Origin of the sequence: Comamonas sp. wu1-DMT (assembly GCF_040187805.1) — a bacterium.
GTDB classification, from domain to species: Bacteria; Pseudomonadota; Gammaproteobacteria; order Burkholderiales; family Burkholderiaceae_C; genus Comamonas; species Comamonas thiooxydans.
The window spans coordinates 565359-621429 of the sequence record NZ_JBANEM010000001.1 but is presented as its reverse complement, the minus strand read 5'-3'; the positions used below and the strand labels follow the sequence as shown (position 1 = coordinate 621429).

The window sequence follows — 56071 nt, the reverse complement described above, 5'->3', positions numbered from 1 at the left end:
TCGGCGAGCAGGTCGATGAGGCTCAAGCCTGGCGCATCATGGACCGAGCCGTGGAGCGCGGCGTGGATTTCTTCGACACGGCCGAGATGTATGCCGTGCCCGCCCGTGAGGCCACCTTTGGCGCGACGGAATCCATCATCGGCCGCTGGCTCAAGGCCCGCCCCGGCATGCGCGAGCAGATCACGCTGGCCAGCAAGGTGGCCGGCCCCTCGCGCGGCATGCCCTGGATCCGCGAAGGCTCGGGCATGTCGGCGCAGGACATCGTGCGTTCCTGCGACGCCAGCCTTGAGCGCCTGCAGACCGAGGTGATCGACCTCTACCAGATCCACTGGCCCGAGCGCCATGTGCCGGCCTTCGGCGGCATGTATTACGACCCGAAAAAGGAAAGCTCGCTCACGCCCATCCACGAACAGCTGCAGGCGCTGGCCGGTCTGGTCAGGCAGGGCAAGATCCGCCACATCGGCCTGTCCAACGAGACGCCTTATGGCGTGCACGAGTTCGTGCGCCTGGCAGAGCAGCATGGACTGCCGCGTGTGGCTGCGATCCAGAACCCTTACTGCCTGATCAACCGCAGCTATGAGAACGGGCTGGACGAAAGCTGTCACCGCCTCGAGGTGTCGCTGCTGGCCTATTCGCCGCTGGCTTTCGGCCTGCTGACGGGCAAGTTCGATCAGTTTGCACCGACCGAGGCCGGTGCGCCCAAGGAGGCACGCATTGCCAGGTATGAATCCGTGCAGAAACAGCGCTGGGGTCGCCCCGATGCGCTGGCCGCAGCGCGCCGCTACAACGCGCTGGCGCGCGAGCACGGCCTCACTCCCACGCAGCTGGCATTGGCCTTCTGCTACACCAAGTGGCAGGTGGCCAGCACCATCATCGGTGTGACTTCGGTAGCCCAGCTCGACGAGGATCTCGATGCCTGGGGAACTAAGCTGTCTGCCGAGCTGCTGGCCGAGATCGACCGCATCCGCTGGGAGATGCGCGATCCCGCTGTCTGATCGCTTTATTGAGAGAAAATGGCGGATGGCCCATATCGGGCATACGCCACTAGCTATCAAAATTGAATCATGGCAAAAAAAGACAAAAACGCCCATGTGAGCGAGACTCCAGCCACGCAGATGCTCAGGGCCCACAAGGTGGAGTTCACCGAGCACCCCTATGACTATGTGGAGCATGGCGGCACTGAAGAGTCAGCGCGCCAACTGGGGTTGGACGAGCACGCAGTGGTCAAGACCCTGGTGATGCAGGATCAGGATGCCAAGCCGCTCATCGTGCTCATGCATGGCGATTGCAAGGTATCGACCAAGAACCTGGCGCGCCAGATCGGGGCCAAGAGCGTGGAGCCTTGCAAACCCGACGTGGCCAACCGCCACAGCGGCTATCTGGTGGGCGGTACCTCACCCTTCGGCACTAGGCGCGAGATGCCGGTCTATATCGAGGAAACCATACTCGCGCTGCCACGCATTGCCATCAACGGCGGGCGGCGCGGCTATCTGGTGCAACTGGCCCCTGAGGTTTGTACCCGTCTGCTCGATGCCCGGCCGGTGCACTGCGCGCTGGCAGAATAGGGGGCTAGCCAGCCGGGGCAGACGCCGGCTGGCAAAAAACGCAAACAACAAGGACTTACGCCAACCAGGATGTACAACGGGCATGACGGTCTACAAACCGCCGTGCCTGATCCGGGTTGCGCAAGTCGTGACAACAATCGGTGCCGTCGACCTTGGTTGGCGAGCCTTAGGGCCAGTCTCTGGCCGAGGAATTCCTTTGAACGCCCTCTATCCCGTTATCGCCGTCATCGCGGCCTATCTGATTGGTTCGCTGTCCTTTGCCGTCATCGTCAGCCGCGTCATGGGCCTGAACGACCCGCGCACCTATGGCAGCGGCAACCCCGGGGCCACCAATGTGCTGCGCTCGGGCAGCAAGGCGGCAGCGGCTGTCACGCTGCTGCTGGATGCGCTCAAGGGCCTGGTGCCCGTGGTGCTGGTCAAAGCCTTCGGCGCGCAGTTCGGGCTGGGCGACAGCACGGTCGCGCTGGTCGGCCTAGCTGCTTTCCTGGGCCATCTGTACCCGGTGTTCTTTGGCTTCAAGGGGGGCAAGGGCGTGGCCACGGCCTTGGGCGTGCTGCTGGGCATCAGCGGCTGGCTGGGTCTGGCGACGGCGCTGACCTGGGTCATTGTGGCCGTGTTCTTCCGCTATTCCTCCCTGGCCGCGCTGGTGGCATCGGTGTTCGCGCCCGTGTATTACGTGCTGTGCAGCGGCATTGTCTGGGATGCGGAAACCCCCATCACTGCCGCGATTGTCGTGATGGCGATCCTGCTGGTCTGGCGTCATCGCGAAAACATTCAGCGCTTGATCGCCGGCAAGGAATCCAGGCTGGGACAGAAAAAGACCGATGGCTCCAAGCTTGCAGAGGGCGCTGCCCGCAAGAGCGGTAAGAGCAAGCATCGCTAGGGCGCGGCTGCTGCATTTCTCCGAGGCCGCCTTCAGGCCGTTTCCATTCAAGCGCAAGAAGCTCCTGATTAAATAGCAAAAAATATGGCTTCCAGCCCATCGCAGCGCGACTACAGCGCTCCCTGTCCTGGTTGTGGCGCGCCGGTCCACTTCGCCAGTGCGCAATCGAGTTTTGCCGTCTGCGAGTTTTGCCGCAGCACCGTGCTGCGCGATGGCGAGACGCTCAAGCGCATTGGCTCCATGGCCGAGGTGTTCGAGGACTACAGCCCGCTGCAGCTGGGCGCCTCGGGCATGGTCAAGCGCAACGGCAAGCCCGAGCCCTTCACCATCGTGGGCCGCGCCCAGTACAAAAGCGCGGCCGGCAACTGGTCGGAGTGGGTGGCTGCGCTCAGCAACGGCGAGCTGGCCTGGCTGAGCGAGGACAACGGCAGCTTTGTCTTTGCCGTGAACTGGCAGCCGCCGGGCTGGAACGTGAAAGAGTTCCAGCAGCGCGAATGGCGCATGGGCCGCGAGCTCAAGGCAGGCACGGAATCCTTTACCGTCACCAGCATTCAGGATGCGCAACTGATGGCGGCTCAGGGCGAGCTGCCCCAGCTGCCCCAGCTCGGCAAGAGCTTCAAGCTGGTGGAGTTGCGCAGCGACAAGAACCAGATTCTCTCCATCGACTTCAGCGACAAGACACCGGCCTTCAGTCTGGGGGCAGCCGTGGCGCTGGAGGCTTTGCAGATGCAGGGCCTGCGCAGCAGCGCCCAGAAGAAAACCCAGGGGCGCCACTTCAACTGTCCCAAGTGCGGTGCCGTGGTGCCCGTGCGCTTCGACACCACCAAGGCCCTGAGCTGCCCCAGCTGTGGCAGCCTGATCGACATGTCCAAGGGCATGGGGGCGGAGCTGAGCTATGCCGAGCAGCGCCGAAAGGTCAAGCCTCTGATCCCGCTGGGCAGCGAAGGCACGCTGGATGGCCTGAAATGGCAGGTCGTGGGTTTTCAGAGGCGCAGCGGGCGTGGCCTGGGCGAAGATGAGGACGACAGCTTCACCTGGGATGAGTACCTGCTCTACAACAAGAAGGCGGGCTTTTCGTTCATCGTCGATTCGGAAGACGGCTGGAGCACGGCCCGCGTCATCACGGGAGCTCCCAAGCTCAGCAAGAACGGCGCCACTGCGACCTATCTGCAGCGCAAATACCAGCGCGACTACGCCTACCTGGCGGAGACGGAATATGCAGAGGGCGAGTTCTACTGGCCCGTCTTCAAGGGCGCCAAGTCCAGCAATGTGGACTTTGCCAATGGCGGCAAGCAGTCCACGCTGGCGCTGGAGACCGCCAATCAGGAAACGACCTGGACCCATGGCCAGCGCGTTTCGGCTGAGACGGTGGCCAAGCGTTCGGCACGGCCAAGCTCAAGGATCGCTCCCAGGTCAGTCCTCTGTCGGGCAGCGGCTTCAGCTGGGGGACGATTCTGTTCTGGTTGTTCCTGCTGCTGTTCATCCTGCCGTTCCTGCGTGCCTGCATGTCCAGTCCCAACTGCGACCCGCGCACAGATCCCAACTGCACGTACAGCCGCTCCAGCAGCGGTTCCTACGGTGGTTACACCTCGGGTGGCAGTCATAAATAAGCGTCGCTGCTCTCACAGGCAGGCCCCCCATCTCATTACAGGAGAGACATCATGAATTTCGACTGGTTCAGCGCCCAGAACTTCTTCGGCTCCATCATCTACGCCCTGGTGGGCGTGGTGGTGTTCTGGCTGTGCTTCATCATCATCGACAAGATCACGCCCGTGGACATGTGGGCCGAGATCGTGGAGAAGCACAACAAGGCACTGGCCATGGTGGTGGCGGCCATGTGCCTGGGTATCAGCATCATCGTCGCTGCGGCGATACATTGAGGCTCCCCCTGAGGCGCAGCGCGCCTTCCCCCTCTCTCTACGCGCTGGGCGCTAGGGGAGGGGGACGACAGCTTCGCTGTGGGGCGGCGGGGCCGCCCAGGCCCTTGCTCGCTGTCCCTGGCAGGCAGAGGACGGCGCGCCTGTTTTACGGTTAAAGGAATTAGATGACTTCGATGGTGGCCGAGGAGCATAGCGCTGGCCAGGGGCCTCGGCCCATTGATGTTGCGCTGCTGGCCAGCGTCTTCGTGATTGCGGCCTGCGGCCTGCTCTACGAGCTGGCGGCAGGCGCGCTGGCATCCTATCTGCTCGGTGATTCGGTGCTGCAGTTCTCCACCATCATAGGTACCTATCTGTTTGCCATGGGCATAGGCTCGTGGCTGTCGCGCTATTTCGAAGATCAGCTGCCCGCGCATTTTCTGCGTGTGGAGCTGATGGTGGCGCTGGTCGGTGGTGCCTTGCCGGCCGTGCTGTTTCTCGCCAATGCCTATGCGCCGGGCGCGTTCCGCTTTCTGCTCTACGGCATGGTGATGGTGGTGGGAACGCTGGTGGGGCTGGAGATTCCGCTTGTCATGCGCATTCTCAAGCGCAATGCATCGCTCAAGGATCTGGTCTCCAAGGTGCTGACCTTCGACTATCTGGGAGCCTTGGCCGTGTCGCTGGCGTTTCCCATCGTGCTGGTGCCCAAGCTGGGCCTGGTGCGCACAGGTCTGCTGTTCGGCTTCATGAACGCGGCCATTGCCGTGTGGGCCCTGGTGCTGTTCAAGCATGAGCTGCGCAATCTGCGTGCCCATGCCTGGGCCTGTGCACTGGTGCTGCTGGCCCTGGGCGGCGGCATCGCGGGCGCGGATCAGCTGACCCGGCTGGCCGACGACCATTTCTATCAGGACCGCATCGTGCTGAGCAGCAGCTCGCCCTACCAGCGCATCGTGGTGACACAGGGACGCCAGGGCGCGCGGCTGTACCTGAACGGCAATCTGCAGTTTGCCCAGAGCGACGAGTACCGCTATCACGAAGCGCTGGTCCACCCCGCCATGGCCGCACATGGTGCACCGAGGAAGGTGGCGGTGCTGGGTGGTGGCGACGGCATGGCCGTGCGCGAGGTGCTCAAGTACCCCGGCGTGGAGTCCGTGGTGCTGGTGGAGCTGGACCCGGCCATGACCGGCCTGTTCAAGAGCAACGCCATGATGACGGCGCTCAATGGCAATGCACTCAACGATGCCCGCGTGAGCATCGTCAACACCGACGCCTTTCACTGGTTGCAGGAGACTGCGGACACCTTCGATGTGATCGTGGTGGACTTTCCCGATCCCACCAATTTCGCCATAGGCAAGCTGTTCACCAATAGTTTTTATTCGCTGCTGGACAAGCGTCTGGCGGCCAGCGGCTATGCCGTGATTCAGACCACCTCGCCGCTGATTGCGCGCCAGAGCTTCTGGACCGTGGTGCAGACCGTGGAGTCCGTGGGTCTGAGGGCACGGCCCTATCACGTGCATGTGCCCAGTTTTGGCGAATGGGGTTTTGTGCTGGCCAGTCACCGTCCCTGGCGCGAGCCCGAGGCTTTGCCCGCTGGCATGCGTTTTCTGACCCTGCCCACGCTGCGCCTGATGTTTGACTTCCCTCTCGATATGGCGCGCGTGCCGACCGAGGTGAATCGCCTCTCGAATCAGGTGCTGGTCAACACCTATGAGCGCGAGTGGGGCAAGGTGGAGCATTGATGCGGGCCGATCTGAAACGGCGCGACTGGCTCGGGCTGGCGGCCGCCAGCGCTTTGGGCGCAGCGGGCCTGGCCGGCTGCAAGCAGCCAGCGCCCAGACTGGAGGACTTGCCTGGCGGCTTCAGCGGCGTGGCGCTGGAGCGTGGTCATGGCCTGCGCCCTTTCTGGCAGCGCCTGGCACAGGGGCTGGAGCTACCTGCACCTGCGGTGGTACACCGGGCGCCAGTAGTGATTGCGGGCGGGGGCATGGCCGGGCTGGCGGCGGCACGCGCGCTGGAACTGGCTGGCGTGCAGGGCGCAGCCTTGCTCGATACCCAGGCCGCCATGGGAGGCAACAGCCAGGGCGGGCAAGTCAAGGGCATTGCCTGCCCCCTGGGTGCCCACTATCTGCCCGTTCCCGGCGACGATGCCCATGAGGTGCAGGACTGGCTGGAGGAGCTGGGCGTGCGCCAGCGCTTCGCTGGCCGCTGGCGCTATGACGAGCGCTATCTCTGCCATAGCCCGCAGGAGCGCCTGTACTGGCAGGGCGGCTGGCATGAGGGACTGCTGCCCGTGCAGGGCGTGAGCCAGCGCACGCTGGAGCAATATGCGCTGTTTGAAAAGCAGGTCGAGGCAGCGGCTCAGGCGGCGGCCTTTGCCATGCCTTCCATCCGTGTCTGGCAGCGCGAAGCGGGTTTGCCTGCCTCTCATGCGGTGCTCGATGCACAGCGTTTCGACCAATGGCTGGCGGTGCAGGGCCTCGATGACGAGCGTCTGCTCTGGTATCTGGACTACAGCTGCCGCGATGATTTCGGTGCCGGTCTGAGCCGCGTCTCGGCCTGGGCGGGGATTCATTATTTCGCCAGCCGCCATGGTTTCCACGCGCCGCGCCTGCAGTCCGGGCATGAGAGCGAAGCGGATGGCGAGCAGGTGCTGACCTGGCCCCAGGGCAATGGCTGGCTGGCGCAGCAACTGGCGGCGGGACTGAAAGCCACGCAGCTGCAGACCGATTGCAGCGTGCTTGCCGTCACCGAGGACGCGGGCGGTGTGCAGATCGAGGTTTATCACCATGGCCGCCAGCAGCATGAACGCTGGCTGGCGCGCCATTGCGTGATGGCGCTGCCCAGCTTTATTGCTGCAAGAGTGCTGCGCAATGCGCCCGATTTTCTGCGTGCCGTGGCGGCTCGCCTGAACTGGGCTCCCTGGCTGGTGGCGAACATCCATATCGACCGACCGCTGGCCGACTACCCCGGTGCCGAGCCCGCCTGGGACAATGTGCTGTACCGCGACGGCAATGCAGGAGGCCTGGGCTATGTGGATGCGGGCAATCAGCGGCTGGACCGCATACGCCGCCAGCCAACGGTGCTGAGTTACTACCAGGCGCTGGGCGACTGGGCCGATGGGCGCAGGCAATTGATGCAGCAGCCGTTTGCCTTCTGGCGCGAGCGCATCGTGAACACGCTGAGCGAGCCGCACCCAGACCTGCTGCAGCATGCCACACGCATGGAAATCACCCGCTATGGCCATGCCATGGCGATTCCGCGTCCTGGCGATCAGCAGATATTGAGCGCAATAGCCGTCAAGTTCAGTGCCAGCAAGCGCAATCTGCTATTGAATGGGGAGCGAGTGCAGGGCCTGCCCACGCCTGCGACGGCGCGGCTGAGCTTTGCGCATTCGGACTGGGCTGGCTATTCGGTGCTGGAAGAGGCGTTCACGCGTGGTCACCATGCCGGCCTGATCGCTGCACAAGGCGTTTAGAAAGGGTCAGCGTCTGCTGCCCGGCAGCTTGACCATGCGGTACAGCTCGGCGTTGCCGCGTGCACTGTGAATGCCAAGCTGTGCCATGGAGCGCAGGTCCAGATCCAGCGTCAGCGAGGAACGCGCCAGCGCGGAGGTGATGGCCGGCCTGCGCCCCTCCAGATGCCAGATGGGCGGGTACATGCTGTGGCCATCCCGGTCGATCACGCTGGCAATCTCGGGTTCTTCCAGACTTTTTCCGCGGCGCAGCACCACGGCCACTTCGCCATTGTCCAGCTGCACATAGGTGCCGGGCGGGTACAGGCCCACGACATCGATCAAGGCCTGCTTGACCTCATCGGCGTATTGGCCGCCCTGCTGCAGCACTTGCAGCGACTCGGTAGCCGAGCGGCCGCTACGGGTCTTGCGCGGGCTGATCAGGGCAGCATAACGGTCTACCGTGCCCAGAATGCGTACCAGACGCTCCAGCGGCTGCAACTGTGCCAGCGGCGCGGGCTGCAGCACCACATGGTGGTATTGCACGGTGTCCAGCCAGAGTCGGTCACGCACCATGAGCCGCTCCAGCATCAGCCGGCCCTCTGTGGGGTGCTGCTTGACGGCTTCGGCCTGCTGGCTGCTCAGCGGTGTACGTTGCTCGGCCAGCTGGTTCTGTAGCACGGTCATGCCGATGTTCATGGTCAGAGCGGCCTGGATCAGCGTGTCGCGTTCGGATTGAGGCAGGTCAAGCTCCTTGGCAAGGATATGGCACAGGCCCGCGCAGACCACGGCGTGAGACGGGCTATAGCCCACGGTTGTCGAGCTGGCACGCTGAAACATCAGATACAACGCGGCATCGCTGTCCTGCGTGATGAGGTCTTGCAGCCATAGATCAAGCTGGTGCAGCTTGATGGCAAAGCCGGGGATGCGCAGCGGCGCGGTCAGCAAAACCGCGAGTGCGGCCTCCAGATCCGACCATAGGCCCAGCAGGTCTTCATAGGGGTCGTCGTAGCGTGCGTGCATGGGCGAGAGGCGGGTTCAGTTCTTTTCCAGAACCATCTCATTGCCCTTGCGGGTCATCTGAAACCGGGTCAGCAGACTGTTGCCCAGCAGCACATAGGGCATGGACTGGGGGGCAACGACGGCCTCTATGCCGTAGACCTCCATCTCGCCCAGTCTGACGCTGTCGAGCTTGATGCGCCAGCCTTGGGCAGTGCCGTTGGCCGTGCGCATCAGGACGGGGGCACCCTGCTCGTAGGGCAGTCCCATGCGATCGGCATCGGCACGGCCTATGGCAATGGTGCTGGCGCCGGTGTCCACCATGTACTGCATGGTTTTTCCATTGATATAGCCGCGATCCACAAAATGGCCGCGCGAGTCGGCGATCAGGACCAGCCGGCCCGAGCGCGCAGCGCCGCCAATGCCGCCCCGGCTGCCCACGCTGACCGGAGCTGCTCCCAGGTGCACGGTCTGGCGCTGGCCCTTGATATCCACCACGGCGGAGTCGCCGCTGATCTGCAGCAGGCGCACCTCCTTGTGGCTTTCGTTGACGGCCAGCGCCTTGGGGGCACTGCCATCAATGACCAGCAAGGCCTTGCTGCCCAGCACGCCGGTCAGGGCTACGGACTGTCCCAAGGCACTGCTGGAGGCCACAGCGACTGAAAGCATGAGCCCCATGCGACGCAGGCGAGAGGCGCGGGGCAAGGAGCTGAGCTGGCCGCGTCGCCCTGTGGCAAGGGCCTCGCCCCCCTCCCGCAAGGCGAGGGAAGGGGAAGCAGCGGAGCTGCGCAGGGGGGGGCTTCATTCAATCGCGGAAGTTGTTGAACGACAGAGGGTGGTCGGCCAGATCCTTGCGGATCAATGCCATGGCCGCCTGCAGATCGTCACGCTTGGCTCCGGTGATGCGGACCTTCTCTTCCTGAATGGCAGCCTGCACCTTGAGCTTGCTTTCCTTCATCAGCTTCTGGATCTTCTTGGCCAGCTCGGACTCGATGCCGTTCTTGACCTTGATGAGCTGCTTGACCTTGTCGCCGCCAATCTTCTGTGCCTTCTGGATGTCCAGGAAGCGCACATCGACATTGCGCTTGGTCAGCTTGTTGCGCAGCAGGTCCTCGACTTGCTGCAGCTGGAACTCGGCATCGCCGTAAATGGTGATTTCCTTGTCCTTGAGTTCGACGGCGGCCGATGTGCCCTTGAAGTCGAAACGGGTGCCAATTTCCTTGGTGGCGTTGTCAACGGCGTTCTTCACTTCGACGAAATCGGCTTCGCAAACAGTGTCAAAAGAAGGCATGTGTAATTCCTATCAGTATCAGAGCGGTAAACAGCCACAGTGCGCCGGGCCGTGATGTGCGGCTTGCCAGCAGCAGAGCAGGCGCAGTGCGACAATTGGATGGATGTTAGTCGAGAAAAATGTTCCCCTGCAGCATTGCAACACCTTTGGCATTGCCGCGCGCGCCGAAACCTTGGTGCGCATTCGTAGCCAGGACGATATCCGTCAGTTTCTCGCCGACCCGCTATGGGGACGGCAGCCTGTGTTCGTCCTTGGCGGTGGCAGCAATGTGGTGCTGACGGGCGACGTGGCCCCCGTGGTGCTCAAGATGGAAATCATGGGCATGCGACTGCTGCGCGAAACTGACAAGCACTGGATTGTCGAGATCGGGGCGGGCGAGCGCTGGCATGACATGGTGGCATGGACGCTGGCCCAGGGCTATACAGGCCTTGAAAACATGGCCCTGATTCCAGGCACGGTAGGCGCGGCCCCGGTGCAGAACATCGGCGCTTACGGGATGGAGCTGCAGGATCGCTTCGACTCCCTGGACGCGATCGATCTGGTCACCGGCGAGCAGTTCAGCCTCAATGCCGCGCAATGCGCCTTCGGCTACCGTGACTCGGTGTTCAAACATGCACCGGCTCAGCCCAAGTACTGGCCCGTGACGGGCTCGACGGCTGTCCCGCGCGGCCTGGGACTCAAAGGGCGGGCGGTGATCACCCGGGTGCGTCTGGCGCTGCCCAAGAGTTGGCAACCGGATCTGGGCTACCTGGATCTGCAGCGCAAGCAGGCGGAAAAAGGCATAGAGCAGCCGACCGCGCAGCAGATCTTTGAATGGGTCTGCGAGATTCGTCGGGCCAAGTTGCCGGACCCCGAGGTCATCGGCAATGCGGGCAGCTTCTTCAAGAATCCCACGGTGACGACCGAGCAATGCGCGGACATCATCGCGCGCGAGCCCAAGATTGTTCACTATCCCATGGATGACGGCTCCATCAAGCTGGCGGCCGGCTGGCTGATCGATGCCTGCGGCTGGAAAGGCAAGACCATGGGCCGGGCGGGCGTCTACGACAGGCAGGCGCTGGTGCTGGTCAATCGCGGAGATCGCCACAGCCTCGACGCCAGCGTGACCGGCGGCGAGGTGATGACGCTTGCAGGGGCAATCCAGACCAGTGTCTACGAACGTTTTGGCATTCGCCTGGAGCCCGAGCCGGTGGTGATCTGACTTTGTCGGTGCCAACAAAAAATGGAGCCGGTAGGCTCCATTTTTGATGGCGAAATGCGCTTATTTCCAGAAGGCCGGGCGCAGCAAAATGCCCGAAATACGGTAAGGAGCCTTGGGCTCGACCGCCAGTTCCATGGGCACAAAGCCCTTGGTGCAGCTCAGCAGCACGCTGGTGGCCAGAGGTGTGGAGCTTTCCATGCGGCCAACCGTCTGGCAGCTGCCGACGCCAGTGCGCACGGAGTCCAGGGCTTTCTGCACGGTGTCGATGGGGGAGTTCTTGAGGAACTCCTCGTTGAAATTGTTGGCAGCCAGCTTGGACTTGCCGTCCATGGCTGCGACAACTGCCTGCAGGCGCTTGCGCAATGCGGCGTCTGCGGCGGCGGCATCCACATTGGCAGGGACTGCCTGAGCTGCCGGTGCTGCCTGCGGTGCAGCAGCCTTGGCGGCATCGGTCGCAGCAGCATCGGGCTGGGCCTGTGCTGCGGTCATGAAGCCGGCAGCAGCCAGCAGGGCGGTCAGACAAACAGCATTGCGTGTTTTGGTGGTAATCATCCGTTGAGCCTTTCGTCAAACAACGAGAGGCACTGTAAACCTTCTGCAAGCTTGATTTCGATAGACGGCAAACTGTTTTTTGTGAATAAATGGCAAAGACCTGATGCTGGCTGTGACGGTGGTGCGACTTTGTTGCAGCGCAGACAAGCTTGTTTGTCAGGGTTACTGCTTGCCGATGAGGCTTGTGCACTGCCTAAAATCTGTTGCACTGCAATAGCTCAATTGACGACGGGGCCGACCCCCAGAACATAAAGGACTTGCGATGCAAGAAAACAAAGAGGGCAAAGAGGGTGATGTCCAGGTGGGGAGCCAGCGAATCATCAAGAAGTATCCCAATCGCCGCCTCTACGACACCAATACCTCTTCATACATCACTCTGGCCGAGGTCAAGCAACTGGTCATGGACAGCGAGCCGGTGGTCATCAGGGATGCCAAGACCAATGAAGACCTGACGCGTTCCATCCTGCTGCAGATCATTCTGGAAGAAGAAGCGGGCGGGGCTCCCATGTTCTCCGAGGCCATGCTGGCCAACATCATTCGCTTCTATGGTCATGCCATGCAGGGCTTCATGGGGAGCTACATCGAAAAGAACGTGCAGATGTTCACGGACTTCCAGAGCAAGCTTGCGGGCCAGTCCCAGGGCATGAACCCCGAGGCCTGGAAGCAGTTCATGAGCATGCAGCCTCAAGCCATGCAGGGTTTGATGGGCAGCTATATGGAGCAGTCTCAGAGCATGTTCACGCAGATGCAGGAGCAGATGCAAAAGCAGACGGAGCAGATGCTGGGTGTGTTCGGCATCAAGCGCTGAACGAAAACTGCTTTTCCATAGCGGGCCAATGGCCCGCTTTTTTGTGTCTGTTGCTGGCGCCTGCCTGCGCTAGTCCTAATTGACGATGTTTGCGATTGTCGCCGGTTGAACAATGATTCCGTTGCTTCGCAATTGCGAGCCGGCAAGGAAGAAGAACGATAAGAGAAGTTCAATGACAGGTAGATGCATGGCGGATGCATCCAAGGAGACTAGGCATGAAGTTAGGAGAGGGACCCCGTTTGCTGGCGGTCTTGGCTGCAGGTGTGTTGTTTGCGGGGTCGGTCTGGGCCAAGGCGACGCCCGATGAACTGGCCAGGCTGGGCAAGTCGTTGACCTGCACGGGAGGAGAAAAAGCAGGTACAGCCAGTGGTGTGCCCGAGTTCACGGGGAAATGGCTGGGTACGCCACCCGGCATTCAGTACAACCCGCATGCTGGCCAGCACCCGGTAGACCCCTATGCCGGTGAAAAGCCGTTGCTCACCATCACGGCTGAGAATCTGGCTCAGCATGCCGAGCGCCTGAGCGAGGGTCAGAAGGCCATGTTTGCCAAATACCCCAGGACCTATCGCATTCCGGTCTATCAGGGCCACCGTGACTTTCGCTTCTCGGATGCTGTCTGTGCGGCGGCCAGAAAGAATGCCCAGGATGCGGTGATGAACGCAGACGGTCAGGGCACAACGGGTGCGGTCAAGGGGGCGCTGCCCTTCCCGTTCCCCAGAAATGGACTTGAGCTGGCCTTCAACAATCTGCTGCCTTCGCGTGCTTTCACCGAGCACACGCTGCGTGACAACGCCAATGTGCTTGCCGATGGCAGCATCGTCTGGGGTCGTGCCGACAATCGCGCTTTCAGTCAGGTCAACGATCCGGCCAACGCAGGACAGCCACTGAGCAGTCCCATGTCCCAGGGCATGAATGCAGTCAAGCTGCCCGAGCGTGAGAAGGGCGGCGTCAGCGTGGTGTCCGAGCCGGTTGAATTTGGCAAGGAAAAGCGCCTGGGCTGGAGCTATGACCCCGGCACACGTCGTGTGCGCCAGATTCCTGAATACGGTTTCGATCAGCCTCTGTCGGGCACCGGCGGCAAGCTGACGATTGACTCCGATCGCCTGTTCAACGGCTCGCCCGAGCGCTACAACTGGAAGTCGCTGGGCAAGAAGGAAGTCTATGTGCCGGCCAATGCCTACAAGATTCACGCCAGCAACGTGAAGTATGCCGATCTGCTCAAACCCGGTCATGAAAACCCCGACTACATGCGCTACGAGCTGCGCCGTGTCTGGGTGCTGGAGGCTTCGCTCAAGGATGGCTACCGCCACATGTTCGGCAAGCGCGTGCTGTTTCTCGATGAAGATACCGGCCAGGCACTGATGAGCGATTACTACGATGCACGCGGCCAGCTGTGGCTGCAGGCGGTGGTCAATCATTACTACGCCTTCGACGCCCGGATCTGGCATGCGGGCACCAGCTTCTATCACGACCTGAACTCTGGCGGCTATGTGGCCTACAACCTGTTCCAGGAGCGTCCTCAGGGCCCCGTCTTGAACAAGGGCAATATGACTGCAGCCATGTTTACGCCCGAAGCGGCGCGTAACGCAGGCAACTAAAAAATGAATCCGGCAAACAGCCTGTGGCGTACTTTGTGTGGCTGCGGGCTTTTGCCATTCAGGCCAGGAGGCGCTTACGCCTCCTTTTTTATGTGGCAGTAGCAATGCCCTGCTCAGGGCTTGGAAAAACAAGAGGAGACGTAGATGACAAATCGTTTGCAGGGCAAGGTGGCGCTGGTCACTGGTGGTGCCTGTGGTGTGGGTCTGGAGGTGGTGAAGTTGCTTCTTGGTGAGGGCGCCAAGGTCGCATTCAGCGATATCAATGAAACGGCGGGGCAGCAACTGGCGGCTGAATTGGGCGAAGGCTCCATGTTCGTCCGCCATGACGTGAGCAGCGAGACGGACTGGACGCTTGTGATGGCGGCGGTGCAGCAACGTCTTGGCCGGCTCGATGTGCTGGTCAACAATGCCGGCATCCTGCTGCCTGGTGATATGGAAACAGGGCGTCTGGAGGATTTCAGCCGCCTGCTCAAGATCAACACCGAGTCGGTCTTCATCGGTTGCCAGCAGGGCATTGCGGCGATGAAGCAGGCCGGTGGCTCCATCATCAATATGGCTTCGGTATCCAGCTGGCTGCCCGTGGAGCAATATGCCGGCTACAGCGCCAGCAAGGCTGCAGTGTCCGCGCTGACGCGCGCCGCTGCGCTGAACTGTCGCAAGCAAGGCTATGCGATTCGCGTCAATTCCATTCATCCCGATGGCATTTATACGCCCATGATGCAGGCTTCGCTGCCAAAGGGCGTGAGCAAGGAAATGATCTTGCATGACCCCAAACTCAACCGCGCCGGCCGCGCCTATATGCCCGAGCGCATCGCGCAACTGGTGCTGTTCCTGGCCAGCGACGAGTCCAGCGTCATGAGTGGTAGCGAGCTGCATGCTGATAACTCGATTCTGGGCATGGGGCTATAGATGAAAGCTTGAATCTGACCGTTCCCCGGAAGGCCTTGAAGCGTTTCAAGGCCTTTGCCGTTTTTGCTGAGTAGGATGATGCAGTCAATGGTCTTGAGCGGCAAAGATATTCGGTTGGGTTTTGAGAGGATGCCTTCATGAAATTGGGTTACACAATCATCTACGTCCCGGATGTCTCGGCATCGCTGGAATTCTTTAGCCGGGCATTCGGCATACAACAGCGTTTTCTGCATGAGTCCGGAACCTATGGCGAGCTCGAGACAGGGCAGACCACGCTGGCATTTGCCGCCCATGAGCTGGGCGCGTTGAATTTTCCTGGAGGCCATGTCGAAGCGCACAGCTCTGCGAAGCCATTGGGATTTGAAATCGCGCTGGTCACGGAGGATGTCGAGCAGGCTCATCGGAGCGCGCTGAGCGCCGGCGCCATCGAGATGGCCGCTCCGAGGGCCAAGCCCTGGGGTCAGATGGTGTCTTATCTGCGTTGCCCCGACGGCTGCGTGGTGGAGCTTTGTACGCCCATGGCTGGCTGATCCGCAGAGATGCCTGCCCGCAAAGGCGCAAGGTCCGGGCCTGGCTTTTCGCACTGTTTGCAATATCGCGAACATGCGACGCAAATTGCACCCCGGCGGAGTTTGACCGGGCAGATCTCTGTGTTGCCTGGCCTGGGAGAGCCTCGAGCAGCAATGCTGTCCCGAGACAAGAGAGACTTCGCGGGCGTATAGCGGCTCTGTGACTACAGTCTAGGGAGAGCCTCGTCGGCAGTCATTTCCGTGCTGAGGCGGGTCAGTATGGTTTTGATAGCTGCCAACGCTTTATGGACAAGGTATTGCTTCTATATACTCCCATTTTTTTCTGTGAACAGGGGAAGCAATGCTTGCGCGATGGTCTGGTGCTTTGGTTCTGTCGGCTTGGCTGTCAGTTTGGGGTTGTGCGCAGGCTCAGCCCAGCGAAATGGTCAATGCCGCGAAGACAGGAGATGTCGCGGCACAGTACGAGTTGGGAAAAGCCTATCTTTACGGCAAGGGCGTGGAAAAGAATGCTGACGATGCCTTGCGCTGGCTGCGTCTGGCCGCAGAGCACAATCATGCGCCGTCCCAGTATCTGCTGGGTCTGGTCTATGTGCTGGGTGCCGAGGGTGTGAAAAAAGATCCTGAGGCAGGGCTGACACACATTCATCAGGCTGCAAACGCCGGAAATCTCGATGCGCAGAACCTGCTTGGAACTATCTATCTAAAAGGCGAAGCGGTTGAGAAGGATGCCGCAACAGGTGTCGCATGGCTGGAGCGCGCCGCGCAGCAGGGCTCTGCAGCGGCACAAAATAGCCTGGGCTTTGTCTACCGCAAAGGCGAGTTGCTGGCCCAGGATTTGCAGGCCTCGTTTCGCTGGTATCTGAAGGCGGCCCAGCAAGCCGATGTGCTCGCGCAGTTCACGGTGGCCGAGATGTACTACCTTGGCGAAGGCGTGGAGAAGAATCGTGCCGAAGCCGCGAAATGGCTGACCCCGCTGGCAGACAAGGGCGTGCAGAAAGCCCAATTGCTGCTGGGAAAGATTTGCTTCGAAGGCCAGGGTGTGGCCCCCGACTACAAGCGGGCCGTGCTGCTGCTGCACGCTGTCGCCATCCGCGGCTCGGGCGAGGCTTACTATGAACTGGGCCGTCTGTTCGAGCAGGGAGAGGGCGAGTATCGCAACGAAAAAGAAGCGATTGCCTATTACACCCAGGCGCTGAAGTACCAGCATGCAGCGGCGGCGCAGCGGCTGGAGCAGCTCTCCGCTTCGTCGCCAAAGTCCGCAGAGTTTGCGCAGTCCATGGAATACATGGAGAACCTGAACTCGGCTCTCAAGGGCAATGTTCTGGCTCAGTACAACGTCGGTGTCTTTCAATATCTGGGCAAGGGCTTTGCGCAACCCAACTACACCGAGGCCGCCAAGTGGTTCACCATGGCAGCCAATCAAGGCTATGCCAAGGCCCAGTACAACCTGGGCACCTTGTACGAAAACGGCGAGGGTGTGGGCAAGAGCCTGGCTCAGGCGCTCAAGTGGTATCGGCTTGCCGCCGAGCAGCAGGATGCCCCGGCCCAGTACGCGTTGGGAACTTTGTACCGGGACGGTCTGGGTGTGAAGAAGAATGCCAAGCAGGCTCGTGAGTGGTTGCAGCGCGCCGCAGAGCAAGGCCATGCAGCGGCAAAAAAGGCTTTGGCACAGCTCTGAGCTGACAAGCGGGGGCCGTTTTCAGAGGCCCCGGCTTGCCAGCGCGAGCACAACTAGGCCGGCTCCGAGATCTCGATGAGGTTCAGGTCGGGGTCACGCACATAGATGGAGCGGATCTTCGATGTGGCACCGGTGCGCATCACAGGGCCTTCGGCGATGGGAACCGACAACTGCTGCAGACGCGCGATAACCTCGTCCAGCGGCACCGAGGCCAGAAAGCACAGATCAAGGGCACCGGGCACAGGCGTGTGGGCCTTGGGCTCGAACTCACGCCCTTTCACATGCAGATTGATCTTCTGCCGGCCGAACACAAAGGCCTTGCGCTCCACGGGCGGGGTGCCGCCGATGAAGGATTCCAGCCGCATGCCCAGGACTTCGGTGTAAAAGCGTATGCAGTGGGCTTCGTTGGCCGTGGTGAGAACCAGGTGGTCGAGGTGACTGATCATGACAAGGCTACTCTCTGGTTGTGAAAGCGAGTGTGAAGGTACGCGAACTCGCGTTGTAGGGGAACGGCATGACCATGGTGCAGCTGGAGGCCGGCATGGCCGGTAAGGCTGCAGTCGGGGTCGATTCTGTCAGGCTGTCGCCGTCCCATCCTGGCGCATGACTCCCTGCAAAAACGCCTGCTCGGCAAGCTGTGCCAGCGGGGCGCGTGGGATGCGACCGCGGCGCTCTCCATCGATGAGCGCGATCACGGTTCCCAGCCACAGCTCGGTCAGCGTTGCGGCGCTGAAATCGATGCGGAACACGCCTTCCTGTTGGCCGCGCAGGAAAAAAGCGTCGACCTTGGGTTCCCAGATCGCATTTTCCTCCATGGGTTTTTCGACTTCATTCCAGTAATAGGTCAGGAACAGCGTGAATTCGCGGTGTTCAAGATGCTTGGCATTGAGGCGCTTGAGGGCCTCGAGCACCGGGCCTTCCTCGATGCGGGCTTCGTCCAGCGCATCGTCCAGCGTGCGCAGGCTTTGCTCCAGCAGGCGCTTGATCAGCAGATCGCGCGTGGGGCAGAAGCGATAGAGCGTGGCCTTGCTGATGCCTATGGCCTTGGCCAGCTCCTGCAAGGTGGCGCGCGGGTGGTTGACCAGGGCCAGGGCCAGTGGGGGGAGGATTGCTGTGTTGTCGTGGGGGGCGGTCGTCATTCGTGGCTCCGGTTGGGGCGGATACGGATGAACCTATTTTGATTCAAGCGGCGGGCCTAAAAGCTTGGGATAGCAACTTTACTTGGTATCAAAATGCCATGAATCAATATAGGCCTTAATGAATCAAATTTGATTCAAAAAATATTTTCATGCATCATGCGCTTCTTTCAAGATTTGACAAGACTCAAAAGCCATGAAGAAGAAAAGCCAGAATGTGCGTGCCTGGTCGGCCCTGGCCGCATTGGCAGCCGCAATGATGTTGGCCGGCTGCATCAAGTCGGAAGCGGGCGGACCGCCTCAGGAATTGCCGCTGGTGGATGTGGTGACCGTCAAGCCCAGGGCGCTGAGCCTCAGCGCTGAACTGCCTGGGCGCATCGAGCCCGTACGTGTGGCGGAGGTGCGTGCGCGGGTGCCAGGTATCGTGCTGAGCCGCAACTTCAAAGAGGGTGCCGATGTGAAGGCTGGAGAGGTGCTGTTCAATATCGACCCGGCACCGCTGCGCGCGGCGCTGTCGCGGGCCCGGGGCGAATTGGCGCGAGCCGAGGCCGCGCTCTCCGATGCTCAGTCCGTGGTGCGTCGTTACGAGCCGCTGGTGGAACAGGAAGCTGTGAGTCGCCAGGATTTCGACAGCGCCAAGGCCGCGCTGCACAGCGCCTTGGCCATGCGCCAATCGGCCCAGGCCGAAGTCGAGGCGGCACGCCTGAACCTGGACTATGCGACGGTGAGGGCCCCGATTGCGGGCCGCATCGGCCGTGCCTTGGTGACGGAAGGTGCCCTGGTCGGCCAGGGGGAGGCCACACCGATGGCAGTGATACAGCAGCTTGACCCCATTTATGCCGATTTCCGCCAGACCGCAGCGCTGGCCACGCGCTTGCGTTCACAGCAGCAGGGAGAGCAGTCGCAGAAGAGTGCTCCAGTGACGCTGGTGGCGGACGGCCTGGACGATAAGCGCCAGGGACGCATGCTGTTTTCGGATGTGACGGTGGATCGCGGCACCGGCCAGCTTGCACTGCGCGGTGAATTCCCCAACAAAGATGGCTTGCTGTTGCCCGGCATGTATGTGCGCGTGACCATGGGCCTGGGCGAGGATCCTGCGGCCATTCTCGTGCCTCAGCGCGCGGTGCAGCGCGGCGCCGACGGACTGGCCCATGTGCTGGTGCTCGACGAGAACGACATTGTGCAATCCCAGAAGGTGAGCACCGGTGCCATGTACGGCTCCGACTGGCATATCACCGAGGGCCTCAAGGAAAACGCCAGGGTGTTGGTCGGAGGCCTTGCGGCAGCCGTGCCCGGCACCAAGGTGCAGATCAGAGCTGCCGCTGCAAATCTCGCTGACGCTGTCAAAGATGCGGAAGTCACGGAAAAGAAATGAGCACTATGCGCTGGTCCTGCAAGCGCTGAATGCCAAGAAGACAAGCCTTATTCAAGGATAGACAATGTCCCGGTTTTTTATTGATCGCCCCAAGCTGGCCTGGGTGGTCGCGATCTTCATCCTGCTGGCCGGCCTGCTGGCGATCCCGGCCTTGCCCGTGGCGCAGTTTCCCAACGTGGCTCCGCCGCAGATCTCCATCTCTGCAACCTATCCGGGGGCATCGGCCACCACGGTGATGGAGTCGGTGACCAGCGTCATCGAGGAGGAGCTCAACGGCACCAAGGGGCTGTTGTACTTCGACTCGTCCAGCGGTGCCACGGGCCTGGCCGAGATCACGGCCACCTTCGCGCCGGGCACCGATCCCGCACTGGCCCAGGTCGAGGTGCAGAACCGCATCAAGAAGGCCGAGGCCAGACTGCCCGCATCGGTGATGCAGATGGGTCTGCAGGTAGAGCAGGCCAGCGCCAACTTCCTGCTGATCTATTCGCTGACCTACAAGGGTGACGACAGCGGCAAGAACGAGGTCCGCCTCTCCGACTATGCGGTGCGCAACATCAACAACGAGATCCGGCGCGTACCCGGTGTGGGCAAGGTGCAGTACTTCGGCGCCGATGTCGCCATGCGGGTCTGGGTCGATCCGCAGAAGCTGCTGGGCTACGGCCTGTCGGTGGCCGACGTGAATGCGGCCATTGCCGCGCAGAATGCCCAGGTGCCGGCGGGCAGCTTCGGCAGCCAGCCCGGATCGTCAGAGCAGGAACTCAGCGCCACGATTGCCGTCAAGGGAACGCTTAGTTCGCCCGAGGAGTTCGGTCAGATCGTGTTGCAGGCCAGGGCCGATGGCTCGGCCGTGCACCTGGCCGATGTGGCGCGTCTCGAAGTCGGCCAGCTCGACTACAGCTTTGCCTCGCGCGAGGACGGCCACAAAGGAGTGGCGGCCGCCGTGCAACTGGCACCTGGTGCCAATGCTATGCAGACCGCCAAGGCGGTCAAGGCGAGGCTAGCCGAGCTGTCGCAGAACTTCCCCGACGATATTCAGTACGCAGTGCCTTACGACACCTCGCGCTTTGTTGAGGTCGCCATCGGCAAGGTGATTCAGACCCTGGTCGAGGCCGTGGTGCTGGTGTTCCTGGTGATGTGGCTGTTTCTGCAGAACCTGCGCTATACGCTGATTCCCACCATCGTGGTCCCGGTGTGTCTGGCCGGTACCCTGGCGGTGATGTATGCGCTGGGCTTCTCGGTCAATATGATGACCATGTTCGGCATGGTGCTGGCCATCGGCATTCTGGTCGACGATGCCATCGTGGTGGTGGAGAACGTGGAGCGTCTCATGGCCGAGGAGGGGCTCTCGCCGCTGGCCGCCACGGTGAAGGCCATGCAGCAGGTCTCGGGGGCCATCGTCGGCATCACGCTGGTGCTGGTGGCCGTGTTCCTGCCTCTGGCCTTCATGAGCGGCTCGGTGGGCGTGATCTACCGCCAGTTCTCGCTGTCGCTGGCGGTCTCCATCCTGTTTTCGGGCCTGCTGGCGCTGACTTTCACGCCGGCGCTGTGCGCCACGCTGCTCAAGCCTGTTGCCGAGGATCACCACAAGGAGAAAAAAGGCCTCTTCGGCTGGTTCAACCGCCACTTTGCCAAGCTGACCGAGCGCTTTTCGCTGCTCAACCAGCGTCTGGTCAGGCGCACGGGCCGCTATATGCTGATCTATGCGGCCATCGTGGGCGGGCTGGGCTTTGCCTATACGCGCATGCCCGAGTCCTTTGTGCCTTATGAAGACATGGGCTACTACATCGTCAGCGTGCAACTGCCTCCTGGTGCAACCGAAGCACGTACCGAGGCCGTGGTGCGCGACATGGAAGCCTATGTGCAAAGCCGCCCCGCCACGGCCCAGGCCGAGTTCCTGATGGGCTACAGTTTTTCGGGCATGGGGCAGAACGCGGCCATGGCCTTCGTCACGCTCAAGGACTGGTCCTTGCGCGGCAAGGGTCAGGCGTCGTGGGACGAGGTCCAGGCCTTCAATCAGCGCTTCGGCAGCTTGTCCGACGGTGCGGCCATGGCGGTGGACCCGCCACCCATCGACGGCCTGGGCAATTCCGGCGGCTTTGCGCTGCGTCTGCAGGACCGCGCCAATCTGGGCCGTGAGGCCCTGGTTGCCGCGCGCGACGAGCTGCTGAAGAAGGCCAATGCCTCGCCGGTGATCGCCTACGCAATGATGGAGAACCTCGAAGACGCGCCGCAACTGCGTCTGGACATAGACCGGCGCAAGGCCCAGGCCCAGGGCGTGAGCTTCGCGAGCATCAGCGCCGTGCTGTCCACGGCCTATGGCTCGGCCGTGATCAACGAGTTTCCGAATGCGGGGCGCCTGCAGCGCGTGGTGGTGCAGGCCGACACGACAGCACGCATGACGCCCGAGGCCCTGCTGCGGCTGTATGTGCCCAATGCCCAGGGCGAGCAGGTGCCGCTGGCCTCGTTTGCCAGCGTGGAGTGGGAGCAGGGGCCGGTGCAGATCTCGCGCTACAACGGCTATCCGGCCTTCCGTATCGCGGGCGATGCCAAGCCCGGCCACACCACGGGTGAGGCCATGGCCGAGCTCGAACGCATTCTGGGCGAGATGCCGCGCGGCATAGGTTACGAGTGGACGGCGCTGTCCTATCAGGAAAAGGCTGCTGGCGCACAGGCTCCCAAGCTGTTCGCACTGGCCATCGTGGTGGTGTTCCTGCTGCTCGTGGCCCTGTACGAAAGCTGGAGCATTCCCGCAGCCGTGATGCTGATCGTGCCCATAGGGGCGCTGGGCTCGGTGCTGGCCACCTCGGCGCTGGGTCTCTCGAACGACGTGTACTTCAAGGTCGGCCTGATCACCATCATCGGCCTGGCGGCCAAGAACGCCATCCTGATCGTGGAGTTCGCCAAGGACCTGCACGAGCGCGGCCATTCGCTGGCGGAAGCTGCATTGCAGGCAGCCCGTTTGCGCTTCCGCCCCATCGTGATGACTTCGCTGGCCTTCATCCTCGGGGTGGTGCCGCTGGCGCTGGCCACCGGGGCGGGGGCCTCCAGCCAGGCCGCCATCGGTGTCGGCGTGATCGGCGGCATGCTCAGCGCCACATTGCTGGGCGTGCTGTTCGTGCCCATCTTCTTTGTCTTCGTGCTCTCGCTGCGGCGCAAGCGCCCCGCAGTGCCGGAGGAAAAAAACACAGACTCCGAAGGAGAACCCGTATGAACGGGCGAAACACCATGCGTACCGCGACGCTGACGCTGATTGCCGCGATGCTTGCCGGCTGCTCTTTTGCACCGACCTATGAAAGACCTGCTGCGCCCATTCCCGGCAACTGGAGCGCGGCATCATCGGCCTCGGCTGCATCGATGCAGAGCTTGCACTGGAAGGATTTCGTGATCGATGAGCGCCTGCGCTCGCGTATCGAAACGGCGCTGGCCAACAACCGCGATCTGCGCCAGACGCTGCTCAATGTGCAGACAGCACGAGCGGCCTATCGCGTGCAGCGTGCGGACCAACTGCCCGGTCTGGAAGCGCAAGCCAGTGGTAACCGCCAGCGCCTGCCTGCCGACCTGAGCGGCACAGGAGCGGCCAGGGTGCAGAGCAACTATCAGGCAGGCGCCGGGCTGATGGCTTTCGAGCTTGATCTCTTCGGCCGCGTGAGCTCGCTGTCCGAGGCTGCGCTGATGGAATACCTGGCCACCGAAGAGGCCGCGCGCAGCGTGCAGATCAGTCTGGTTGCCGAAGTGATCCAGGCCTCGCTGGCGCAGGACAGCGCGCGGCAGCGCCAGGCCCTGGCGCTGCGCACCCTGCAGGCGCGCGAGAAAGAATTGCAGCTGATGAGCGAGCGTCGCAAGACCGGCATGGCCAGCCGCCTTGACGAGCAGGAGGCTCAAGGCCAGCTCGAGCAGGCGCGCGCCGAAGTCGAGCGCTTCGAGCGCGAGCTGCGCCAGGCGGGCAATGCTCTGGACTGGCTGGTGGGTGATGGCAGGGTCCAGCCGGCAGCAGATCTGAGCGCCACGCCCCTGGTGCAGGAGATAGGCCCGGGTCTGCCCTCAGATCTGCTGGTGCTGCGCCCCGATATCCGCTCCGCCGAATATCAGCTGCGCGCGCGCAATGCAAGCATTGGCGCTGCGCGGGCTGCATTCTTTCCACGCATTTCGCTCACGGGCTCCTACGGCTCGGCCAGTGCCGAGCTTGGCGATTTGTTTGCCGGCGGTCAGCGCTCCTGGTCCTTCATGCCGCAGCTCAGCTTGCCGATTTTCGATGGCGGCCGCAATCGCGCCAATCTGGAGATCGCGCAGCTGCGCAAGGACATGGCGATAGCTAGCTACGAGCGCAGCATTCAGACGGCGTTTCGTGAAGTCAGCGATGCACTGGCCTCCGTGGAGACTCTGAGGCGCGAGGAGCTTGCGCGCCAGCGCCTGGTGCAGACCAGCGCGAATACGCTCAAGCTTGCCGAGCTGCGCTATCGCGCGGGGGTGGACAGTCATCTGCGCTATCTGGATGCGCAGCGCACGGACTACGCGCAGCAGATGGCACTGATCGAGGTCAGCGCGCAGCGACAGATGGCCCTGGCCACGCTGTTCAAGGCCTTGGGTGGCGGCTGGCAGGCCAGTCCTGGTGCCCAGGGTTGAGTGCGCCCAACCCGTCCGCAGCATGAGAAGAGCGTTGGTGTGGCCTATGAAGGCCGCCCCAACGCTCATGAAACTCAGCCAGATTGCACAGATGGGCCGAGCCTTGCTTGACCTCTGAAATCAAGGAACTGAACCGGTCGTCGAAAGCCATGTGATTCGCCGGATGCCGGTGAGTTTGTTGGCGAGGAGGGGATGGTCGGCAGGCGAAGCGCAGGCCGAGCCAAAGTTCCCAAAAAACCACATCTATTTCAATTTTGACTTTAATCGATAATAATTCTCATTATCATAAATGAGTAACGCATCGTATCTTGTCATACCCATTCCGCTCCTTGACCGACGTGGCCAAGATTTATGGAGAGCATCACCCCTGGCTTTTGGGCTGGCTGAGGCGCAAGCTCGGCGGAGCTGATCATGCCGCGGATCTTGCGCAAGATACCTTTGTGAGAGTGCTGGCTGCCCAGGCGGAGCAGCGCGCGCTGGTGTTGCGCGAACCGCGTGCCTATCTGACCACGGTGGCGCGCAATCTGCTCATCAATCATGTGCAGCGGCTGTCGCTGGAGAAGGCATGGCTGGACGCGATGGCCCAGTTGCCGGAGCCTCTGGCGCCTTCGCCCGAGCAGCAGTTGCTGGTGCTGGAGTCATTGCATCAGGTCGATGCCATGCTCAACGGCTTGCCACCCAAGGTGCGCGAGGCGTTTCTACTATCCCAACTCGATGGTCTGAGCTATGCACAGGTGGCAGAGCGCTTGGGAGTCACGTCTCGCACCGTCAAGCGCTATATGGCCCAGGCATTCGAGCAGTGCATTTTGCTGGTGATTTGAGTCATGGTCGTTGTACCTCCTTCGGCTCTGGATATCGATCCGAGCGCAGCACGGCAGGCTGCACAGTGGCTTGTGCGGCTGCATGCCGGCGATGCCGACATGACAGTGCATGCCGAACTCATGCGCTGGCGCAACTCGGATCCGAGTCATGAAATGGCCTGGCAACGCGCTGAACTGGTTCTTGGCAAACTGAATGCAACCCGGGCCGGCAACAGTGCCGAAGCAGGCAATACGCTGGGCGGCCTGAGCGCTGCGGCGCTGCGCGAGGCGAATCGCTCGCAGCGGCGTGCCGTCGCGCGGCTGCTGGCGACAGCGATTGTGGCGGGGCCGCTCGGCTATGGGGTCTGGCGTCTTGCGCCCTGGCATGAATGGTCGGCGGACATGCGTACCGACACGGGCGAGAGCCGTGAATCGACGCTGGCCGACGGCAGCAGAATCCAGCTGGATACCGGCAGCGCCGTCGACATGGCGTTCACATCATCGGAGCGTCGCCTGATCCTGCGCACGGGCGCCATCTGGGTGCAGACCGCTGCCGATGCCGCGCTGCGGCCTTTTCTGGTTCAGACAGCGCAAGGAACGGTCCGGGCATTGGGGACGCGTTTTACCGTGCGCATCGCTCCGCCCTTTGCGCGAACGGAACACAGCTGTCTCATTGCGGTTCAACAAGGAGCGGTGGAGTTGAGTCCCGTCAACGACGACACAAGCGTGCGCATCGATGCGGGAAAGCAGGCACAGATGAGCGCGGGGAATGTCGGCGTACCCGAAGCAGCCGGCCTGGCCTCCGATGGCTGGACTCACGGGGTGCTCTATGCGGAAAAGACACCGCTGGGGATTTTTGCTGCCGAGCTTTCGCGCTATCGCCCGGGCATCGTGCGATGCGATCCGGCTGTTGCTGCGCTGCCTGTGAGCGGAGCCTTTCAACTGCGCGATACGGATCAGGCCCTGGCGGCGCTGGCTGCCTCCCTGCCCATCAGAATCTTGCAGCGCTCGCGTTACTGGGTGACTATCGTGTCGCGCTGAAACGCTCGATTTCTTCACCTTCCATGTCCCCTTTTTGCCAGGACGCCGGTCATACAAGAAAGGCAACACATTTATCGGCTTTTTCAAAAAGGGTTACTCCATGGTCTTGGCGCAGCATATTTCCGGGCAAATTTCAGTGCCCCCATCCTCCTCTGTGTCCGTCGGGAGCCTGGGCCTCAAACAGAACGCAGTTCAAGCTGCGCTGATCCTGCTGCTCGGGATGGCAGGTGCCGGCAGCGTCCAAGCCCAGTCGAGTCAGGGCTCCGCCAGCAGCCCGCAAGCGAGAGAGTACAGCCTCCCCAGGGGACTATTGAGCCAGGCGCTGGCGCGCTTTGCAGGGGAGTCGGGAGTGACGCTATCCGCGGACTCTGCGCTGACCGGGGAGCTCCAGACGGCTGGTTTGAATGGCAGATTTGCCGTCGCTGAGGGCTTTGCGCAGCTGCTGCGTGGTACCGGGCTTGAGGTCGCGCAAACCCAGCCCGGTATTTTCATTCTGCGCAAAAGCACTCAGGCCCCTGTGGCGGCGGGTGCAGCCCCCAGTCTGGCGGAAGTGCTGGTGACTGCTGCGGCCGAAGCATCGACCTTCTCGGAAGGCACGGGTTCCTATGCTGCACAGCTCGTCACGATCGGCAAGAGTGCACAGAGTCTGCGAGAAATTCCGCAGTCAGTATCGGTGGTGACGCGTCAAATGCTGGAGGACCAGAATATCCAGAGTCTCGATGACGCCATGCGCACAGTGCCTGGCGTCACTGTGGAGCCAGGCAGCACAGGGGGCAATCATGGAAATTTCTACCTGCGCGGCTACGCGGTAGATACCGTGCAGATCGACGGTGTCAACACTCCTGCGAGCACCGGCAATGATCTTTCCAGCGGATTCGGCATGGCCATGTATGACCGTATTGAGGTTCTGCGCGGCCCTGCAGGACTGTTCCAGGGGGCCGGCGACCCTGGCGGCTCCATCAATCTTGTGCGCAAGCGCCCCAAGGCGCAGCGGGAGTTCAGCACGCAACTATCGGCCGGCTCTTGGAATCGCTATTACGCCGAGGCGGACATGAGCGGGCCTCTGAGCAGTGATGGACGCATACGCGGGCGTCTTGTCACCGCCTATCAGGATCACGGCTCTTTTGTGGATCATGTGTACTCCAGGAAGCCGTTGATCTATGGCGTGCTGGAAGCCGACCTCACTCCCTCGAGCACGCTTACCGCCGGAGCCAGCCATCAGCAATACAAGGGGCGTCCCGCCTTCGGCCTGCCTGCCTATCCGGATGGCCGCCTGCTGGATATTCCGCGCTCCAGCTATCTGGATCCCATCTGGAACCACATCACCGAACGCAACACCGAGTACTTCGCAGAATTTCAGCATCGTCTGGACAATGGCGGGCAGATCAAGCTCAATGCGACCTACCGGGAGCAGGATGAACCCTCTCGCCTGTTCGGCTGGTCGGACTGCGCGGCCGACCCTGCTACCGGCGACAGCTGCCTCATCAGCTGGGCTTACCGCAGCCACTGGAAGACGCATGGCCTGGACGGCTTCATCACCACGCCGTTTGCCGCGCTGGGCTCATCCAATAATGAGCTGACGCTGGGAGCGGACTATCGCAAGGTGCACAAGAGCTTCAAATACGGTGGCGGAGACGGTGCTCCCATCAATATCTTCGATCCCGACAACAACGTTCCCAAGCCTGCGAATTACAGCTTCTCCAACGGCAACGACAACCGAACCGAGCAGTACGGGCTCTATGGACGAATCAATCTGCGCCCGGCCAGCGGCGTGTTGCTCAGCATGGGAGGGCGCATGACCTGGTGGGACAACCATGCCGTCAATCGCAACGCCTATTTCAACCAGTTCTCCGAAACCGATACGCGCATCAGCGGCAAGTTCACTCCCTATGCGGGAGTCGTGTTCGACCTGAGCGAGCAGTTGTCTGCCTATGCCAGCTACACCCGCATTTTCGCGCCGCAGACCGCCAGCGACGCTGAGGGCATGACATTGCGTCCACGCGTGGGCCAGCAGTACGAGGCAGGCCTGAAGGGTGAATGGCTGAACAAACAGCTCAATGCCCGTGCGGCTGTTTTCCGCATGGAGGACAGCAATCGTGCAATGACCGATCCGGCCAATCCGCTGTTCTCCCTTGCCGCTGGCAAGATGCGCAGTCAGGGTGTGGAGGCGGAAATCAACGGTCGCATAGCTCCGGGCTGGAATCTCGCTGTCGGATACGCGTACACACAGACCAAAACGCTGGAAGGAACACCGGACGAGAAGGCTCAGCTCTATACCTTCATCGCTCCGCGCCACAGCTTCAACCTGTGGACACGCTACCAGTTCGGTTCGGGGGCTCTGGAGGGCTTCAGTGTGGGTGGTGGTCTGCGCAGCGTCAGCCGGATGTACCGCCTCAATGGTGACGTGAAGTTCTCTCAGGGTCCGGTGACTACGGCAGCACTGCAGATCGGCTATCGCTTCAACAAAAATCTGGATGCAACGCTGACCGTCAACAATGTCTTTGACAAGGTGTATTACCAGCGTGTCTGGGCGGCTTATGGCTCCAACTACTATGGCGAGCCGCGCAATGTGATGCTGACGCTGCGCGGCAGGTTCTGAGCGCCTGGTTCAAGGCGAACCCTGGATCCGGCCTGCAGATGCCCTGGCCCGTGAAAGCCCGCCAATGCGGGCGCGAGAGCCCGGGACGCAGTCCGGTGCTCGGGGCATTGCTGGCAGGCAGATCGTGCGCTGCGTTTTTTCAGGCCGGCCCGAAAATGGCCGGGCTCGACTTTTACGATTCGGGCCCCTGGCATCGGCCGGTGCCGGGCAGGATATGCAAGAGGCTATTGCCGTACAGTGAATTCAAATCGCATTCACGGTCGAATACGCCAAAAAGAAAAAAGGCCTTGAATTTCTTCAAGGCCTTTTGTCATTTGGCGGAGCAGGCGGGATTCGAACCCGCGGTGGGCTATTAACCCACACACGCTTTCCAGGCGTGCGACTTAAACCACTCATCCACCGCTCCACAGCGATCCCAAAAATACTTCATTGCTGAGGTAAAAAACCAAGTGTGGTCGACTTGATTTTAAAATCTGGCGGAGCAGGCGGGATTCGAACCCGCGGTGGGCTATTAACCCACACACGCTTTCCAGGCGTGCGACTTAAACCACTCATCCACCGCTCCGTGTGATGAAGCCGCTATTCTAACCAGAAATTTCGACCTCAAAATGAAAGTGCAGAAAGTTCTTTTCTGCACGCAGCCTGAAGCGAGCAGGCTCAGGCGCTCTTGCCCACCTGAACCATCTTCATGGCAGAGGCAATCAGGCCGGAGACTTCCGTCATGTTCGCAGGAATGACCAGGGTGGTGTTGGAGTCCGCTGCCACCTTGCTGTAAGCCTCCACGGCGCTCTCAGCCACTTTGAGCTGAACGGCCTGCTCGCCACCGGGCTGGCGAATGGCCGTGGCCACGCGCTCCAGCGCCTGTCCGGTGGCTTCGGCCACGGTGGTGATGGCGGCAGCTTCACCTTGCGCCTTGTTGATGGCGGCTTGCTTCTCGCCTTCGGAGCGGGCGATGAAAGCTTCGCGCTCGCCGGTGGCGATGTTGATCTGTTCCTGGCGTCGGCCTTCGGAAGCTGCAATCAAGGCGCGCTTTTCGCGTTCTGCCGTGATCTGGGCCTGCATGGCGCGCAGAATTTCAGCGGGTGGCGTCAGATCCTTGATTTCGTAGCGCAGCACCTTCACGCCCCAGTTCAGCGCGGCCTCGTCGATGGCATTGACGACCTGGGCGTTGATCATGTCGCGCTCTTCAAAGGTCTTGTCCAGCTCCAGCTTGCCGATCACGCTGCGCAGCGAGGTCTGGGCGAGCTGGGTGACGGCCATGATGTAGTTGGACGAACCATAGCTGGCGCGCATGGGGTCGGTGACCTGGAAGTAGAGAATGCCGTCCACGGTCAGTTGCGTGTTGTCGCGCGTGATGCAGACCTGGCTGGGCACGTCCAGGGGAATTTCCTTGAGACTGTGCTTGTAGGCGATGCGGTCCACGAACGGGATCAGAAAGTTCAGGCCGGGTGTGAGCGTGCCTGCGTATTTGCCCAGACGCTCCTTGACCCATGCATGCTGCTGGGGAACCACCTTGATCGAGCGGACGATGAAGATGACGGCAATGATGGCGATGGCGAGAGGGACTGCGTAATCCATATTGTCTCCAGCCCTTGTGGGGCGTTGGTGTGAAGAAAGAGAGCGAAGCGCTCCGGCGTCCAGCATAACCATGCCGGGGCCGGTCGATGATCAGATCTTGTCAACCAGCAGGCGGTTGCCAATGACTTCGGCCACGCGATGCGGGCCCGGAATGGGCAGCGCGCCCTGGCGTCCCATGACAGTCCAGGTGGCGCCGCGATAGCGGACCTGGGCCGTGCCGTCGGTGTTCCACTGTTCGATGACCACGGTTTCGCCCACATCCAGGTTGACATCGCGATTGCTGGACGCGGGCTGTCTGCGCGGGCTGCGCTTGCGCAGCAGATAGCAGACGAGGACGGCACCGGAGCCCAGCAGGGCGGCAGCGACGATCTGGCTGCTGGTGCCCAGGCCGAAATGAGCGCAAAGCGCTCCGGCAATGGCACCCAGAGCCAGCATGAGGAGATAGAAAGTGCCGGTCAACAGCTCCGCAATGACCAGCAAACCGACAAGCAACCACCACGCGGTGGAGTGATCCATACCTGAGCTCCTGTTAAGGCCTGTATTTAGTGCACCACATTCTGGGTTAAAAACAGCCTGTTTCAAAGCCGCAATAAGGATATTCCTTACACTTCGCGGCTGTTTCGTTTTTTAGGCCTGATTGGTACGGAGGCTGTTCATGAAGTTTCGCTTTCCCATCGTCATCATCGACGAGGACTATCGTTCCGAGAACACCTCGGGACTGGGCATTCGCGCCCTGGCTCAAGCCATTGAAGAAGAGGGCTTTGAAGTCCTGGGCGTGACCAGCTATGGCGATCTGTCGCAGTTCGCCCAGCAGCAAAGCCGGGCCAGTGCCTTTATTTTGTCGATCGACGACGAGGAATTCCAGCTCGGCGGTGACAAGGACCCCATCATTCACAGCCTGCGCGACTTCATCGGTGAAGTGCGCCGCAAGAATGAGGAGGTGCCCATCTATATCTACGGCGAGACCAAGACCAGCCGTCACCTGCCCAACGACATTCTGCGTGAGCTGCATGGCTTCATTCACATGTTCGAGGACACGCCCGAGTTCGTGGCCAAGCACATCATCCGCGAAGCCAAGAGCTATCTGGAGAGCGTGCAGCCCCCGTTCTTCAAGGCGCTGCTGGACTACGCCGAAGACGGCTCCTACAGCTGGCACTGCCCCGGTCACTCGGGTGGCGTGGCCTTTCTCAAGAGCCCCGTGGGCCAGATGTATCACCAGTTCTACGGTGAGAACATGCTGCGCGCCGACGTCTGCAATGCCGTGGAGGAACTGGGCCAGCTGCTGGACCACAACGGCGCCATCGGCGAGTCCGAGCGCAATGCGGCACGCATCTTCAATGCCGATCACTGCTACTTTGTGACCAATGGCACATCGACCTCCAACAAGATCGTCTGGCACCACACCGTGGCACCCGGCGATGTGGTGGTGGTGGATCGCAACTGCCACAAGTCCATCCTGCACTCCATCATCATGACGGGTGCGATTCCGGTGTTCCTCAAGCCCACGCGCAACCACTTCGGCATCATCGGCCCGATTCCGCAAAGCGAATTCAGCGTGGAGTCGATTCAGGCCAAGATTGCCGCCAACCCGCTGCTCAAGGGCGTGGATGCCAAGGCCGTCAAGCCCCGCGTGCTGACGCTGACGCAGTCCACCTACGACGGCGTGCTCTACAACACCGAGACCATCAAGGGCATGCTGGACGGCTATGTGGCCAATCTGCACTTCGATGAAGCTTGGCTGCCCCACGCTGCCTTCCATCCCTTCTATGGCAGCTATCACGCCATGGGCAAGAAGCGCAAGCGCCCGATGCACTCGGTGGTCTATGCCACCCAGTCCATCCACAAGCTGCTCGCTGGCATCAGCCAGGCCTCGCATGTGCTGGTGCAGGACAGCCAGACCGAGAAGCTGGATCACCCGCTGTTCAACGAGGCGTATCTGATGCACACCTCGACCAGCCCCCAGTACAGCATCATTGCCAGCTGCGACGTGGCTGCCGCCATGATGGAGCCACCCGGCGGCACGGCGCTGGTGGAAGAGTCGATTGTCGAGGCGCTGGACTTCCGCCGTGCCATGCGCAAGGTGGAGGACGAGTTCGGCGACGACGACTGGTGGTTCGAGGTCTGGGGGCCTGAAGCCCTGGCCGAGGAGGGCGTGGGCACGGCCCAGGACTGGATCATCCGCGGCACGGACGCATCGACCAAGACCCGCTCCAAGAAGAACGGCAAGGAGTTCGACAACTGGCACGGCTTTGGCGATCTGGCCGACGGCTTCAACATGCTGGACCCGATCAAGTCCACGATCGTCACGCCCGGCCTGGACCTGGACGGCGACTTTGCCGACACCGGCATTCCCGCGTCCATCGTCACCAAGTACCTGGCCGAGCATGGCGTGGTGGTCGAGAAGACCGGCCTGTATTCCTTCTTCATCATGTTCACCATCGGCATTACCAAGGGCCGCTGGAACACCATGCTGACTGCGCTGCAGCAGTTCAAGGACGACTACGACCGCAATCAGCCGCTGGCGCGCATCCTGCCCGAGTTCTGCCAGCAGCACCGCCGCTACGAGCGCATGGGTCTGCGTGATCTGTGCCAGCATGTGCACGAGCTGTATGCCAAGTACGACATCGCACGCCTGACGACCGAGATGTATCTGTCGGATCTCAAGCCCACGATGAAGCCCTCGGATGCCTACGCGCATATCGCGCAGCGCAAGACCGAGCGCGTGGAAATCGACCATCTGGTCGGCCGCACCACCGTGGGTCTGGTCACGCCTTACCCACCCGGAATTCCGCTGCTGATCCCCGGTGAAGTCTTCAACAAGAAGATCGTGGACTACCTGGTGTTCGCGCGCGAATTCGCCAAGGAGTGCCCGGGCTTCGAGACCGATATCCACGGTCTGGTCGAGCTGGAAGACGAAAACGGCGAAATCCGCTACTACGCGGACTGCGTGGCCGAGGAAAGCGCCAAGCCTGTGGCAGCGAAGAAGACTGCTGCGGTGAAGAAGCCCGCTGCCAAGAAGACGGCTGCGGCGCCCGGAGCCACGACAGTTGCCAAGACACCCGCCAAAAAGCCGGCAACAAAGCCGGCAAAAAAGGCGGCAGCCAAGTCCGTCGCAAAGCCTGCGGTGAAGGCTGCGGCCAAAACGGCAAGGAAGGCTGCATAAGCCTTGGCTTTTGCAAGGTCGGGGCGATCCCGGCCTTTTTGCACATCAGCCCGGAGTGCCTGCACTTCGGGCTTTTTCATATCCCTGCCATGCATTCATTCCTGCAACCGGCTGGCGCCGTGCCTCTGTGGAAGCTGTTGGCGGCAGCCAGCCTGGGCTGGGCCTTGTTCATGCTCTGGGGCTGCCTCAATGAGACAGGCAGCAGCGGTGGGCTGATTCTCAGGCTGTTCCCGTTTCTGAGTGGCTTCGCGCACACGGACAAGCTGGTGCATGCCGGCCTGCATACGGTGCTGGCGGGTTTGCTCTGCTGCGCGGGGCTGGCCCGTGCGCATGCTACGGGCTTGCGCTGGACCGCCGGGCAAGCACTGGCCGTGGTGCTGGTCTGTGCCGGCTACGGCGGCGTGATCGAGTTGCTGCAGGCCGGCTTCTCCACCACGCGGTCAGCCGAGTGGCTGGATGCGCTGGCCAATGCCGCGGGCGCGAGCCTGGCCGTGCTGTTCATTCAGGGGCTGCGCTGCATGAAGCAAAAATAGTAGCTGCTTGCGCTTGACCTGAGTTTTGTATAGGCATGAACCTATTTGAGACATAGGTGGTTATTGCGCAAGCTGCTCCTGCTTTTGATGACTATTCCAGCGTGATCTTCGCATCGCGGATCAGCGCGGCCCAGCTGGCCTGCTCCTTTTGCAGATAGGCCTGGGCATCCTGAAGGCTGCCGCCCATGGGTGTGCTGCCTTCGGACTGCAGCTGCTTGAGCACGGCAGGGTCCTGCAGGCCGGTGTTCACTGCGGCGTTGATCTTCTGCGCCAGCGCGGCGGGCGTGTTTCTGGGGGCCACGATCAGCTTCCAGTCCACGGCTTCAAAGCCCGGAAAGCCGGACTCGGCCACGGTGGGGACCTGGGGCAGGATGGCAAGACGCTTGGCCGAGGTCACGGCCAGTGCGCGCAGGCGCTGGCCCTTGATCATGGGGTAGACCGCCTGAGGCGTGCCGAACATATAGTGGGTCTGCTTGCCCAGCAGGTCGGTCACCGCCGGCGCGGCGCCTTTGTAGGGCACGTTGAGCACATCGATCTTGGCCTTGTAGGAAAGCATTTCCCCCGCCAGATGGCCCACCGTGCCCGTGGAAGCCAGACCTTGCTTGATGGCTCCTGGCTGGGCCTTGGCCGCGGCGATCAGATCCTGCAGCGATTTCCAGGGCGAATCGGTGGGCACGACCAGCACCACAGGCTGCGAGGCCACCAGCGCCACGGGAAGCAGATCGGTCTTGGCGTTGAACGGCATGCTGGGCAGCAGCGAGGGATTGATGGCCAGATTGGCGGTCTGCCCCATGCCGAAGGTATAGCCGTCGGCCGGCGCCTTGGCGACGGCATCGAGGCCGATATTGCCGCCCGCGCCGGGCTTGTTGTCCACCACGATGACCCAGCGATTCGCGGTCGCCATGCGTTCGCTGATCTGGCGCGTCACCGTGTCGGTGCCGCCGCCAGGCGTGAAGGGCACGACCATGCGGATCGACTTGGCAGGCCATTCGCCGGGCTGGGCCGCAGCACTGCCGGCGGCCAGCGTCATGGCCGTCAGCGCGCATGCTGCCATCGCCAGGCGGCGGTTCGGGTGTCGGGAAGAGGGGCTGTGCGGCATGGTTTTGTCTCCTGAATGATGGAAATGGGGCGAAAGAATCCCCGCAGGGCGCGCTTGGGCGCCCTGTTCTGGGGTGGGTGAGTCGTGCGGGGCGATGGCCCCGCAGGGCCACTCAGTCGGGCTGGCCCTGTGCCAGCGCCTGGGCCTGGGCCTGGCTATAGCCCAGCGCTGTCAGAATCTCCAGGCTGTGCTCGCCGAGCTTGGGCGGCGAGAGGCGCACCTGCAGATGCTTGCCGTCCAGGGTCAGCGGCAGCAGCACGGTCTTGCTGTCGCGGCCGTCGGGCAAGGTGATGGGTGCCAGCGCACCGGTGGCGTTCAGGTGCGGGTCCTCGAGCAGATCGTGCGGGCGGGCGATGGGCGCGAACGGCAGGCCCTTGTCCTCGAAGACGTTGGCGATATGTGCGGCGCTGTAGCCGGCCATGGTTTCGCGCAGCAGCGGCATCAGCCAGCTGCGGGCCTGCACGCGGTCGTTGTTGCTGCCAAGGTGCGGATCGTCACGCAGCTGCTCCAGGCCAAAGGCGTTGCAGAACTCGCGCCATGCTCCGTCGCTGACCACGGCCAGAAAGATCTGCTCGCCGCCCTGAACCTCGAACACGTCGTAGATCGCCCAGGCCGAAATGCGTGCGGGCATGGGTGCTGCAGGCTTGCCGGTCACCGCGTACTGCATCATGTGCTGGGCGATCAGAAACACATTGTTCTCGAACAGAGCGCTCTGCACTTCCTGGCCCTTGCCGGTCTTCTCGCGCTGGGCCAGGGCGGCCATGGCTCCCATGGCACCGAACATGCCGCCCATGATGTCGTTGACACTGGTGCCCGCGCGCAGCGGGTCGCCGGGCCGGCCCGTCATATAGGCCAGGCCGCCCATCATCTGCACCACCTCGTCGAGGGCCGTGCGGTGTTCGTAGGGGCCGGGCAGAAAGCCCTTGTGACTCACATAGATGAGGCGTGGGAATTGTTGCTTGAGACTTTCATAGTCCAGGCCCAGCTTCTTCATGGTGCCGGGCTTGAAGTTCTCGGTCACCACATCGGCCGTGGCGATCAGCTTGAGCGCGGCCTCCTTGCCTTCGGGGGTCTGCAGATCCAGCGTCAGGCTTTTCTTGTTGCGGTTGAACAGCGGGAAAAAGCCCGAGCCCGAGCCCAGCAGCTTGCGCGTGGCATCGCCATTGCGGCCGTGGCCCACGGGCTCGACCTTGATGACTTCGGCGCCCAGGTCGGCCAGCATCAGGCCGCAGCTGGGGCCCATGACCATATGGGTGAACTCCACCACGCGGATGCCGCTATAGGGCAGGGGGGGAGGAAGTCTCGGCGGTTTCGGTTGAGGCGTGCATATTCATCTCTTCTTGTCTTCGGCTCATGGGCGAGCCGCTGTGTGATCAGTAGCGCTGAGGCACAAAGCCCTTGGGCAGGCCTGCGGGTGGCAGCATGCCGTAGAGTGCCTCGCCCGGCAGGCCGGCGGCCAGCGTTTCTCGCGCTGCAAGCAATCGTTCAATGTCAATGCCGGTGCGCAGCCCCATGGCTTCGAACATGAAGACCAGATCTTCGGTCACCACATTGCCCGAGGCGCCGGGGGCATAGGGGCAGCCGCCCAGTCCGGCCTGGGAGGCGTCGAAAGTGCGTACGCCGGCTTCATAGGCGGCCAGGCAGTTGGCCAGGCCCAGGCCTCGGGTGTTGTGCATATGTGCGGCGCCAGCCTTGTCGCCGAGTTCGCTGCGCAGGCGCGTGAACAGGCGCTTGACCTGGGCCGGGTTGGCCATGCCCGTGGTGTCGGACAGCCCCGATTCGTCGGCGCCGGCGGCCACGCAGGAGGCAGCCAGCGCAATCACCTCGTCTTCGGGCACCAGGCCCTGCAAGGTACAGCCGAAGGCGGTGGAGATGCCGGCTTCTATATGTACGGCTGGGGCCATTTCGTCGCGCAGCCTGGCGATGGCACGCACTTCTTCCACCATCTGCGCCGGGGTCTTGCGCACATTGGCCATGGAGTGCGCGGGGCTGGCCGATACGGGCAGCGTGATCTTGTGCGCGCCGGCGCGCATGGCGGCTTCGGCGCCCTTGAGATTGGGCACCAGGGCCATGATGGTGACGCCGGGATGGGTGACGGCGTGGCGCACGACCTCGGCGGCATCGGCCATCTGCGGCAGCAGTTTGGGCGAGACAAAGGAGCCGACCTCGATCTCCTGCACGCCCGCTGCCACCAGAGCATCGATCCAGGCGTATTTATGGGCCGTGCTCATGGTGGCCGAGACCGACTGCAGGCCGTCGCGGGGGCCGACTTCGCTGATCAGGAGATCGAAACGCTGGGGGAATGACATGGTTGCCTCACTTGGATTTCATACTTGCATTGCAGCTGGCACAATGCTTTAATGTTGTTCTATCTAATAGAACTTAATTCTTTCTATTGAAATATTGCCTTGCGTACTGATGCCCTGTCAAGCTGAGGGGCAGGAGTTTTTATGCCGCGTAAATCCCTGAATGAATCCGTAGCCGACGAGAATGCCGCGCCTGGCGGTGTGGCCGCAGTGGACCGCGCCCTCAGCGTGCTGGGCGCATTCCAGGATGGCGATGCCGCGCTGAGCCTGGCCGAGCTGGCCGAGCGCACGCGCCTTTACAAGAGCACGGTGCTGCGATTGCTGGCCTCTTTGGAGCATGGCGGCTGGGTTCAGCGCCAGGATGACGGGCGCTATGCGGTGGGCTCGGCCGTGGCCAGGCTGCATGCGGTTTACGAACAGAGCTTCTCGCTGGACAAGCTGGTCATGCCGGTACTGCGCGTACTGGTTCAGGCCACAGGCGAGAGCGCTGCCTACCATGTGCGCCAGGGGCGTGAACGCCTGTGTCTGTACCGCGTGGATTCGCCGCACCCGGTACGCGATCATGCGCGTGCCGGCGATCTGCTCCCCCTGGATAAGGGAGCTGGCGGGCGTGTGCTGGTCGCTTTCGATCCGGAGCTGAGCGACTGGGTGAAGAGGAATCGCAACCACTATGCGCGTGTACGGGCCGATGGCTACGAAGCCCTGGTGGGCGACAGGCATAGCGAGATCGCCGGCATCTCGGCCCCGGTTTTTCGCCGCAGCGGGGAGCTGGCCGCTGCCCTGACGCTGACCATGCCCGCGCATCGCTATGACGAACGCTATGTCAAAAACGTGTTGCAGGCTGCACGCGACCTGGGGGCGCAACTGCCGTAGGTTTGGGCGCCCTGGGCTTGAGGCGCAGGGCCGGCAGTCGCAGGCAGCGATGAAGCCCGAGTCACGGGCCTGCCTGCTCGGGCTGAAAGCCCGGCTCGCTGCGCACGCGCAAAAAGCGGGCAAAGCGCGGCAGCCCGCTTTTTTCGTGCAGGCCCTGGTAGCGGTAGGTGACCCAGCTGCCGAGCGCGGGCGGGCTTTTGCGCATTTGTGTCGTCAGTCCGGAGCCCAGTGAAAACTGCTTGCCGTCCGGGGTCTGCACCAGCAGCGCACCCGTCATGCCCTGCCACTGTCCGCGTCCGCTTTTGTAGCCTATGACCCGGGCTTCGGCATCATCGAAAGGCTTGAGCTTGAGCAGATCGTCGCTGCGGCCCGGGCGATAGGGGGCGCTGCCTTTGTGCAGCATCAAGCCCTCGCCGCCGCCTTTGACGACTGTGTGCAGCCATTGCCGCAATTCGGCTTCCGAGCTCAGCTTGCGCTGCTCCACCATCTGCACCCAGTCCTGGGCAATGGCCCTGACGGTGCGCTGCAGCAGCGGCAGGCGCTGGTCAAAGCTGCCCGGAGCCGCGGGCAGATCAAACACCATGAATCTCATCTGGCGCCAGGCCCGATCGTCCGGGATGGCCTGTGCCGTGGTGGACTGGGCATGGGCAAACCGGCCGCGTCCGGCCCAGAGCTCGCCATCCATGGGGGTGGCCGGCCAGTCCCGGACAAACCACTCTGGCGTCGCGATCCGCTGCCCGCCACGGCTGACGAGCTGATGGCCGTTCCAGTAGCCGCGTACGCCATCCAGTTTCTCGCTGACCCAATAGTCCTGCAGCGGTAGGCCGCTGCGCCAGACCTGGGCCAGCATCAGCGAAGGCGGCTGTGTCGTGGTCTGGGCCCGCACGGCAACAAAGCCCATGCAGAGGCAGGCACAGACCAGCCAGAGAATGCATTCCCGCAGGGGGCGATGCCGTGGCTCAGGCATGGCTATCTCCCGGTAAAGAGGCAGCTCATGCTAGAGCGCGGAGCCTATGCTGTCGATGCGGGTACGAACCCATATCAAAAAACATGGCTATCAGCGGCTTATCCATCAGTAATTACGGCGATTTCAATGAAAAAGCCGCTGCAGCCAGGCAGCGGCTTTTGTCAAAGGGGCAAGACCTTCAGTCGCGGCTGATAACGGCGCAGGCGATGCGCGCGCCGGCATTGCCCGTGGGCTGGGTGGTGTAGTCGTCGGGCTGTGCATGGACGATGACCGCCCGGCCTATGACATTGCCAGGGCCGGCCAGCAAGGTGATGTCCGCCGACTGTACGTTGACGGTGGCCACGCCGTTGGAGTCGGCCTTCAGGCTGGGCAGGTCGCCCATATGGTGCTGGGTCGAGTCATATTTGCCATGCGGATTGCCCAGCGGGTTGAAGTGGCCGGCAGCGGCATTGCCGTTGTCGCCGCAGTCGCCCTTGTCGTGGATGTGAAAGCCATGCTCGGAATTGGGCTTGAGGCCGTGAATCACGGCATTGACCACCACCTGCTGGCCGGTCTTCTGGGTGAATTTCACATCGCCGCCGACCTTGCTGCCCGAAGTGGCCTGCAGCCTGGCGATGGCCTGGGCGGGCTGGGGCTCGGGAGTGCTGCAGGCCGTCAGGGCAGCAGCGGATGCGGCCAGGACGAGAAAACGATATGGCATGTAAGCTCCTCTTGAATATTCGTCAGAACCATAGAGAAAACACTGTGAACCATAGCGTCAGTGCTTTGCCGCGCTTGTAGGGCAAGGGCCAAGATGTCGGGCACGGCCCCAAAAAACAAAGCCCCGCAGGCTGCTGAGGCCTGCGGGGCTGGTGTCGTCAAAAGCCTGGGGCTCAGACCTGATCGGCAGACAGGCCTGCAGTCTGGCTGAAGCCGCCGTCCACATAGGTGATCTCGGCGGTCACGCCGGAGGCCAGGTCGGACAGCAGGAAAGCCGCGACATTGCCCACGTCTTCAATGGTCACGTTGCGGCGCAGAGGAGCGGCGTCGGCCACGCGGCCCAGCAGCTTGCCGAAGTCCTTGATGCCGGAGGCTGCCAGAGTCTTGATGGGGCCGGCGGAGATGCCGTTGGCACGAATGGCGCGGCCGTCGGCAGTGCGGCCCACGGCTTCTGCCAGGTAACGCACGGATGCTTCCAGCGATGCCTTGGCCAGGCCCATGGTGTTGTAGTTGGGGATGGAGCGCAGAGCACCCAGGTAGGACAGGGTCAGCAGCGAGGACTTGTCGTTCAGGTAAGGCAGGGCTGCCTTGGCCATGGCAGGGAAGCTGTAGGCGCTGATATCGTGGGCGATCTTGAAGTTCTCGCGGCTCAGGCCGTCGAGGAAGTTGCCGGCAATGGCTTCACGGGGGGCAAAACCGATGGAGTGCACAAAGCCGTCGAACTTGCCCCAGGTGGCACCCAGGTCGGCGAACAGCTTTTCGATCTGGGCGTCGTCGCCCACGTCGCAGTCGAACACCAGCTTGGAGTCGAAGTCGGCAGCAAATTCGGTGATGCGGTCCTTGAAGCGTTCGCCCACATAGCTGAAAGCCAGTTCTGCGCCTTGCTCATGGCAGGCCTTGGCAATGCCGTAGGCAATGGAACGGTTGGACAGAACGCCCGTGATCAGCAGCTTTTTACCGGCGAGAAAACCCATTGTTGTTCTCCAAAGAAAATTGAAAGAGACGATGGCTGCATCTGTGGCAGACGCGCCATCTTTGAAAACGTATCTGTTCGAACTGGGTGCGAATCAGTCGGGGTAGGGCAGAATTGTCGCATGCGCCATTGGATGATTTGCTCAGCCCTGATTGTCAGCAGCCAAGTTGCCACACCTGCCCTGGCAGCACATGGCTATGCGCTCTGGGGTCAGCCCAGGTACGCGGCCGACTTCAGGCACTTTGACTATGTGAATCCTCAAGCGCCCAAGGGCGGCGAGTTGCGCATGGTCAGCAATCTGCGCTATTCGACCTTCGACAAGTACAACCCCTTCACCATCAAGGGCTCGCCGCCTGCCTACCTGGCGGACATGCTGTTCGAGACCCTGTTGACCCCCAGTCTCGACGAGACGGCCACGGGCTACGGCCTGCTGGCCGAGGATGTGGAGGTGGCGGCCGACGGCCTGTCCGCGACATTCAAATTGCGCAAGCAGGCGCGCTTTCACAACGGAAAGCCCGTGCTGGCCCAGGATGTGAAGCACAGCTACGAGACACTGCTGAGCAAATATGTCTCGCCCGGCTACAAGACGCTGTTTGCCGAGGTGGCTGCCTGTGATGTGCTCGACGAGCGCACGGTGCGCTTTCGCTTCAAAAAGCCCAACCGCGACCTGCCGCTGACCGTGGGCGCTCTGTTGCCGGTGTTCAGCCGTGACTGGGGGCTGGGCGCGGATGGCAAGCCCAAGGCCTTCGATCAGGTGGTGATGGACACGCCCATCGGCAGCGGGCCCTACAAGATAGGGCCGGTCAAGTTTGGCAAGGACATCAGCTATGTTCGCGACCCTAAGTATTGGGGGGCAGCCTTGCCGGTGCGTGTCGGTTTGGCCAATTTTGACCGAATCACCATCAAGATCTACAAGGACAACACGGCGCGGCTGGAGGCACTCAAGGCCGGTGAGTTCGATCTCATGCGCATCAACAGCGCGGGCGACTGGGCCAGGCGTCTGACGGGGCGTCGCTTCGCCTCGGGCGAACTGGTCAAGGGCGCGTTCGAGAACAAGCTGCCCTCGGGCTTTCAGAGTTTTTTCCTGAATACGCGGCGTGAGCTGCTCAAGGATGTGCGTGTGCGCGAGGCCTTGGGCCTGGCTTATGACTTTGAGTGGATGAGCCGTCAGATGTTCTATGGCGCATATCAGCGCGTGCATGGATTGTTTGGCAACACCGCTTGCGAAACCACGGGCGATCCCAGCGATGCCGAGTTGGCCCTGCTCAAGCCCTATGAGAGCAGTCTGCCGCCAGGCACGCTGGGGCAGATGGCCCAGCCGCCACGCACCGATGGGCCTGACGGCCTGCGCGGCAATCTGCGGCGTGCGCAGAAGCTGCTGGCCGATGCCGGCTGGACGGTCAGGGATGGAGCCTTGCGCAATGCCGGGGGCGAGCCCATGGTGCTGGAATATCTGGACAGCAGCGAGAGCGGTGTCAAGATCGTCAGCAGCTGGATGCGCAATCTGGAAAAGCTGGGCATCACGCTCAAGGTGCGCAATGTGGACTACGCGCTCTATCAGCAGCGCATGGACAAATACGATTTCGACATCGTGACGCTCAACGTGCCCGGCACGCACAATCCGGGCCAGGAATATGCCGAGCTGTTCGGCAGCGCTGCCGCCGATGTGGAGGGGGCCTCGAACTATGTCGGTCTCAAGAGCAAGGCCGTGGATGCCATCATCGCCCAGATGGCTGCGGCCAAGTCCGAGCAGCAGATGCTGCCCGCCTGCCACGCGCTGGAGCGCATCATCGTCCAAGGCCATTACCTGATCCCCCAGTATTACTCGGGCACGCATCGCATGGTCTATGACGCCTGGAAGTTGGCGCTGCCGGGGCAGATTCCGGCCTATTCTCCAGGCGAGCTATGGGCCGTCTATGCCTGGTGGGCCAAGTAAGGTGGCCCCCACGCTCCGCCGTTGCACGGGTCGCTGCCCCCCGAGGGGGCTGGCCTTGCTTGGGGCGGCCCGGCGCGGCGGCCCAGGTAAAGTGGCCCCCACGCTCCACCGTTGCACGGGTCGCTGCCCCCCAAGGGGGCTGGCCTTGCTTGGGGCGGCCCGGCGCTGCGGCCCAGGTAAAGTGGCCCCCGCGCTCCACCGTTGCACGGGTTGCTGCCCCCGAGGGGGCTGGCCCTGCTTGGGGCGGCCCGGCGCTGTGGCCATCGCCGCCGCGGCTGAAAACAAGGGTTGATCGAAGATGTTTGCCTATATTCTCAAACGCATTTTGCTGATGATCCCCACGCTGCTGGGCGTGCTGCTGCTGACCTTTGTGGTCATCCAGTTCGTGCCCGGTGGCCCGGTGGAGCAGTATCTGGCCGAGGCCAAGGCCGGTGCCGGACACGGCGCCGAAGGTGCTGCCATGAGCTACCGGGGCGGCCAGGGCGTGGACCCCAAGCGGCTTGAAGAGATCAAGGCGCTGTACGGCTTTGACAAGCCGCCGGTAGAACGCTTTGTGCAGATGCTGGGTCAGTTCGCGCGCTTCGATCTGGGCACCAGCTTTTTTCAGAACAAAAGCGTCTGGGCGCTGGTCAAGGAAAAACTGCCGGTCTCCATCAGCCTGGGGCTGTGGACGTTTTTCATCAGCTATCTGGTGGCTGTGCCCCTTGGCGTGGCCAAGGCCGTGCGGGCCGGCTCGCGCTTCGATCTGGCGACCACAATCGTGATTCTCATCGGCTATGCCATCCCGGGCTTTGTGCTGGGCGTGGCGCTGCTGGTCGTCTTTGGCGGGCAGCTGCAGTGGTTTCCGCTGCGCGGGCTGACATCGGCCAATTTCGACGAACTCAGCACCATGGGCAAGGTGGCGGACTATCTCTGGCATATCGCGCTGCCCGTGACCGCCATGGTGGCCGGCAGCTTTGCCGTGACGGCCATGCTGACCAAGAACTCGTTTCTCGAAGAGATCCGCAAGCAGTATGTGCTGACGGCCCGCGCCAAGGGCCTGTCCGAGCGCCAGGTGCTCTACAAGCATGTGTTTCGCAATGCGCTGATTCCCATCGTCACGGGCTTTCCCTCGGCTTTCATCGGTGCCTTCTTTGCCGGCGCGCTGCTGATCGAGACCCTGTTCTCGCTCGACGGCCTGGGTCTGCTCAGCTATGAAAGCGTGATCCGGCGCGACTTTCCCGTGGTGCTGGGCACGCTGTATCTGTTCACGCTGATCGGCCTGGTGACCAAGCTCATCAGCGATCTTTGCTATGTCTGGGTGGACCCCCGGGTCAAGTTTGACTGATTTATGCAAGATAAGCCTCAAACCATTGCCCTGCAAGCGCAAGAAGCTATGAATACAGGAGTGGAGCGTGTGCCAGCGACGCCTGCTGCCAAGTCCGAATCCCCGGGGCGCCGGGCCTGGCGGCGCTTCAAAGGCAATCGACTGGGCTTTGTCAGCCTGCTGATCTTCTCGGTGCTGGTGTTGCTCAGCCTGTTTGCCGAACTGCTGTCCAACGACAAACCGCTCATCGTGCGCTACGAGGGGCAGACCTATCTGCCGCTGCTGCACGATTACCCGGAAACCACGTTTGGCGGCGATTTCCATACGCCGACCGATTACCTCGATCCCTTCATCCGGCAAAGGCTCGGCGAGGGCGACAACTGGGCGATCTTCCCAATCAACCGCTATGGCAAGTCCACCATCAACTACTTTGCCAAGTCGCCCAATCCTTCTGCGCCGTCGGCCGACAACTGGCTGGGCACCGACGACCGGGGGCGCGATCTGCTGGCGCAGCTCATCTACGGTTTTCGTGTCAGCGTGCTGTTCGGCCTGGCGCTGACGGCCGTGGGCGTGCTGCTGGGCGTGCTGGCGGGGGCGGTGCAGGGCTTTTTTGGCGGCAAGACGGATCTGGCCTTCCAGCGCCTGACGGAAATCTGGGGCTCCATGCCCGAGCTCTACCTGCTCATCATCTTCAGCGCGCTGTTTGCGCCCAGTGTCTCGCTGCTGCTGATCCTGCTGAGCCTGTTCGGCTGGATGGGTCTGGCCGACTATGTGAGAGCCGAGTTTCTGCGCAATCGCCAGCTCGACTATGTGAAATCCGCCCAGGCCCTGGGTGCCAGCAATCGTTCCATCATCTTTCGCCACATTCTGCCCAACAGCATGACGCCGGTGATCACCTTTTTGCCGTTTCGCATGAGCGGGGCCATCCTGGCGCTGACCTCGCTCGATTTTCTGGGTCTGGGCGTCCCGCCAGGCACGCCAAGCCTGGGCGAGCTGCTGAGCCAGGGCAAGAACAATATCGATGCCTGGTGGATTTCCCTGTCCACCTTTGGCGTGCTGGTCATCACGCTGCTGCTGCTGACCTTTATGGGCGACGCCCTGCGCGATGCGCTGGACCCGCGCAAGCAGGCACGTACCGAGGCTGCAAAGCGCGCAGGAGGCAAGCCATGAGCCAGGAAAAGTATGGGATTGAGAGCCGCAGCCAGTTGCTGAGCGTGCACGATCTGAGTGTGTCTTTTGCGGGCAAGCCCGTGGTGCAGGGCGTGAGCTTCGAGATGGCTGCCGGTGAAAAGCTGGCGCTGGTGGGGGAGTCCGGCTCGGGCAAGTCGGTCACGGCGCTGTCGCTGCTGCGTCTGGTGGGCGATGCACAGCTGGGTGGCCGGGCCCTGCTGGACGGGCGCGATCTGCTGGGGCTTTCGGAGCGCGAGATGCAGGGCATACGCGGCGGCGATATCGCCATGATCTTTCAGGAGCCGATGACGGCGCTGAACCCGCTGATGACCGTCGGCGCGCAGGTGGCGGAGGTGCTGCAGCTCAAGCAGGCCTTGAGCCGGGCGCAGGCCTTGAAGCAGGCCGTCGAGCTGCTGGCCACTACCGGCATCCCTGAGCCAGAGCGTCGCGCGCAGAGCTTTCCGCACCAGCTCAGCGGTGGCCAGCGTCAGCGCGCCATGATCGCCATGGCCCTGGCCAGCCGTCCCCGGCTGCTGCTGGCCGACGAGCCGACAACGGCGCTGGATGTGACGCTGCGTGGCCAGATCCTGGATTTGCTGGCCGATCTGCAGCGGCAGACCGGCATGGCCGTGCTGATGATCACGCATGACCTGAACCTGGTGCGCCGCTTTGCCGACCGCGTGGCCGTCATGGAAAAAGGCCGTCTCGTGGAGCAGGGCGCGGTGGCCGATCTCATGCGGAACCCGCAGCATGCCTATACCCGCAAGCTGCTGGCCAGCCGGCCGGTGCGCAATGTGGCGGATGAGACCGTGCCGGCCGGTGAGGCTGCCGTGGTGCAGACCCAGGCCTTGCAGGTGAGCTATGCCACGCCCTTGCCCGGCATTCGCGGCTGGTTCAAAAAGGGCGCGTTCGTCGCGGTCAAGGGCGCGGATATGCTGCTGCGGCCCGGCCGTACCCTGGGCGTGATCGGTGAATCGGGCTCCGGTAAATCCACGTTGGCCCAGGCCGTGCTGGGGTTGTTGCCTGCGGCCGGGGGGCTGCAGGTGGCCGGCAGGCAATGGCAGCAGCCGGCAATCCGCAACAGCGCCGCCAATCTGGCGCTGCGGCGCAAGATCCAGGTGGTGTTCCAGGATCCGTTTTCCTCGCTGTCGCCGCGCATGACGGTGGAGGAGATCGTCGGCGAAGGCCTGCAGATCCATGCCCCTGAGCTCGCTGCCGGGCCGCGGCGCGAGCGCGTGCTCAAGATGCTCGAAGAGGTGGGCTTGACCGAGGCCCAGTTTCCCGGCCTGCTGCAGCGCTATCCGCATGAATTCTCGGGCGGGCAGCGGCAGCGCCTGGCGATTTCACGCGCGCTCATCATGGAGCCCGAGGTCCTGGTGCTGGACGAGCCCACGAGTGCACTCGACGTCACCATTCAGCAGCAGGTGCTGGCCCTGTTGCAGCGGCTGCAGAAGGAGCGTGGTCTGGCCTATCTGCTCATCACCCACGATGTGGATGTGATTCGCGCCATGGCCCATGAGGTGCTGGTCATGAAGGACGGGCAGATCGTGGAGCGGGGCGATGTGCAGGCGGTGCTGACTGCGCCGAGGCAGGCATACACGCGCCAGTTGGTCGAGGCCGCCGGGGTCGTTGCCGAGCCTCCGGCGGTCTGAATGTGATGGCGAGCAGTGCCTTCCCTTCAAAGGTTTGAGGCTTTGAATGCCTGCAATTGCTGTCGGTTCACTGATTCGCGAGGCAGGCATTCGCTGAAAAACACTGAATCCGCACTCGAAAGTCTGTATTTATTTGGCGCGAATTCTCTGGCTGTGGCCTAATTGATCCTTTTCAACCTCCCAATTGAGAATTCGACATGGGCAATAAGATCGTTACCGAAGCAGACCGCAAGGCCACTCCCCGTCCCCAGGCACCCAATGGCGTGACCCTGCCCACTCCCGGCCGTGGCCAGCGCGTGAGCCTGGAGCGTGGTTCGCACACTCGCAGCAAGAAGCAGCCCGGCAAGCGCCACGGCTAATTCCTGCGGCAGGCTGCGCCCTGGTGTGCGGCCCGCAAAAAAGCCCTCGTCACTTCGGTGCGAGGGCTTTTTGCTTTTCACGGCTTCAGAGCGTTGGTTTGCTCATCCCTGAAGATTTTTCAGCTTGCGGCGCAGCTGCTGCACTTCCTCGATGAGATCGGTGGTCAGGGCGGCGAGCTGAGGGTCGGCGTCGAAGCTGTGTTCCAGCTGGGCAATGCGGCGTGCACGCACCAGCGTCTGGCTGCTGAAGCGCCATTGCTCGTGGCTGATCTCGCGCAGCTGACCTTCGTTGTCGTAGCTGATGACGCCTGTCTGCACATGCTCGATCACCCATTGCGGGCTGGTGCAGCAATGGCGCGCCAGCTCGTGCAGATCGAGCACGGCCTGTTCCAGCAACTCGGCAGGCTCGTAGAAAGGGTAGTGGGAGGGGCTCATGGGAAAACCTTTCAACTCAGGCTGCGGGCATCGAACTGCGGGAAGGCCCTGGCAAAGTCGGCATAAGCCTGCTTTTGCGCGGGTGTCGCCGCGGGTGGGAAGACCACATCCAGCACCAGGTACAGATCACCCGGCGTGGCGGCGGGCAGGCCCTTGCCCTTGAGGCGCAGCTTGCGACCCGAGCGATAGCCGGCGGGCACGGTGACTTCCAGTTCCCCGGCCAGCGTCTTGAAGGGGACGGGGCCACCGAGCTCGGCTTCCCAGGGCGCGAGCGGCACTCGCTGGTAGACATCCTTGCCCTCGGACCACCAGCGCGGGTCGCTACGGAAGTGCACCTCCAGCAGCAGATCGCCTGGCGCACCCTTGCCCAGACCCGGGTTGCCCTGACCGGCAAGGCGAATCATCTGGCCCTCGCGCACGCCCTTGGGAATGGTGACCTGCAGCTCCTTGTCCTTGTGGGTGGGGATGCCCTGGTCGTCGAGCACGGTGCTGCGCAGATGCAGCGAGCGCACGGCGCCGCTATAGCTGTCCTGCAGATCCAGCTCTATGCTGGCATGCTGGTCCTGGCCGCGCATGTCTGGGGTGCTGCGCGCGCCTTGCTGGCCCTGATGGCGCCGTGCACGAGCGGCCTGGCCGAACATCTGCGAGAAAAAGTCGCTGAAATCGGCGTCGCTGCCGGCATCGCCCTGGCTGCTGAAGTGAAAGTCCTGCTGATCCCAGTCGGGCGGCGGGCGAAAGCCTCCCTTGCCCTGAGCTCTGGCATTTTGAGCAAACTGCATTTCGTCGCCCATGGCGTCGTAGGCGGCGCGCTTTTCGGGGTCGGAGAGCACGGTGTTGGCTTCGTTGACCTCGGCCATGCGAGCAGCCGCGTCTTTTTCCTTGCTGATGTCGGGGTGGTATTTGCGGGCGAGTTTGCGATAGGCCTTTTTGATGTCCTCGGTGGAGGCCTTTTTGTCCACGCCAAGTATCTTGTAATAGTCCTTGTAATCCATGGAGTCACCAATCTTCTTGTCAAAAGATGGGCGCAAGACTGTTGCCTTGGCTGCTGCCATTGCTGCGCCCGCATTCAGGAAAATAATAGGGATAGAGTGCGGCAGCTTCAAGGGTCTCAATGCGCGCTGGTGGGGTGATGACCGGGGTTTGAGTCCTTGGGGGCATCTGGCGCTACCATTGCCAGGATCAATGCAGGGGCGTGTGCGAAGGCCTGCCCAGAGTTCGTGAAATGAAACAAGAAATTACAAAAGCAGACGCATGGCTGGTTGTCTGCCTCTGTGCTGACTGGTGTGGTACCTGTAAACAGTACCGGCAGCCCTTCGAGGCTCTTGCTGCCCAGTTTCCACAGATGCGTTTTGTCTGGCTCGATGTGGAAGACCGTGAGGATGTCGCTGGCGATCTGGACATAGAAACCTTTCCGTCCATTTTGGTGGCGCAGGGCGAGCAGGCCAGATTTCTGGGGCCTGTGCTTCCGCAGACGGGGGTGCTGGCGCGGATGCTGCAATCCCTGCCCGCAGATGCGGCGGCGAGGCCCGCCGATGTGCAGGAGGCCCAGGATTTGCTGCAGCGATTGTTGCGCGCTGATGACCTGCAGGAAGTCTTGCGTTGATCGCTGTTTTATGCGAGACACTTTTTGCGAAAACAGTGGTTTGCGGCTACAATCACGGCTTCACGACCAAACGGGCGGGTACATACCGCCCGTTTTTTTTGGGCAATTCATGGCGAAACCTGTTTTTGGCAGAGCTAAGTCCATGATTTGACAGATTTTTCGGGATTGAACTGAATACACGTGGCACTACAGCAAATCGTTGAACAAACCGTCACAGGTCTGGGCTATGACCTGGTTGAAATCGAGCGCTCGGCCGGCGGCCTGCTGCGCATCACGATTGATTTGCCTTGGCAGGCGCCGGAGGAAGGTGCGCCTGAGCTGCCCGAGCAGTTCGTGACAGTGGAAGACTGCGAAAAGGTCACGCGCCAGCTTCAGTTTGCGCTGGAAGTCGATGGTGCGGACTACGCCCGCCTGGAGGTCTCTTCTCCAGGCATTGATCGTTTGCTGCGCCATGAGCAGGACTTCATCCGCTTTGAAGGCTCGGAGGTGGATCTGACGCTCAAGGCTCCCATCGGGGCTGCGGGTGGCGACAAGATCAATGCAAACCGCAAAAAATTTCGTGGCACGCTGGAGCGGACTGAAGAAGGTGGCTGGCAGATCGTCTGGAGCGATGAGCCGCCTCCCAAGCCGGGCGTGCGCGTCAGCAAGAAGCGTGAGCCAGCGCCGTTGAACGCGATGGGCTTTACGCTTGACGAGTTGCGCGAAGCTCGTCTGGCACCGATTGTGAATTTCAAAGGACGCGCAGCCAAGCCCGAATGAGGCAGCTGAAGCGTTTGAATCTTTTGGGGCAAAGAGGTCGCATGCAAATCCTCTTTGTGTGATTGAAATAGGAGAGTCGTCGCATGAATCGCGAACTGTTGATGTTGGTTGAAGCCATTTCGCGTGAAAAGAACGTGGAACGCGATGTGGTTTTTGGTGCCGTGGAATCCGCACTGGCACAGGCCACCAAGAAGCTGTACCAAGGTGAAGTAGACATCCGCGTGTCCATCGATCGCGAAAGCGGCGACTACGACACCTTCCGCCGCTGGGTGGTGGTGTCTGACGATGCCGGTCTGCAGAACCCCGACGCCGAAGAAATGCTGATGGATGCGGAAGACCGCGTGCCCGGCATTCAAATTGGTGAGTTCATTGAAGAGCAGATCGAGTCGCTGCCCATCGGCCGTATCGGTGCCATGGCTGCCAAGCAGGTCATCCTGCAGAAGATTCGCGACGCCGAGCGCGAAATGCTGCTCAACGAATTCCTGGCCCGTGGCGAGAAGATTTTCACCGGTACCGTCAAGCGCATGGACAAGGGCGACATCATTGTCGAATCCGGCCGTGTGGAAGGCCGACTCAAGCGCGGCGAGATGATCCCCAAGGAAAATCTGCGCAATGGCGACCGTGTGCGCGCCATGATCATGGAAGTCGATGCCACCCTGCGCGGCGCTCCCATCCTGCTGTCGCGCTCGGCTCCCGAATTCATGGTGGAATTGTTCCGCAATGAAGTGCCCGAGATCGAGCAAGGCCTGCTGGAGATCAAGAGCTGCGCCCGTGACGCCGGCTCTCGTGCCAAGATCGCCGTGCTCAGCCACGACAAGCGCGTGGACCCCATCGGCACCTGCGTCGGCGTGCGCGGCACCCGCGTGAATGCCGTGACCAACGAACTGGCCGGCGAGCGTGTGGATATCGTGCTGTGGTCCGAAGACCCCGCCCAGTTCGTGATCGGTGCCCTGGCTCCTGCCAATGTCTCTTCCATCGTTGTGGATGAGGAAAAGCACGCCATGGACGTGGTGGTGGACGAGGAAAATCTGGCCATCGCCATCGGTCGCGGCGGTCAGAACGTGCGTCTGGCCTCCGAGCTGACAGGCTGGAAGATCAACATCATGGACGCTGCAGAGTCTGCCCAGAAGCAGGCCGACGAGTCGGCTGTCTCGCGCAAGCTGTTCATGGAAAAGCTGGATGTGGACGAGGAAATCGCCAACATCCTGATCGAAGAAGGTTTCGAGACCCTGGAAGAAGTGGCCTATGTGCCGCTGCAGGAAATGCTCGAAATCGAATCCTTCGACGAAGAGACGGTGAACGAGCTGCGTAGCCGCGCCAAGGATGCACTGCTGAGTCAGGAAATTGCTCGCGAAGAAAATGTGAGCAAGGCATCCGAGGATCTGGTGTCTCTGGACGGCATGACTGCCGAGCTGCTGGACAAGCTGGCGCAAGCTGATGTGCACACCCGTGACGATCTGGCCGACCTGGCGATCGACGAGCTGACCGAAATCACCGGTCAGACTGCCGAAGAAGCCAAGGCCTTGATCATGAAGGCGCGTGAGCACTGGTTTACCGATGGGCAAGAGTAAGGTCAGGGAGGTACAGAGCATTTATGTCGAGTAATACGGTTGCAGAATTTGCGAAAGAGCGCAACACGACCCCTGATACCTTGCTGCAGCAGCTCAAGGCCGCTGGGGTTGACAAGGCCAATGCGGCTGACGCGCTGACCGAAGGTGACAAGCAGCGCTTGCTGTCTCACCTGCAGGCAAGCCATGGCAGCGGTGCCAAGAAGATCACGCTGACCAAGAAGTCCACCAGCGAAATCAAGCAGGCGGATTCATCGGGCCGTGCCCGTACGATTCAGGTGGAAGTGCGCAAGAAGCGCACTTTCGTGAAGCGGGAAGACACTCCCGCCGAGGCTCAGGCCAATGCGGAAAGCATGGCTAAGGCTGTGCAGGAGCGTGCCGCTAGTCAAGAGCTGGTACGCCGTGAAGAAGATGCTCGCCGCGAGGCCGAGCTGTTGAGCCATCAGGAAGAACAATTGGCCAAGGAACGTCAAGAGCGCGAAGAGCGCGAGCGCCGCGAGCGCGAAGCCGAGGAACGTGCTGCAGCCTATGCAGCCGCAGAAGTCGCCAAGGTGGCTGAAGCCAAGGCGGCAAAGGAAGAAGAAAAGCGCGAGCACGCCGCAGGCGCTGCCGCACGTGCTGCGGCCCAGGCCGAGGCACGCGCCAAGGCGGAAGCCGAATCCCAGGCCAAGGCTGCTGAAGAAGCCAGCCGCGCCAAGGATCTGGATGAGCGCCGCCGCAAGGCCCTGGCCGAAGCGGAAGCCATCCGCGCCATGATGGCTGCACCCAAGAAGGTGCTGGTCGCCAAGAAGCCCGAGGAGCCCAAGAAGGCTGCTCCGGTTGCCGCCGATGCCAAGAAGCCTGTTGCCGCCAAGGATGGCAACAAGCCTGCAGGCAGCGCTGGCGCGGCCAATGCCGGCGGCGGCGCCCGTCCAGGCAAGGAAGTTAAGTCCGCCAAGCTGTCTTCGAGCTGGTCCAACGACGCCGGCAAGAAGAAGGAAATCAAGACCCGTGGCGACAGCTCCGGCGGCGTGGCTGGCCGTTCCAACTGGCGCGGTGGTCCCAAGGGCGGCCGTCGTGGCAATGATCGTCACGAGCAGCAACAGCAGCAGGCTCCCGAGTTCCGTCAGCTGGAGATTTCGGTGCCCGAGACCATCACCGTGGCCGAACTGGCTCACAAGATGGCCATCAAGGCATCCGAGGTCATCAAGGTTCTGATGAAGATGGGCCAGATGGTCACCATCAACCAGCCGCTGGACCAGGACACCGCCATGATCGTGGTGGAAGAAATGGGTCACACCGCCAAGGTGGCAGCACTGGACGATCCCGAGGCCTTCACCGCCGAGGAAGTCTCCAACTCCGAAGCCGAGCAACTGCCGCGCGCTCCCGTGGTGACCGTCATGGGTCACGTGGACCACGGCAAGACCTCGCTGCTGGACTACATCCGTCGCACCAAGGTGGCGTCGGGCGAAGCCGGCGGCATCACTCAGCACATCGGTGCCTACCATGTGAAGACGCCTCGCGGCATCATCACCTTCCTGGACACTCCCGGTCACGAGGCCTTCACGGCCATGCGTGCTCGCGGTGCCAAGTCCACCGACATCGTGATTCTGGTGGCCGCTGCCGACGACGGCGTCATGCCCCAGACCAAGGAAGCCATCAAGCACGCCAAGGCGGCTGGTGTTCCCATCGTGGTGGCCATCACCAAGGCCGACAAGCCCGAAGCCAACCCCGATCGCGTCAAGCAGGAGCTGGTCGTGGAAGAGGTGCTGCCCGAAGAATACGGCGGCGACTCTCCCTTCGTGGCCGTGTCCTCCAAGACCGGCCAGGGCATCGACGAGCTGCTGGAGCAAGTGCTGCTGCAGGCCGAAGTGCTGGAACTCAAGGCGCCCGTGGACGCCGCAGCCAAGGGTATCGTGATCGAAGCCCAGCTGGACAAGGGTCGCGGTACCGTGGCTACGGTGCTGGTGCAGTCCGGTACGCTGAAGGTCGGCGACGTGGTGCTGGCGGGCCAGACCTATGGTCGCGTGCGAGCCATGCTCGACGAAGACGGCAAGCAGACCAAGGAAGCCGGTCCTTCCATCCCTGTAGAGATTCAGGGTCTGAACGAAGTGCCCCAGGCGGGTGACGACTTCATGGTGCTGAGCGACGAACGCCGTGCCCGTGAAATCGCGACCTACCGCGCCGGCAAGTTCCGCAACACCAAGCTGGCCAAGCAGCAGGCTGCGAAGCTGGAAAACATGTTCGCCGAAATGTCCGCTGGCGATGTGCAGACCCTGCCCATCATCATCAAGGCCGACATGCAAGGCTCGCAGGAAGCTCTGGCAGCCTCGCTGCTCAAGCTGTCCACCGACGAGATCAAGGTTCAGCTGGTGTACTCCGGCGTGGGCGGTATCTCCGAGTCCGACGTCAACCTGGCGCTGGCTTCCAAGGCCATCATCATCGGCTTCAACGTGCGTGCGGATGCTCAGGCCCGCAAGACCGCTGAAGGCAACGATGTCGACGTTCGCTACTACAACATCATCTACGATGCCGTGGATGAAGTGAAGGCTGCGATGTCCGGCATGCTGGCTCCCGAGAAGCGCGAAGAGATCATCGGTATGGCCGAGATCCGTACCGTGTTCGTGGCAACGAAGATCGGCACCATTGCCGGCTCGTACATCACGCAAGGTCACGTCACCCGCAATGCACACTTCCGTCTGCTGCGCGACAACGTGGTCATCTACACGGGCGAGATCGAGTCGCTGCGCCGCATGAAGGACGATGTCAAGGAAGTCAAGGAAGGCTTCGAGTGCGGTATCAAGCTGCGCAACTACAACGACATCAAGGAAGGCGACGTGCTGGAAGTCTTCGAGATCAAGGAAATCGCTCGTACGCTGTAAAAGCAATAGCTGCTAGCGCCTGCTCTGCAAGGGTTTGAGGCTGAAAATGCCTTGAACTCCTTGTGAAGCAAGCGCAAATAGCTCCTTTTTTATTCATGGCAACCAAACGCAAATCTGCTGCTCCCAACCGCAGCTTCAAAGTTTCCGACCAGATCCAGCGTGATCTGTCGGAGCTGATCGCCCGCGAGTTGAAGGACCCGCGCGTCGGCATGGTCACGCTGCAAGGCGTGGAGGTGACTCCTGACTATGCCCACGCCAAGGTGTTCTTCAGCGTGCTCGTCGGCGATCCCGAAGTGACGCTGGCAGCACTCAATCAGGCCGCAGGCTTTCTGCGCAACGGCCTGTTCAAGCGTCTGCACATTCATACCGTGCCCACGCTGCATTTCGTCTACGACCGCACTACAGAGCGCGCTGCCGACATGAACGCCTTGATCGCCAAGGCTGTGGCGTCGCGCGGACCCGAACAGGAATAAGCACATGAACGCCCCTCGCACCCGGGTGCAGCGGCGCCCTGTGCATGGGGTGTTGCTGCTCGATAAACCGCTGGGCTGGTCCAGCAACGATATCTTGCAGAAGGTCAAGTGGCTGCTACGTGCCGAAAAGGCCGGGCATACAGGCACGCTTGATCCGCTGGCCAGTGGCGTGCTGCCGCTGTGTTTCGGCGCTGCCACCAAATTCAGTCAGCTTCAGCTCGAAGCCGAGAAAACCTACGAAGCCATTGCCCGCCTGGGCCAGACCACAACCACGGCCGATGCCGAGGGCGATGTGGTGCTGGAGCGTGCCGTGGATCTGGCCGCCATCACGCCCGAGCGCCTGGCGCAGGTGCAAGCCCAGTTCACGGGCGATATCAAGCAGGTGCCGCCCATGCACAGTGCGCTGAAGAAGGACGGCAAGGCACTCTATGAATATGCCCGTGCGGGCGTGGAAGTGGAGCGCCCCGCACGAGATGTCACCATTCATGCATTGGAGCTGACGCTGGTGCAGGACGATCAGGGGCATCCGGCCGTCAAGATGAGAGTGAGCTGCAGCAAGGGCACTTACATCCGCACATTGGGCGAAGACGTGGGCGAGGCCTTGGGCTGTGGCGCCCACTTGCGTTTTCTGCGCCGTGTGGAAACCGGCGGTCTTGAGGTGTCGCGCTGCGTGACGCTGGAGGCGCTGGAAGCCATGAACGATGAAGAGCGCATCGCGCAGGTCCAGCCTGTGGATACCCTGCTGCATCGTCATGCCGTCGTCACCTTGGGTGAACAGGATGCAGGTCGCTTTCTATCAGGCTTGCGCCGTCGAGGGTCTTGGGCGGATGCCCCGGCCGTGGCGGTGTATGGTGAGCGCCCGC

48 protein-coding genes, 2 tRNA genes and 1 pseudogene (2 of these 51 only partly in view) are annotated in these 56071 nt (G+C 62.0%); 33 read left to right on the top strand and 18 right to left on the bottom strand.

The window, feature by feature from the left end; genetic code table 11:
- The 7 genes and pseudogenes from V8Z78_RS02865 to V8Z78_RS02835 form a co-directional block, all read left to right on the top strand.
- Positions 1–995, top strand: the 3' portion of a protein-coding gene (locus tag V8Z78_RS02865; protein ID WP_280007908.1) for an aldo/keto reductase. The gene continues 67 nt to the left of window position 1, outside the view; 995 of the gene's 1062 nt are visible here — the last part of the coding sequence; its start codon lies beyond the left edge, outside the window; it ends in the stop codon at positions 993–995.
- 69 nt (positions 996–1064) lie between these two features.
- Entirely contained in the window at positions 1065–1565 is a 501-nt protein-coding gene (gene ybaK, locus V8Z78_RS02860; RefSeq protein WP_003063251.1) for a Cys-tRNA(Pro) deacylase, read from the top strand.
- A gap of 196 nt (positions 1566–1761) precedes the next feature.
- The gene (plsY, locus tag V8Z78_RS02855) at positions 1762–2448 is read left to right on the top strand and encodes a glycerol-3-phosphate 1-O-acyltransferase PlsY (protein ID WP_046460745.1); all 687 of its coding nucleotides are present in this window, start codon (positions 1762–1764) and stop codon (positions 2446–2448) included.
- Positions 2449–2532: 84 nt separating this feature from the next.
- A pseudogene (locus V8Z78_RS02850) lies at positions 2533–4058 on the top strand (DUF4178 domain-containing protein).
- 51 nt (positions 4059–4109) lie between these two features.
- On the top strand, positions 4110–4328 hold the full coding sequence (locus V8Z78_RS02845; protein ID WP_003063240.1) for a DUF350 domain-containing protein: 219 nt from the start codon (positions 4110–4112) through the stop codon (positions 4326–4328).
- A 164-nt stretch (positions 4329–4492) separates the two neighbouring features.
- Positions 4493–6043 (top strand): polyamine aminopropyltransferase, encoded by a 1551-nt coding sequence (locus V8Z78_RS02840; RefSeq protein ID WP_332293970.1) that lies wholly within the window; start codon positions 4493–4495, stop codon positions 6041–6043.
- Positions 6043–7779, top strand: a complete 1737-nt coding sequence (locus V8Z78_RS02835; protein WP_349730849.1) for an FAD-dependent oxidoreductase — start codon at positions 6043–6045, stop codon at positions 7777–7779. The genes V8Z78_RS02840 and V8Z78_RS02835 overlap by 1 nt, the downstream gene beginning before the upstream one ends.
- 6 nt (positions 7780–7785) lie before the next feature.
- Here the strand turns inward: V8Z78_RS02835 and V8Z78_RS02830 are convergent, their stop codons facing one another.
- From V8Z78_RS02830 to V8Z78_RS02820, 3 genes are all read right to left on the bottom strand, one after another.
- Positions 7786–8778 (bottom strand): HD-GYP domain-containing protein, encoded by a 993-nt coding sequence (locus V8Z78_RS02830; RefSeq protein ID WP_314353932.1) that lies wholly within the window; start codon positions 8776–8778, stop codon positions 7786–7788.
- A 15-nt stretch (positions 8779–8793) separates the two neighbouring features.
- A complete protein-coding gene (locus V8Z78_RS02825) occupies positions 8794–9423 on the bottom strand; it encodes a retropepsin-like aspartic protease family protein (protein ID WP_171832495.1) in 630 nt (209 codons plus the stop codon).
- A 136-nt stretch (positions 9424–9559) separates the two neighbouring features.
- Positions 9560–10045, bottom strand: coding sequence for a YajQ family cyclic di-GMP-binding protein (locus tag V8Z78_RS02820; RefSeq protein WP_003063225.1), 486 nt, complete (start codon positions 10043–10045; stop codon positions 9560–9562).
- A 103-nt stretch (positions 10046–10148) separates the two neighbouring features.
- On the opposite strand from V8Z78_RS02820, the gene murB reads away from it, so the two are divergent.
- Positions 10149–11246, top strand: a complete 1098-nt coding sequence (murB, locus tag V8Z78_RS02815) for a UDP-N-acetylmuramate dehydrogenase (RefSeq protein ID WP_314353929.1) — start codon at positions 10149–10151, stop codon at positions 11244–11246.
- Positions 11247–11306: 60 nt separating this feature from the next.
- Here the strand turns inward: murB and V8Z78_RS02810 are convergent, their stop codons facing one another.
- Positions 11307–11798 carry a hypothetical protein gene (locus V8Z78_RS02810; protein ID WP_003063220.1) on the bottom strand — a complete coding sequence of 164 codons (492 nt, stop codon included), beginning with the start codon at positions 11796–11798 and terminating at the stop codon, positions 11307–11309.
- A 262-nt stretch (positions 11799–12060) separates the two neighbouring features.
- On the opposite strand from V8Z78_RS02810, the gene phaR reads away from it, so the two are divergent.
- The 5 genes from phaR to V8Z78_RS02785 all read left to right on the top strand — a co-directional run bounded on the left by phaR (position 12061) and on the right by V8Z78_RS02785 (position 17321).
- The gene (gene phaR, locus V8Z78_RS02805; protein WP_003063218.1) at positions 12061–12606 is read left to right on the top strand and encodes a polyhydroxyalkanoate synthesis repressor PhaR; all 546 of its coding nucleotides are present in this window, start codon (positions 12061–12063) and stop codon (positions 12604–12606) included.
- 215 nt (positions 12607–12821) lie between these two features.
- Positions 12822–14204 (top strand): DUF1329 domain-containing protein, encoded by a 1383-nt coding sequence (locus V8Z78_RS02800; RefSeq protein WP_280031312.1) that lies wholly within the window; start codon positions 12822–12824, stop codon positions 14202–14204.
- A gap of 144 nt (positions 14205–14348) precedes the next feature.
- A complete protein-coding gene (locus V8Z78_RS02795; protein WP_349730848.1) occupies positions 14349–15113 on the top strand; it encodes an SDR family oxidoreductase in 765 nt (254 codons plus the stop codon).
- Between the two features lie 137 nt (positions 15114–15250).
- Positions 15251–15643 (top strand): VOC family protein, encoded by a 393-nt coding sequence (locus V8Z78_RS02790; protein ID WP_314353924.1) that lies wholly within the window; start codon positions 15251–15253, stop codon positions 15641–15643.
- Positions 15644–16064: 421 nt separating this feature from the next.
- Positions 16065–17321 (top strand): tetratricopeptide repeat protein, encoded by a 1257-nt coding sequence (locus V8Z78_RS02785; RefSeq protein WP_280007689.1) that lies wholly within the window; start codon positions 16065–16067, stop codon positions 17319–17321.
- A gap of 53 nt (positions 17322–17374) precedes the next feature.
- Here V8Z78_RS02785 and V8Z78_RS02780 read toward each other — a convergent pair whose 3' ends face one another.
- Both V8Z78_RS02780 and V8Z78_RS02775 read right to left on the bottom strand, forming a co-directional pair.
- Entirely contained in the window at positions 17375–17767 is a 393-nt protein-coding gene (locus tag V8Z78_RS02780; protein ID WP_003063205.1) for a VOC family protein, read from the bottom strand.
- 129 nt (positions 17768–17896) lie between these two features.
- On the bottom strand, positions 17897–18460 hold the full coding sequence (locus V8Z78_RS02775; RefSeq protein ID WP_003063204.1) for a TetR/AcrR family transcriptional regulator: 564 nt from the start codon (positions 18458–18460) through the stop codon (positions 17897–17899).
- Between the two features lie 193 nt (positions 18461–18653).
- Here V8Z78_RS02775 and V8Z78_RS02770 point away from each other — a divergent pair, with 193 nt between their 5' ends.
- From V8Z78_RS02770 to V8Z78_RS02745, 6 genes are all read left to right on the top strand, one after another.
- On the top strand, positions 18654–19832 hold the full coding sequence (locus V8Z78_RS02770; RefSeq protein ID WP_057092063.1) for an efflux RND transporter periplasmic adaptor subunit: 1179 nt from the start codon (positions 18654–18656) through the stop codon (positions 19830–19832).
- A 64-nt stretch (positions 19833–19896) separates the two neighbouring features.
- Entirely contained in the window at positions 19897–23043 is a 3147-nt protein-coding gene (locus V8Z78_RS02765) for a multidrug efflux RND transporter permease subunit (RefSeq protein ID WP_314353921.1), read from the top strand.
- Positions 23040–24455 carry an efflux transporter outer membrane subunit gene (locus V8Z78_RS02760; protein WP_003063198.1) on the top strand — a complete coding sequence of 472 codons (1416 nt, stop codon included), beginning with the start codon at positions 23040–23042 and terminating at the stop codon, positions 24453–24455. The genes V8Z78_RS02765 and V8Z78_RS02760 overlap by 4 nt, the downstream gene beginning before the upstream one ends.
- 329 nt (positions 24456–24784) lie before the next feature.
- Positions 24785–25276: a sigma-70 family RNA polymerase sigma factor gene (locus V8Z78_RS02755; protein ID WP_012837896.1), complete on the top strand. Its 492-nt coding sequence runs from the start codon at positions 24785–24787 to the stop codon at positions 25274–25276.
- Positions 25277–25279: 3 nt separating this feature from the next.
- The gene (locus V8Z78_RS02750; RefSeq protein ID WP_003063195.1) at positions 25280–26296 is read left to right on the top strand and encodes a FecR domain-containing protein; all 1017 of its coding nucleotides are present in this window, start codon (positions 25280–25282) and stop codon (positions 26294–26296) included.
- Positions 26297–26645: 349 nt separating this feature from the next.
- Positions 26646–28895 carry a TonB-dependent siderophore receptor gene (locus V8Z78_RS02745; RefSeq protein ID WP_349730847.1) on the top strand — a complete coding sequence of 750 codons (2250 nt, stop codon included), beginning with the start codon at positions 26646–26648 and terminating at the stop codon, positions 28893–28895.
- Between the two features lie 315 nt (positions 28896–29210).
- On the opposite strand, the gene V8Z78_RS02740 is transcribed toward V8Z78_RS02745, so the two are convergent.
- The 4 genes from V8Z78_RS02740 to V8Z78_RS02725 all read right to left on the bottom strand — a co-directional run bounded on the left by V8Z78_RS02740 (position 29211) and on the right by V8Z78_RS02725 (position 30989).
- Positions 29211–29301 (bottom strand) — tRNA-Ser (locus V8Z78_RS02740).
- A 68-nt stretch (positions 29302–29369) separates the two neighbouring features.
- Positions 29370–29460: transfer RNA gene (locus V8Z78_RS02735), tRNA-Ser, on the bottom strand.
- A gap of 92 nt (positions 29461–29552) precedes the next feature.
- Complete coding sequence (locus V8Z78_RS02730) at positions 29553–30473, bottom strand: SPFH domain-containing protein (RefSeq protein ID WP_003063190.1); 921 nt, start codon at positions 30471–30473, stop codon at positions 29553–29555.
- 90 nt (positions 30474–30563) lie between these two features.
- Positions 30564–30989, bottom strand: a complete 426-nt coding sequence (locus V8Z78_RS02725) for an NfeD family protein (RefSeq protein ID WP_003063189.1) — start codon at positions 30987–30989, stop codon at positions 30564–30566.
- A gap of 139 nt (positions 30990–31128) precedes the next feature.
- On the opposite strand from V8Z78_RS02725, the gene V8Z78_RS02720 reads away from it, so the two are divergent.
- Complete coding sequence (locus V8Z78_RS02720; protein ID WP_349730846.1) at positions 31129–33636, top strand: Orn/Lys/Arg family decarboxylase; 2508 nt, start codon at positions 31129–31131, stop codon at positions 33634–33636.
- Between the two features lie 89 nt (positions 33637–33725).
- Entirely contained in the window at positions 33726–34169 is a 444-nt protein-coding gene (locus tag V8Z78_RS02715; RefSeq protein ID WP_034361583.1) for a VanZ family protein, read from the top strand.
- A 91-nt stretch (positions 34170–34260) separates the two neighbouring features.
- On the opposite strand, the gene V8Z78_RS02710 is transcribed toward V8Z78_RS02715, so the two are convergent.
- The 3 genes from V8Z78_RS02710 to V8Z78_RS02700 form a co-directional block, all read right to left on the bottom strand.
- Positions 34261–35223, bottom strand: a complete 963-nt coding sequence (locus V8Z78_RS02710) for a Bug family tripartite tricarboxylate transporter substrate binding protein (protein WP_100086387.1) — start codon at positions 35221–35223, stop codon at positions 34261–34263.
- 157 nt (positions 35224–35380) lie between these two features.
- Positions 35381–36517 (bottom strand): CaiB/BaiF CoA transferase family protein, encoded by a 1137-nt coding sequence (locus V8Z78_RS02705; protein ID WP_349730971.1) that lies wholly within the window; start codon positions 36515–36517, stop codon positions 35381–35383.
- 124 nt (positions 36518–36641) lie between these two features.
- Positions 36642–37577, bottom strand: a complete 936-nt coding sequence (locus V8Z78_RS02700; protein ID WP_349730845.1) for a hydroxymethylglutaryl-CoA lyase — start codon at positions 37575–37577, stop codon at positions 36642–36644.
- A gap of 141 nt (positions 37578–37718) precedes the next feature.
- Here V8Z78_RS02700 and V8Z78_RS02695 point away from each other — a divergent pair, with 141 nt between their 5' ends.
- A complete protein-coding gene (locus V8Z78_RS02695; protein ID WP_349730844.1) occupies positions 37719–38447 on the top strand; it encodes an IclR family transcriptional regulator in 729 nt (242 codons plus the stop codon).
- Positions 38448–38508: 61 nt separating this feature from the next.
- Here V8Z78_RS02695 and V8Z78_RS02690 read toward each other — a convergent pair whose 3' ends face one another.
- The 3 genes from V8Z78_RS02690 to fabI all read right to left on the bottom strand — a co-directional run bounded on the left by V8Z78_RS02690 (position 38509) and on the right by fabI (position 41087).
- Entirely contained in the window at positions 38509–39414 is a 906-nt protein-coding gene (locus V8Z78_RS02690) for a DNA ligase (protein WP_349730843.1), read from the bottom strand.
- Positions 39415–39592: 178 nt separating this feature from the next.
- Positions 39593–40114 carry a superoxide dismutase family protein gene (locus V8Z78_RS02685; RefSeq protein WP_003063174.1) on the bottom strand — a complete coding sequence of 174 codons (522 nt, stop codon included), beginning with the start codon at positions 40112–40114 and terminating at the stop codon, positions 39593–39595.
- 172 nt (positions 40115–40286) lie between these two features.
- Positions 40287–41087 carry an enoyl-ACP reductase FabI gene (gene fabI, locus V8Z78_RS02680; protein WP_003063172.1) on the bottom strand — a complete coding sequence of 267 codons (801 nt, stop codon included), beginning with the start codon at positions 41085–41087 and terminating at the stop codon, positions 40287–40289.
- Between the two features lie 120 nt (positions 41088–41207).
- On the opposite strand from fabI, the gene V8Z78_RS02675 reads away from it, so the two are divergent.
- From V8Z78_RS02675 to V8Z78_RS02655, 5 genes are all read left to right on the top strand, one after another.
- Positions 41208–43022 (top strand): extracellular solute-binding protein, encoded by a 1815-nt coding sequence (locus V8Z78_RS02675; RefSeq protein ID WP_349730842.1) that lies wholly within the window; start codon positions 41208–41210, stop codon positions 43020–43022.
- A 298-nt stretch (positions 43023–43320) separates the two neighbouring features.
- On the top strand, positions 43321–44349 hold the full coding sequence (locus tag V8Z78_RS02670) for a microcin C ABC transporter permease YejB (RefSeq protein ID WP_012837909.1): 1029 nt from the start codon (positions 43321–43323) through the stop codon (positions 44347–44349).
- Positions 44350–44397: 48 nt separating this feature from the next.
- Positions 44398–45498 (top strand): ABC transporter permease, encoded by a 1101-nt coding sequence (locus V8Z78_RS02665; RefSeq protein ID WP_148747900.1) that lies wholly within the window; start codon positions 44398–44400, stop codon positions 45496–45498.
- Positions 45495–47150 carry an ABC transporter ATP-binding protein gene (locus V8Z78_RS02660; RefSeq protein WP_349730841.1) on the top strand — a complete coding sequence of 552 codons (1656 nt, stop codon included), beginning with the start codon at positions 45495–45497 and terminating at the stop codon, positions 47148–47150. Before V8Z78_RS02665 ends, V8Z78_RS02660 begins: the two co-directional genes overlap by 4 nt.
- Before the next feature lie 197 nt (positions 47151–47347).
- The gene (locus V8Z78_RS02655) at positions 47348–47509 is read left to right on the top strand and encodes a hypothetical protein (RefSeq protein ID WP_003056362.1); all 162 of its coding nucleotides are present in this window, start codon (positions 47348–47350) and stop codon (positions 47507–47509) included.
- A 102-nt stretch (positions 47510–47611) separates the two neighbouring features.
- Here V8Z78_RS02655 and V8Z78_RS02650 read toward each other — a convergent pair whose 3' ends face one another.
- A complete protein-coding gene (locus V8Z78_RS02650; RefSeq protein WP_003063164.1) occupies positions 47612–47944 on the bottom strand; it encodes a chaperone modulator CbpM in 333 nt (110 codons plus the stop codon).
- Between the two features lie 11 nt (positions 47945–47955).
- Positions 47956–48936, bottom strand: coding sequence for a DnaJ C-terminal domain-containing protein (locus V8Z78_RS02645; protein WP_034361624.1), 981 nt, complete (start codon positions 48934–48936; stop codon positions 47956–47958).
- 230 nt (positions 48937–49166) lie between these two features.
- Between V8Z78_RS02645 and V8Z78_RS02640 the strand changes: the two genes are divergently transcribed.
- The 6 genes from V8Z78_RS02640 to truB all read left to right on the top strand — a co-directional run.
- Positions 49167–49547 (top strand): thioredoxin family protein, encoded by a 381-nt coding sequence (locus V8Z78_RS02640; RefSeq protein WP_034349992.1) that lies wholly within the window; start codon positions 49167–49169, stop codon positions 49545–49547.
- A 180-nt stretch (positions 49548–49727) separates the two neighbouring features.
- Positions 49728–50306, top strand: a complete 579-nt coding sequence (rimP, locus tag V8Z78_RS02635) for a ribosome maturation factor RimP (RefSeq protein ID WP_003080490.1) — start codon at positions 49728–49730, stop codon at positions 50304–50306.
- Between the two features lie 83 nt (positions 50307–50389).
- A complete protein-coding gene (nusA, locus tag V8Z78_RS02630) occupies positions 50390–51877 on the top strand; it encodes a transcription termination factor NusA (RefSeq protein WP_003063156.1) in 1488 nt (495 codons plus the stop codon).
- Between the two features lie 23 nt (positions 51878–51900).
- Positions 51901–54735: a translation initiation factor IF-2 gene (infB, locus tag V8Z78_RS02625; protein WP_012837914.1), complete on the top strand. Its 2835-nt coding sequence runs from the start codon at positions 51901–51903 to the stop codon at positions 54733–54735.
- 95 nt (positions 54736–54830) lie between these two features.
- Positions 54831–55208, top strand: a complete 378-nt coding sequence (rbfA, locus tag V8Z78_RS02620; RefSeq protein ID WP_003056352.1) for a 30S ribosome-binding factor RbfA — start codon at positions 54831–54833, stop codon at positions 55206–55208.
- A gap of 4 nt (positions 55209–55212) precedes the next feature.
- Positions 55213–56071: the 5' portion of a tRNA pseudouridine(55) synthase TruB gene (gene truB / locus V8Z78_RS02615; RefSeq protein WP_003063153.1), read on the top strand. The gene runs 134 nt beyond the window's last position; the window shows 859 of its 993 coding nt (coding positions 1–859); it begins with the start codon at positions 55213–55215; the stop codon falls past the right edge of the window.

Excerpts from the sequence above, each read along its gene's own strand:
- ybaK (WP_003063251.1), top strand. The coding sequence starts at position 1,065 with ATGGCAAAAAAAGACAAAAACGCCCATGTGAGCGAGACTCCAGCCACG.
- V8Z78_RS02845 (WP_003063240.1), top strand. The coding sequence starts at position 4,110 with ATGAATTTCGACTGGTTCAGCGCCCAGAACTTCTTCGGCTCCATCATC.
- V8Z78_RS02840 (WP_332293970.1), top strand. The coding sequence starts at position 4,493 with ATGACTTCGATGGTGGCCGAGGAGCATAGCGCTGGCCAGGGGCCTCGG.
- V8Z78_RS02835 (WP_349730849.1), top strand. The coding sequence starts at position 6,043 with ATGCGGGCCGATCTGAAACGGCGCGACTGGCTCGGGCTGGCGGCCGCC.
- V8Z78_RS02830 (WP_314353932.1), bottom strand. The coding sequence starts at position 8,778 with ATGCACGCACGCTACGACGACCCCTATGAAGACCTGCTGGGCCTATGG.
- V8Z78_RS02825 (WP_171832495.1), bottom strand. The coding sequence starts at position 9,423 with ATGCTTTCAGTCGCTGTGGCCTCCAGCAGTGCCTTGGGACAGTCCGTA.
- V8Z78_RS02820 (WP_003063225.1), bottom strand. The coding sequence starts at position 10,045 with ATGCCTTCTTTTGACACTGTTTGCGAAGCCGATTTCGTCGAAGTGAAG.
- murB (WP_314353929.1), top strand. The coding sequence starts at position 10,149 with ATGTTAGTCGAGAAAAATGTTCCCCTGCAGCATTGCAACACCTTTGGC.
- V8Z78_RS02810 (WP_003063220.1), bottom strand. The coding sequence starts at position 11,798 with ATGATTACCACCAAAACACGCAATGCTGTTTGTCTGACCGCCCTGCTG.
- phaR (WP_003063218.1), top strand. The coding sequence starts at position 12,061 with ATGCAAGAAAACAAAGAGGGCAAAGAGGGTGATGTCCAGGTGGGGAGC.
- V8Z78_RS02800 (WP_280031312.1), top strand. The coding sequence starts at position 12,822 with ATGAAGTTAGGAGAGGGACCCCGTTTGCTGGCGGTCTTGGCTGCAGGT.
- V8Z78_RS02795 (WP_349730848.1), top strand. The coding sequence starts at position 14,349 with ATGACAAATCGTTTGCAGGGCAAGGTGGCGCTGGTCACTGGTGGTGCC.
- V8Z78_RS02790 (WP_314353924.1), top strand. The coding sequence starts at position 15,251 with ATGAAATTGGGTTACACAATCATCTACGTCCCGGATGTCTCGGCATCG.
- V8Z78_RS02785 (WP_280007689.1), top strand. The coding sequence starts at position 16,065 with ATGGTCAATGCCGCGAAGACAGGAGATGTCGCGGCACAGTACGAGTTG.
- V8Z78_RS02780 (WP_003063205.1), bottom strand. The coding sequence starts at position 17,767 with ATGATCAGTCACCTCGACCACCTGGTTCTCACCACGGCCAACGAAGCC.
- V8Z78_RS02775 (WP_003063204.1), bottom strand. The coding sequence starts at position 18,460 with ATGACGACCGCCCCCCACGACAACACAGCAATCCTCCCCCCACTGGCC.
- V8Z78_RS02770 (WP_057092063.1), top strand. The coding sequence starts at position 18,654 with ATGAAGAAGAAAAGCCAGAATGTGCGTGCCTGGTCGGCCCTGGCCGCA.
- V8Z78_RS02765 (WP_314353921.1), top strand. The coding sequence starts at position 19,897 with ATGTCCCGGTTTTTTATTGATCGCCCCAAGCTGGCCTGGGTGGTCGCG.
- V8Z78_RS02760 (WP_003063198.1), top strand. The coding sequence starts at position 23,040 with ATGAACGGGCGAAACACCATGCGTACCGCGACGCTGACGCTGATTGCC.
- V8Z78_RS02750 (WP_003063195.1), top strand. The coding sequence starts at position 25,280 with ATGGTCGTTGTACCTCCTTCGGCTCTGGATATCGATCCGAGCGCAGCA.
- V8Z78_RS02730 (WP_003063190.1), bottom strand. The coding sequence starts at position 30,473 with ATGGATTACGCAGTCCCTCTCGCCATCGCCATCATTGCCGTCATCTTC.
- V8Z78_RS02725 (WP_003063189.1), bottom strand. The coding sequence starts at position 30,989 with ATGGATCACTCCACCGCGTGGTGGTTGCTTGTCGGTTTGCTGGTCATT.
- V8Z78_RS02720 (WP_349730846.1), top strand. The coding sequence starts at position 31,129 with ATGAAGTTTCGCTTTCCCATCGTCATCATCGACGAGGACTATCGTTCC.
- V8Z78_RS02715 (WP_034361583.1), top strand. The coding sequence starts at position 33,726 with ATGCATTCATTCCTGCAACCGGCTGGCGCCGTGCCTCTGTGGAAGCTG.
- V8Z78_RS02710 (WP_100086387.1), bottom strand. The coding sequence starts at position 35,223 with ATGGCAGCATGCGCGCTGACGGCCATGACGCTGGCCGCCGGCAGTGCT.
- V8Z78_RS02705 (WP_349730971.1), bottom strand. The coding sequence starts at position 36,517 with ATGGTCATGGGCCCCAGCTGCGGCCTGATGCTGGCCGACCTGGGCGCC.
- V8Z78_RS02700 (WP_349730845.1), bottom strand. The coding sequence starts at position 37,577 with ATGTCATTCCCCCAGCGTTTCGATCTCCTGATCAGCGAAGTCGGCCCC.
- V8Z78_RS02695 (WP_349730844.1), top strand. The coding sequence starts at position 37,719 with ATGCCGCGTAAATCCCTGAATGAATCCGTAGCCGACGAGAATGCCGCG.
- V8Z78_RS02690 (WP_349730843.1), bottom strand. The coding sequence starts at position 39,414 with ATGCCTGAGCCACGGCATCGCCCCCTGCGGGAATGCATTCTCTGGCTG.
- V8Z78_RS02685 (WP_003063174.1), bottom strand. The coding sequence starts at position 40,114 with ATGCCATATCGTTTTCTCGTCCTGGCCGCATCCGCTGCTGCCCTGACG.
- fabI (WP_003063172.1), bottom strand. The coding sequence starts at position 41,087 with ATGGGTTTTCTCGCCGGTAAAAAGCTGCTGATCACGGGCGTTCTGTCC.
- V8Z78_RS02675 (WP_349730842.1), top strand. The coding sequence starts at position 41,208 with ATGCGCCATTGGATGATTTGCTCAGCCCTGATTGTCAGCAGCCAAGTT.
- V8Z78_RS02670 (WP_012837909.1), top strand. The coding sequence starts at position 43,321 with ATGTTTGCCTATATTCTCAAACGCATTTTGCTGATGATCCCCACGCTG.
- V8Z78_RS02665 (WP_148747900.1), top strand. The coding sequence starts at position 44,398 with ATGAATACAGGAGTGGAGCGTGTGCCAGCGACGCCTGCTGCCAAGTCC.
- V8Z78_RS02660 (WP_349730841.1), top strand. The coding sequence starts at position 45,495 with ATGAGCCAGGAAAAGTATGGGATTGAGAGCCGCAGCCAGTTGCTGAGC.
- V8Z78_RS02655 (WP_003056362.1), top strand. The coding sequence starts at position 47,348 with ATGGGCAATAAGATCGTTACCGAAGCAGACCGCAAGGCCACTCCCCGT.
- V8Z78_RS02650 (WP_003063164.1), bottom strand. The coding sequence starts at position 47,944 with ATGAGCCCCTCCCACTACCCTTTCTACGAGCCTGCCGAGTTGCTGGAA.
- V8Z78_RS02645 (WP_034361624.1), bottom strand. The coding sequence starts at position 48,936 with ATGGATTACAAGGACTATTACAAGATACTTGGCGTGGACAAAAAGGCC.
- V8Z78_RS02640 (WP_034349992.1), top strand. The coding sequence starts at position 49,167 with ATGAAACAAGAAATTACAAAAGCAGACGCATGGCTGGTTGTCTGCCTC.
- nusA (WP_003063156.1), top strand. The coding sequence starts at position 50,390 with ATGAATCGCGAACTGTTGATGTTGGTTGAAGCCATTTCGCGTGAAAAG.
- infB (WP_012837914.1), top strand. The coding sequence starts at position 51,901 with ATGTCGAGTAATACGGTTGCAGAATTTGCGAAAGAGCGCAACACGACC.
- rbfA (WP_003056352.1), top strand. The coding sequence starts at position 54,831 with ATGGCAACCAAACGCAAATCTGCTGCTCCCAACCGCAGCTTCAAAGTT.